Annotated in this window: 51 protein-coding genes and 1 pseudogene (2 of these 52 cut by a window edge); 19 read left to right on the plus strand and 33 right to left on the minus strand. The window is 70.9% G+C overall.

The window, feature by feature from the left end; translation table 11 throughout:
• The 3 genes from RV983_RS13895 to RV983_RS13905 all read right to left on the minus strand — a co-directional run.
• A protein-coding gene (locus RV983_RS13895) for an ABC transporter permease (RefSeq protein ID WP_475986099.1) crosses the window boundary here: on the minus strand, positions 1–690 show its 5' portion. Its footprint begins 303 nt before the window's first position; only the first 690 of its 993 coding nucleotides appear in the window; the start codon lies at positions 688–690; the stop codon falls past the left edge of the window.
• A gap of 61 nt (positions 691–751) precedes the next feature.
• Positions 752–1,675 (minus strand): ABC transporter permease, encoded by a 924-nt coding sequence (locus tag RV983_RS13900; protein WP_475986100.1) that lies wholly within the window; start codon positions 1,673–1,675, stop codon positions 752–754.
• 6 nt (positions 1,676–1,681) lie between these two features.
• Positions 1,682–3,331, minus strand: coding sequence for a peptide ABC transporter substrate-binding protein (locus RV983_RS13905; protein WP_475986101.1), 1,650 nt, complete (start codon positions 3,329–3,331; stop codon positions 1,682–1,684).
• A gap of 409 nt (positions 3,332–3,740) precedes the next feature.
• Between RV983_RS13905 and RV983_RS13910 the strand changes: the two genes are divergently transcribed.
• Genes RV983_RS13910 through RV983_RS13925 form a run of 4 tightly spaced genes read left to right on the plus strand, consistent with a single transcriptional unit; the run spans position 3,741 to position 9,543 of the window.
• Complete coding sequence (locus RV983_RS13910) at positions 3,741–4,721, plus strand: ABC transporter permease (RefSeq protein WP_475986102.1); 981 nt, start codon at positions 3,741–3,743, stop codon at positions 4,719–4,721.
• A 54-nt stretch (positions 4,722–4,775) separates the two neighbouring features.
• Positions 4,776–5,741 (plus strand): ABC transporter permease, encoded by a 966-nt coding sequence (locus RV983_RS13915; protein ID WP_475986103.1) that lies wholly within the window; start codon positions 4,776–4,778, stop codon positions 5,739–5,741.
• Positions 5,738–7,807: an ABC transporter ATP-binding protein gene (locus tag RV983_RS13920; protein WP_475986104.1), complete on the plus strand. Its 2,070-nt coding sequence runs from the start codon at positions 5,738–5,740 to the stop codon at positions 7,805–7,807. Before RV983_RS13915 ends, RV983_RS13920 begins: the two co-directional genes overlap by 4 nt.
• A gap of 38 nt (positions 7,808–7,845) precedes the next feature.
• Positions 7,846–9,543: an ABC transporter family substrate-binding protein gene (locus RV983_RS13925; RefSeq protein ID WP_475986105.1), complete on the plus strand. Its 1,698-nt coding sequence runs from the start codon at positions 7,846–7,848 to the stop codon at positions 9,541–9,543.
• Positions 9,544–9,744: 201 nt separating this feature from the next.
• On the opposite strand, the gene RV983_RS13930 is transcribed toward RV983_RS13925, so the two are convergent.
• The 8 genes from RV983_RS13930 to RV983_RS13965 form a co-directional block, all read right to left on the minus strand.
• Positions 9,745–9,957 (minus strand): hypothetical protein, encoded by a 213-nt coding sequence (locus RV983_RS13930; RefSeq protein ID WP_475986106.1) that lies wholly within the window; start codon positions 9,955–9,957, stop codon positions 9,745–9,747.
• Between the two features lie 325 nt (positions 9,958–10,282).
• The gene (locus RV983_RS13935) at positions 10,283–11,395 is read right to left on the minus strand and encodes an ABC transporter ATP-binding protein (protein ID WP_475986107.1); all 1,113 of its coding nucleotides are present in this window, start codon (positions 11,393–11,395) and stop codon (positions 10,283–10,285) included.
• Positions 11,388–12,443 carry an ABC transporter ATP-binding protein gene (locus RV983_RS13940; RefSeq protein ID WP_475986108.1) on the minus strand — a complete coding sequence of 352 codons (1,056 nt, stop codon included), beginning with the start codon at positions 12,441–12,443 and terminating at the stop codon, positions 11,388–11,390. The genes RV983_RS13935 and RV983_RS13940 overlap by 8 nt, the downstream gene beginning before the upstream one ends.
• Positions 12,444–12,454: 11 nt before the next feature.
• A complete protein-coding gene (locus RV983_RS13945; RefSeq protein ID WP_475986109.1) occupies positions 12,455–13,411 on the minus strand; it encodes an ABC transporter permease in 957 nt (318 codons plus the stop codon).
• A complete protein-coding gene (locus tag RV983_RS13950; RefSeq protein ID WP_475986110.1) occupies positions 13,404–14,336 on the minus strand; it encodes an ABC transporter permease in 933 nt (310 codons plus the stop codon). Before RV983_RS13950 ends, RV983_RS13945 begins: the two co-directional genes overlap by 8 nt.
• A gap of 156 nt (positions 14,337–14,492) precedes the next feature.
• Positions 14,493–16,121, minus strand: coding sequence for a peptide ABC transporter substrate-binding protein (locus RV983_RS13955; RefSeq protein WP_475986111.1), 1,629 nt, complete (start codon positions 16,119–16,121; stop codon positions 14,493–14,495).
• A 628-nt stretch (positions 16,122–16,749) separates the two neighbouring features.
• Entirely contained in the window at positions 16,750–18,645 is a 1,896-nt protein-coding gene (gene typA / locus RV983_RS13960; RefSeq protein WP_475986112.1) for a translational GTPase TypA, read from the minus strand.
• 283 nt (positions 18,646–18,928) lie between these two features.
• Entirely contained in the window at positions 18,929–20,665 is a 1,737-nt protein-coding gene (locus RV983_RS13965) for an ABC transporter family substrate-binding protein (protein ID WP_475986113.1), read from the minus strand.
• 276 nt (positions 20,666–20,941) lie between these two features.
• Between RV983_RS13965 and RV983_RS13970 the strand changes: the two genes are divergently transcribed.
• From RV983_RS13970 to RV983_RS13985, 4 genes are read left to right on the plus strand one after another with little or no spacing between them, the layout of a single operon-like run.
• Complete coding sequence (locus tag RV983_RS13970) at positions 20,942–21,235, plus strand: hypothetical protein (RefSeq protein WP_475986114.1); 294 nt, start codon at positions 20,942–20,944, stop codon at positions 21,233–21,235.
• 10 nt (positions 21,236–21,245) lie between these two features.
• The gene (locus RV983_RS13975; protein ID WP_475986115.1) at positions 21,246–22,097 is read left to right on the plus strand and encodes a hypothetical protein; all 852 of its coding nucleotides are present in this window, start codon (positions 21,246–21,248) and stop codon (positions 22,095–22,097) included.
• A complete protein-coding gene (locus tag RV983_RS13980) occupies positions 22,097–24,010 on the plus strand; it encodes a fumarate reductase/succinate dehydrogenase flavoprotein subunit (protein ID WP_475986116.1) in 1,914 nt (637 codons plus the stop codon). Before RV983_RS13975 ends, RV983_RS13980 begins: the two co-directional genes overlap by 1 nt.
• Complete coding sequence (locus RV983_RS13985; RefSeq protein WP_475986117.1) at positions 24,007–24,777, plus strand: succinate dehydrogenase/fumarate reductase iron-sulfur subunit; 771 nt, start codon at positions 24,007–24,009, stop codon at positions 24,775–24,777. Before RV983_RS13980 ends, RV983_RS13985 begins: the two co-directional genes overlap by 4 nt.
• Positions 24,778–24,837: 60 nt before the next feature.
• Here RV983_RS13985 and RV983_RS13990 read toward each other — a convergent pair whose 3' ends face one another.
• From RV983_RS13990 to RV983_RS14015, 6 genes are all read right to left on the minus strand, one after another.
• Positions 24,838–27,459 (minus strand): SpoIIE family protein phosphatase, encoded by a 2,622-nt coding sequence (locus RV983_RS13990; RefSeq protein WP_475986118.1) that lies wholly within the window; start codon positions 27,457–27,459, stop codon positions 24,838–24,840.
• A 146-nt stretch (positions 27,460–27,605) separates the two neighbouring features.
• Positions 27,606–30,179, minus strand: coding sequence for a SpoIIE family protein phosphatase (locus RV983_RS13995; protein WP_475986119.1), 2,574 nt, complete (start codon positions 30,177–30,179; stop codon positions 27,606–27,608).
• 169 nt (positions 30,180–30,348) lie between these two features.
• Positions 30,349–30,753 (minus strand): (deoxy)nucleoside triphosphate pyrophosphohydrolase, encoded by a 405-nt coding sequence (locus RV983_RS14000; protein ID WP_475986120.1) that lies wholly within the window; start codon positions 30,751–30,753, stop codon positions 30,349–30,351.
• A 10-nt stretch (positions 30,754–30,763) separates the two neighbouring features.
• A complete protein-coding gene (locus RV983_RS14005) occupies positions 30,764–30,934 on the minus strand; it encodes an SPOR domain-containing protein (RefSeq protein ID WP_389252209.1) in 171 nt (56 codons plus the stop codon).
• Positions 30,931–31,368: an RpiB/LacA/LacB family sugar-phosphate isomerase gene (locus RV983_RS14010; RefSeq protein WP_475986121.1), complete on the minus strand. Its 438-nt coding sequence runs from the start codon at positions 31,366–31,368 to the stop codon at positions 30,931–30,933. Before RV983_RS14010 ends, RV983_RS14005 begins: the two co-directional genes overlap by 4 nt.
• Before the next feature lie 189 nt (positions 31,369–31,557).
• Positions 31,558–32,265, minus strand: coding sequence for an SDR family oxidoreductase (locus RV983_RS14015; protein WP_475986122.1), 708 nt, complete (start codon positions 32,263–32,265; stop codon positions 31,558–31,560).
• 137 nt (positions 32,266–32,402) lie between these two features.
• On the opposite strand from RV983_RS14015, the gene RV983_RS14020 reads away from it, so the two are divergent.
• A complete protein-coding gene (locus RV983_RS14020; protein WP_475986123.1) occupies positions 32,403–33,242 on the plus strand; it encodes a helix-turn-helix transcriptional regulator in 840 nt (279 codons plus the stop codon).
• Between the two features lie 48 nt (positions 33,243–33,290).
• On the opposite strand, the gene RV983_RS14025 is transcribed toward RV983_RS14020, so the two are convergent.
• The 4 genes from RV983_RS14025 to RV983_RS14040 form a co-directional block, all read right to left on the minus strand.
• Entirely contained in the window at positions 33,291–34,046 is a 756-nt protein-coding gene (locus RV983_RS14025) for a GntR family transcriptional regulator (protein WP_475986124.1), read from the minus strand.
• A 90-nt stretch (positions 34,047–34,136) separates the two neighbouring features.
• Complete coding sequence (locus RV983_RS14030) at positions 34,137–35,423, minus strand: M14 family zinc carboxypeptidase (RefSeq protein WP_475986125.1); 1,287 nt, start codon at positions 35,421–35,423, stop codon at positions 34,137–34,139.
• A 145-nt stretch (positions 35,424–35,568) separates the two neighbouring features.
• Positions 35,569–36,546, minus strand: a complete 978-nt coding sequence (locus RV983_RS14035) for an LPXTG cell wall anchor domain-containing protein (RefSeq protein ID WP_475986126.1) — start codon at positions 36,544–36,546, stop codon at positions 35,569–35,571.
• 152 nt (positions 36,547–36,698) lie between these two features.
• On the minus strand, positions 36,699–37,754 hold the full coding sequence (locus tag RV983_RS14040; protein ID WP_475986127.1) for a carboxymuconolactone decarboxylase family protein: 1,056 nt from the start codon (positions 37,752–37,754) through the stop codon (positions 36,699–36,701).
• 202 nt (positions 37,755–37,956) lie between these two features.
• Between RV983_RS14040 and RV983_RS14045 the strand changes: the two genes are divergently transcribed.
• Positions 37,957–39,117 (plus strand): sensor histidine kinase, encoded by a 1,161-nt coding sequence (locus RV983_RS14045; RefSeq protein ID WP_475986128.1) that lies wholly within the window; start codon positions 37,957–37,959, stop codon positions 39,115–39,117.
• Positions 39,114–39,881: a response regulator gene (locus RV983_RS14050; RefSeq protein WP_475986129.1), complete on the plus strand. Its 768-nt coding sequence runs from the start codon at positions 39,114–39,116 to the stop codon at positions 39,879–39,881. The genes RV983_RS14045 and RV983_RS14050 overlap by 4 nt, the downstream gene beginning before the upstream one ends.
• Here the strand turns inward: RV983_RS14050 and RV983_RS14055 are convergent.
• On the minus strand, positions 39,791–40,393 hold the full coding sequence (locus RV983_RS14055; protein ID WP_475986130.1) for a hypothetical protein: 603 nt from the start codon (positions 40,391–40,393) through the stop codon (positions 39,791–39,793). The genes RV983_RS14050 and RV983_RS14055 overlap by 91 nt on opposite strands.
• A 200-nt stretch (positions 40,394–40,593) precedes the next feature.
• Between RV983_RS14055 and RV983_RS14060 the strand changes: the two genes are divergently transcribed.
• Together RV983_RS14060 and RV983_RS14065 are read left to right on the plus strand one after the other, a co-directional pair.
• Positions 40,594–43,176 (plus strand): alkaline phosphatase D family protein, encoded by a 2,583-nt coding sequence (locus tag RV983_RS14060; protein WP_475986131.1) that lies wholly within the window; start codon positions 40,594–40,596, stop codon positions 43,174–43,176.
• 396 nt (positions 43,177–43,572) lie between these two features.
• Positions 43,573–44,154, plus strand: a complete 582-nt coding sequence (locus tag RV983_RS14065; RefSeq protein WP_475986132.1) for a Uma2 family endonuclease — start codon at positions 43,573–43,575, stop codon at positions 44,152–44,154.
• Between the two features lie 38 nt (positions 44,155–44,192).
• Here the strand turns inward: RV983_RS14065 and RV983_RS14070 are convergent, their stop codons facing one another.
• Positions 44,193–45,245, minus strand: a complete 1,053-nt coding sequence (locus RV983_RS14070) for a zinc-dependent alcohol dehydrogenase family protein (protein WP_475986133.1) — start codon at positions 45,243–45,245, stop codon at positions 44,193–44,195.
• 382 nt (positions 45,246–45,627) lie between these two features.
• Here RV983_RS14070 and RV983_RS14075 point away from each other — a divergent pair, with 382 nt between their 5' ends.
• Complete coding sequence (locus tag RV983_RS14075; protein WP_475986134.1) at positions 45,628–46,308, plus strand: hypothetical protein; 681 nt, start codon at positions 45,628–45,630, stop codon at positions 46,306–46,308.
• 61 nt (positions 46,309–46,369) lie between these two features.
• On the opposite strand, the pseudogene RV983_RS14080 reads toward RV983_RS14075, so the two are convergent.
• From RV983_RS14080 to ychF, 4 genes and pseudogenes are all read right to left on the minus strand, one after another.
• Positions 46,370–46,953 (minus strand): annotated as a pseudogene (locus RV983_RS14080) (DUF234 domain-containing protein); the annotation flags it as partial.
• Between the two features lie 453 nt (positions 46,954–47,406).
• Positions 47,407–47,652, minus strand: a complete 246-nt coding sequence (locus RV983_RS14085; protein WP_475986135.1) for a hypothetical protein — start codon at positions 47,650–47,652, stop codon at positions 47,407–47,409.
• A 121-nt stretch (positions 47,653–47,773) separates the two neighbouring features.
• Complete coding sequence (locus tag RV983_RS14090; RefSeq protein WP_475986136.1) at positions 47,774–47,995, minus strand: hypothetical protein; 222 nt, start codon at positions 47,993–47,995, stop codon at positions 47,774–47,776.
• Between the two features lie 234 nt (positions 47,996–48,229).
• Positions 48,230–49,318: a redox-regulated ATPase YchF gene (gene ychF, locus RV983_RS14095; protein ID WP_475986137.1), complete on the minus strand. Its 1,089-nt coding sequence runs from the start codon at positions 49,316–49,318 to the stop codon at positions 48,230–48,232.
• A 186-nt stretch (positions 49,319–49,504) separates the two neighbouring features.
• Here ychF and RV983_RS14100 point away from each other — a divergent pair, with 186 nt between their 5' ends.
• Complete coding sequence (locus tag RV983_RS14100) at positions 49,505–50,041, plus strand: DUF6542 domain-containing protein (RefSeq protein WP_475986138.1); 537 nt, start codon at positions 49,505–49,507, stop codon at positions 50,039–50,041.
• A gap of 25 nt (positions 50,042–50,066) precedes the next feature.
• Here RV983_RS14100 and ppgK read toward each other — a convergent pair whose 3' ends face one another.
• From ppgK to RV983_RS14115, 3 genes are read right to left on the minus strand one after another with little or no spacing between them, the layout of a single operon-like run.
• The gene (gene ppgK / locus RV983_RS14105) at positions 50,067–50,825 is read right to left on the minus strand and encodes a polyphosphate--glucose phosphotransferase (RefSeq protein WP_475986139.1); all 759 of its coding nucleotides are present in this window, start codon (positions 50,823–50,825) and stop codon (positions 50,067–50,069) included.
• A gap of 29 nt (positions 50,826–50,854) precedes the next feature.
• On the minus strand, positions 50,855–51,880 hold the full coding sequence (locus tag RV983_RS14110; RefSeq protein WP_475986140.1) for a 4-hydroxy-3-methylbut-2-enyl diphosphate reductase: 1,026 nt from the start codon (positions 51,878–51,880) through the stop codon (positions 50,855–50,857).
• Positions 51,881–51,908: 28 nt separating this feature from the next.
• Complete coding sequence (locus RV983_RS14115) at positions 51,909–52,094, minus strand: hypothetical protein (protein WP_475986141.1); 186 nt, start codon at positions 52,092–52,094, stop codon at positions 51,909–51,911.
• A 248-nt stretch (positions 52,095–52,342) separates the two neighbouring features.
• On the opposite strand from RV983_RS14115, the gene xseA reads away from it, so the two are divergent.
• The 3 genes from xseA (at position 52,343) to RV983_RS14130 (ending at position 54,576) form a co-directional block, all read left to right on the plus strand.
• On the plus strand, positions 52,343–53,551 hold the full coding sequence (xseA, locus tag RV983_RS14120) for an exodeoxyribonuclease VII large subunit (protein WP_475986142.1): 1,209 nt from the start codon (positions 52,343–52,345) through the stop codon (positions 53,549–53,551).
• A 52-nt stretch (positions 53,552–53,603) separates the two neighbouring features.
• A complete protein-coding gene (locus tag RV983_RS14125; protein WP_475986143.1) occupies positions 53,604–53,855 on the plus strand; it encodes an exodeoxyribonuclease VII small subunit in 252 nt (83 codons plus the stop codon).
• 127 nt (positions 53,856–53,982) lie between these two features.
• Positions 53,983–54,576 (plus strand): malonic semialdehyde reductase, encoded by a 594-nt coding sequence (locus RV983_RS14130; protein ID WP_475986144.1) that lies wholly within the window; start codon positions 53,983–53,985, stop codon positions 54,574–54,576.
• A gap of 39 nt (positions 54,577–54,615) precedes the next feature.
• On the opposite strand, the gene RV983_RS14135 is transcribed toward RV983_RS14130, so the two are convergent.
• Positions 54,616–55,146 (minus strand): DUF4245 domain-containing protein, encoded by a 531-nt coding sequence (locus RV983_RS14135; RefSeq protein WP_475986145.1) that lies wholly within the window; start codon positions 55,144–55,146, stop codon positions 54,616–54,618.
• 160 nt (positions 55,147–55,306) lie between these two features.
• Between RV983_RS14135 and glpX the strand changes: the two genes are divergently transcribed.
• Positions 55,307–56,350 (plus strand): class II fructose-bisphosphatase, encoded by a 1,044-nt coding sequence (glpX, locus tag RV983_RS14140; RefSeq protein WP_475986146.1) that lies wholly within the window; start codon positions 55,307–55,309, stop codon positions 56,348–56,350.
• 178 nt (positions 56,351–56,528) lie between these two features.
• On the opposite strand, the gene RV983_RS14145 is transcribed toward glpX, so the two are convergent.
• Together RV983_RS14145 and RV983_RS14150 are read right to left on the minus strand one after the other, a co-directional pair.
• Positions 56,529–56,882: a WhiB family transcriptional regulator gene (locus RV983_RS14145; protein WP_475986147.1), complete on the minus strand. Its 354-nt coding sequence runs from the start codon at positions 56,880–56,882 to the stop codon at positions 56,529–56,531.
• A gap of 357 nt (positions 56,883–57,239) precedes the next feature.
• On the minus strand, positions 57,240–57,671 hold the 3' portion of the coding sequence (locus tag RV983_RS14150; RefSeq protein WP_475986148.1) for a DUF1707 SHOCT-like domain-containing protein. 240 nt of this gene lie beyond the right edge of the window; only the last 432 of its 672 coding nucleotides appear in the window; the start codon falls outside the window, past its right edge — the gene reads right to left on this strand; its stop codon occupies positions 57,240–57,242.

Raw genomic sequence — 57,671 nt, forward strand, 5'->3', positions numbered from 1 at the left:
GAGCGCCCGGGCCGCCTGCACGTAGTCGTTGTGCTTGGCGGTGATGACCGCGCCGCGCGCGATACGGCCGATCTGCGGCCAGCCCAGCAGCACGATGAAGCCGACCACCGGCCAGACCGTGGAGTTGGTGATCACCGACAGGAAGACCAGGCCGCCCAGCACGATGGGGATGCCGAAGAAGATGTCGCTGACCCGGGAGAGCACCGCGTCCGGCCCCCCGCCGAAGAAGCCCGCCAGGCCCCCGAGGAGGCTGCCGAGCAGCGCGGCGCCGACGGTGGCGCAGATGCCGACGGTGACCGAGGCGCGGGCGCCGTACACGACCCGGGTGTAGACGTCGCAGCCCTGGTTGTCGAAGCCGAAGGGGTGGCCGGGCGACGACCCCTTCTGGGAGTTGGCGAGGTCGCAGCTGAGGGGATTGCCGTCGGCGATCAGCTGCGGCCGGATCGCGATGACGACGAGGAAGACGATGACGAGCGCGGAGAGCAGGAAGACCGGATTGCGCCGCAGGTCCCGCCACGCGTCCGACCACAGGCTGCGCGGCCTGTCCCCGACGGACGGGCCCGGGCCGCCCGGGTGCTCCCCGAGCGGCTTGTCCAGGCTGCGTGCCTCGTCCTGCCCGAGCCCCATGGAGGCGCCGGTGCCGCCCGCCGCTTCCATGGCCTCGTCGGGATGGTCGTGGGGTTCGGGCATGGTGCTTCCTCGGCTCGGGCTGAAGGTGCTGCCGGCTCGCTCCGGGCCGCCGCCGTCCGGCTCAGGCATAGCGGATCCTCGGGTCGAGCACCGCGTAGAGGAGGTCGACGAGGAGGTTCGCCACGAGGAAGACGATGACCAGGATCGTCACGAAGCCGACGACGGTGGCCGAGTCCAGCCGCAGGATGCCCTGGTAGAGCTGGAAGCCGACGCCGCGGATGTTGAAGATGCGCTCGGTGACGATGGCGCCGCCCATCAGGGCCCCGATGTCCGTGCCGATGAAGGTGACGACCGGGATGAGGGAGTTGCGCAGCAGATGGCGGGTGACCACCCGGCGCCGCGGAAGGCCCTTGGCGGTGGCGGTGCGCACATAGTCGGCGCGGGCGTTCTCCACGATGGAGGTGCGGGTGAGCCGGGTGACGTACGCCAGCGAGGTCAGCGCCAGGACCAGCCCCGGGATCACCAGCTCCCCGAAGGGCGCCTCGGTGGAGACCGAGGGCGCGATCAGGCCCCACTTGACCCCGAGCAGGTATTGCAGCACGTACCCGGAGACGAACGTCGGGACCGAGATGACGATCAGCGTGGCGAGCAGCGCAGCGGTGTCGACGGGACGGCCGCGGCGGAGCCCGGTGAGCACCCCGAGGCTGATGCCGATGACGATCTCGAAGACGATCGCGATGATCGTCAGGCGCAGGGTGACGGGGAAGGCGCTCCCCATCAGCTCGGTGACCGCCTGGCCGTTCCAGGCCGTACCGAAGTCACCTCGGAAGATCTGCCCCATGTAGTGCAGGTACTGCTGCCACAAGGGGTGGTCCAGGTAGAGGTCGTGGCGGATCTGCGCGGCCGTGGCGGGGTCGCACGCGCGGTCCCCGCACTTGGCCTGCACCGGGTCGCCGAGCGCGTACACCATGAAGAAGATCAGCATGGTGGTGCCGATGAACACGGGGATCATCTGCAGCAGCCGGCGGACGACGTAACGTCCCACGGGGGCTCAGCTGACCTTGATCTGGTTGTAGACCGGGACGCTGAACGGGTTGAGGGCCACATCGGACAGCCGTTCCGACCAGCCCGCGCTGCCGTTCTGGTACCACAGCGCGATGGCCGGCACCTGCTGCGGCAGGATGCGCTCGGCGTCCTTGAAGGTGTCGACGGCCTTGGCGAGGTCGGTCTCCGCGTTGGCCCGGTCGATCAGCTTGTCGAACCGCGGGTCGCTGAAGTGCGAGTCGTTGGACGAGGCGCCGGTGTAGTACAGCGGCTGAAGGAAGTTCTGGATCAGCGGGTAGTCCATCTGCCAGCCCGCCCGGAAGGGGCCCTTCATCTGCTTGTTGGCGATCTGGTTGCGGAAGTCGGCGAACGTGCCGACGGGATTGCCGACGCAGGCCTTGTCGTTGCCGAGGGCGTTGTTGATGCTGTTGCAGACGGCGTCGACCCAGTCCTTGTGGGAGCCGCTGTCCGCGTTGTAGGTGATCTTCATGGTGCCGCCGGGAATGCCGCCGGCCTCCTTGACCAGCTTCTTCGCCTGGGCGGGGTCGTAGCTGCAGACGTCCCCGCAGAGGGTGTCGTCGAAGCCGCCCTGCGCGCCGAGCACCGGTGAGGTCCAGTCCTTGGCGGGCGTGCGGGTCTTCTGGAAGATCTGCTGGGTGATCTGGTCGCGGTTGATCGCCATCGAGATGCCCTGGCGGAGTTTCGCGGAGTCCGGGCCGGACCAGGCCTTGTCGTACAGCGGGAAGGCGAGGGTCTGGATGATGCCGGCCGGGGTGTTGAGGTAGCGGTCGCCGAGGTCGGACCGGACGTTCCTCAACTGCTGGGCGGGGACGTCGTCGACCAGGTCGAGGTTGCCGGCCTGGAGATCGGTGTAGGCGGTGTTGCTGTCGGTGTAGACCATCAGGTCCACACCGCCGTTGACCGCCGCGTCGGCGCCCTTGTAGCCGCTCCACTTGCGCAACTTCATGGACTGGCCCTTGGCGTACGAGTCGACCTGGTACGGTCCGTCTCCGATCGGCTTCTTCAGCCAGGCCGCGTGGTCGCTGAAGAAGGCCTTCGGTAGCGGCATGAAGGCGTTGTAGCCGAGGGTGTCGGGCCAGGTGGAGAACTTCTGGTTGAGCTTGACGGTGAAGTTCAGGGCGTCCTTCCTCACCAGGCCGGACATCACCTTGGCCGCCGGGGCGCCACTGGCCGGGTGGACCTTGTCGTAGCCGTCGATGTAACTGAAGAAGGGGGCGTTGACCTGTTTGTTCGTCACCAGCGCCGCGTAGTTCCAGGCGTTGATGAACGAGTCGGAGGTCACCTTCTCACCGTTGCTGAACGTCCAGCCGTCCTTGAGTCCGACCTCGAAGGTCCGGGAGTCCGTGGTCGAGATCGAGTCGGCGATGACGTTCTCGGCGGCCCCGGTCTTCGGGTTGTAGCGCTTCAGGCCGCGGAAGACCATGTCGAGCACCTTGCCGCCCTGCACCTCATTGGTGTTGGCGGGCTCCAGCGGGTTCTGCGGGTCGCTCCACGAGGCGCTGAGCACTCCCTTGCCGTCCGGCTCGCCCCCGGCGCCTCCGCCTCCGCCCCCGCAGGCCGTCGCCGTGGCCGTGGCCGTGGCCGCCAGAGCGAGGGCCGTCGCACCCCTGGCCCAACCCGCCGCGCTCCGTCGCATCGGATGCCTCCTCAGGGAGCTCTACGCCACACAGGACACCTGAGCCCCCATCAGACCCCAAAACGGGACATTGCGCACTGCGGCTCACCGGACCCGGACCGGGCCGCCGCAGGGATGAAGGGTTATCCCTCGGTCCGTATACGCAATAAGGGTTTACCCGATCGTCAGGTTAAGTTTCGATCAAGAAAATAAAGGATCGATCACGACGAACCGGCCTTCATTGACGTGGGTGTAATTCCATTGCGAAAGTCCCACTCAACCCGCAAGGGCCGCGCACCCTGCTCGCACGACCTGCGAAGACAGATGCGTCCCCAATGTTTCAACCGCGTTGCATCACTATGCCAGAGCCGGCTGAAACGTAACGCCGAATTTTTTTCATTATCTTCAACCGAGTGAGAGTGTGTGACTCGTGGGCCGATATCTGCTGCGCCGACTCGTCAACTATCTGGCGCTGGTCCTCATCGCGGCCTCGCTCACGTACGCCCTGGCGGCGCTGAGCCTCGACCCCAGGTCCAACTTCCTGGGCCGGAACCCCCCGGTGTCGGCCACCTCGGTGACGGCCACCCTGAACGAGTACAACCTGAACCCGGACACCCCGATCGTGGTGCGCTTCGCCCACTGGGCCGACGGTGTGGCCCACGGTGACCTCGGACGGACCGTCACCGGCGGGCAGGTCAACGACGAGTTCGGCCGTCGCGTCGGAGTGAGCACCCGGTTGCTGCTCATCTCCACGATCCTGGGCTCCCTCGGCGGCGTCCTCCTGGGCGCCTGGGGGGCCATCAGGCAGTACCGGGCGTCGGACCGGGTCGCCACGCTGGGCTCGTTCTTCGTCCTGGCCATGCCGGTCTTCGTGATCGCCGTGACCCTCAAGCTCTGGGCGATCGACCTCAACGACGCGGTCGGGCACAAGGTCATCGAGTACACCGGCGAATACGACCCGGGACTGTCCGGCACCGGCGAGATCCTCGTCAGCCGGCTGCAGCACCTGCTGCTGCCCAGTCTGACCCTGATCCTCATCCAGGTCGCGCTCTACAGCCGGTACCAGCGCAGCACCATGCTGGACGTGCTGGGCAGCGACTTCCTGCGCACCGCGCGGGCCAAGGGCCTGTCACGGCGGGCGGCGCTGATGAAGCACGGGCTGCGCACCGCCGTCCTGCCGGTCGTCCCGCTGCTGGTCTACAACGTCGTGCTGCTGTTCACCGGCGCCACCTTCACCGAGAAGATCTTCGGCTGGCACGGCATGGGTGAGTGGCTGGTCAACTCGATCAGCACCAACGACGTCAACGCGGTCGCCGCGGTCGGCATGTTCACCGCGGTGGTGGTCCTGGTCGCGGGCCTTCTCTCCGATGTGCTCTACGCGGCGCTCGATCCGCGCGTACGGGTGCGCTGAGCACCGACGCACCCCGCCGCAGACCCGATCCCGCGTACCCAGGAGCCCTCACCCATGGCTGTCCAGACCCCCTCCGTCCAGCCTGCCGCCCTCACCGCACCGCCGACCCGGCGCCGGCGCAGCGGACGGGCCCGCCTCACCGCCGTCCGCTTCGCCCGCAACCGTCTGGCGCTGTTCGGGCTGGTCGTGCTGGTCGTGCTCTTCGTCCTGGCCTACGGCTACCCGCTCTTCTACAAGTGGGGCTACACGGACCTCGACTTCACCGCCTTCCAGAAGCCACCCTCTGGGAGCCACTGGTTCGGTACCGACCAGACCGGTTCCGACCTGTTCGCCATGACCATGCGCGGTATGCAGAAGTCCCTGGTCATCGGCATCCTGACCGGCATCATCTGCACCTTCGTCGCCGCGGCGATCGGGGCGAGCGCCGGCTACTTCGGCGGCTGGGTCGACCGCTCCCTGATGTGGGTGGTCGACCTGCTGCTCGTCATGCCCAGCTTCCTGATCATCGCGGTGCTCTCGCCGCTGTTCCAGGGCACCACCTGGCTGCTGTTCGTGGTGCTGCTGGCGGCGTTCAGTTGGATGATCAGCGGCCGGGTGGTGCGCAGCATGACGCTCACCCTGAAGGACCGCGAATTCGTCAAGGCCGCCAAGTACATGGGCGTCCCGGCACCGGTCATCATCTTCCGGCACATCCTGCCGTCGATGGCCTCGATGCTGATCATCGACGGGACGATCCAGGTCGGTGCCGCGATCATCGGCGAGACCGGCCTGTCCTACTTCGGCTTCGGTGTGCAGGCGCCCGACGTCTCCCTCGGCACGGTGATCGCCACCGGCACCCCGGCGGCCCCCTCCTTCCCCTGGCTCTTCTACTTCCCGGCCGGCTGCCTGGTGCTGATCTGCCTGTCCATCGCCTTCATCGGCGACGGCCTGCGCGACGCCCTCGACCCCAACTCCAGTGGCGCCAAGGCCCGCGCCCCCCGCAAGCCCAAGAGCACCGCCAAGGAAGGACGCACGTCGTGACCGAGATCCCCGCCCTGGAGGTCACCGACCTCCACGTCTCCTTCCCGAGCGAGGCCGGGCCGGTCGGGGCCGTGCGCGGCGTCTCCTTCTCGGTGCGGCGCGGCGAAGTCCTCGGCATCGTCGGCGAGTCGGGTTCCGGCAAGTCCGTCTCCTCCCTCGCGGTCCTCGGCCTCCTGCCGGACACCGCGGACGTCAAGGGCTCGGTGAAGCTGCACGGCCGTGAGCTGCTGGGGCTGGACGACCGGGAGATGACGAAGATCCGCGGCAAGGACATCGCGATGGTCTTCCAGGACCCGCTGTCCGCGCTGACCCCGGTCTACTCCGTCGGCGACCAGATCATCGAGGCCCTGCGCATCCACCAGGACCTGGACAAGGACGCCGCCCGCAAGCGCGCGGTCGAACTGCTGGACCTGGTCGGCATCCCCGACCCGGACCGGCGCGCCGACGCCTTCCCGCACGAGTTCTCCGGCGGCATGCGCCAGCGGGCGATGATCGCGATGGCGATCGCCAACGACCCCGAGGTGATCATCGCCGACGAGCCGACCACCGCCCTGGACGTCACCATCCAGGCGCAGATCCTGGACGTCCTGAAGAAGGCCCAGGAGGTCACCGGCGCCGCCATCGTCATCATCACCCACGACCTCGGCGTGGTGGCCGGCTTCGCCGACCGGGTCCAGGTGATGTACGCGGGCCGCCCGGTGGAGACCGGCCCCGTCGACGACGTCTACTACGCGCCCCGCATGCCCTACACCATCGGTCTACTGGGCTCGATCCCGCGGCTGGACGACGGCGGCCGGCACGCCCTGACCCCCATCGACGGCAACCCGCCCTCGCTGGTCGCCCTGCCGCCCGGTTGCCCCTTCGCCGCACGCTGCCCCGTCGCGATCGACGTCTGCCACCGCATCGAGCCGGAACTGACGGTCCGCGAGGGCGGCAGCCATCCCACCGCCTGCCACCGCAGCCACGAACTCGAAGAAGGCGGCTCCCTCGACCCGGCCACCGTCTACCCGGTGCCGGAACTGCCACCGGCCCCCGCCGCGGACGTGCCCCGCGATCTGCGCGAGACCGTGCTGGAGGTGCGCGGGCTGGTCAAGCACTTCCCGCTGACCCACGGCGCCGTGATCAAGCGCCGGGTGGGAGAGGTGCGGGCGGTCGACGGCATCACCTTCGACATCCGCGAGGGCGAGACCCTCGGCCTGGTCGGCGAGTCCGGCTGCGGCAAGACCACCACCCTGCTGGAGATCCTCGACCTGCCGTCGGGCCAGTCCGGGGCCGTCACGGTCTTCGGGAAGGACATCCGGGGGCTGAAGGGCGCCGACCGCAAGGCCCTGCGCCGCGACCTCCAAGTGGTCTTCCAGGACCCGATGGCGGCCCTCGACCCGCGCATGCCGGTCGGCGACATCCTCGCCGAGCCGATGAAGACCCACGGCTGGTCCCGGGACCGCATCGCCGACCGGGTGCCGGAACTGCTGTCCCAGGTCGGCCTCGACCCGGACCACGTGGACCGCTTCCCCGCCGAGTTCTCCGGCGGCCAGCGGCAGCGCATCAGCATCGCCCGCGCCCTGGCCCTGGAACCCAAGCTGGTCGTCCTGGACGAACCGGTCTCCGCCCTGGACGTCTCCATCCAGGCCGGTGTGCTCAACCTGCTCGACGAACTCAAGTCCCGGCTGGGGCTCAGCTACCTGTTCGTGGCGCACGACCTCTCCGTCGTACGGCACATCGCCGACCGCATCGCCGTGATGTACCTGGGCCGGATCGTCGAGATCGGCTCCGCGGAGGCCGTCTTCGGCGCCCCTTCGCACCCGTACACCCAGGCCCTGCTGTCCGCCGTCCCGCTGCCCGACCCCCGCAGGGAGCGGATGCGCAAGCGCGTCCTGCTCACCGGAGACCTGCCCAGCCCCACAGATGTGCCCACCGGCTGCCGCTTCCGCAACCGCTGCCCGAAGTTCGCCGCCCTCGACGAAGTCCAGCGCGGCCGCTGCCGCGACGAGGACCCGTCACCCTCCGCCCTGGCGGGCGATCACAACGCGGCATGCCACTACGCCGCCGCGGTCACTGTCGTCTGACCCCCTTGTTGTCCCAACCCGTTAGAGGAGAGAGTTCGTTGAACAGAACACGTACGTCCGCAGTCATGGTCGCGCTGGCCACCGCCGGCGCGCTGGTCCTCACCGCGTGCGGCGGCGACGACGGCGGTGACAACGCCGCGGCCAAGAAGAACTCGGTGCCCAAGTCCAGTGCCAACAACATCAAGGCCACCGACCGCGACCAGCTGAAGGAGGGCGGCACCCTCAACTGGCCGGTCGCGGAGATCGCCGAGAACTTCAACTACAACGAGGTCGACGGCACGCTCGCGGACGGCTTCGACGTCGAGCGCTCCCTGATCCCGATCACGATGCTGTCGGACGCGACGGGCACGGTGACCCCCAACCCCGACTACCTGACCTCGGCGAAGGTGGACGACACCTCCGGCAAGCAGGTCGTCACCTACGAGATCAACCCCAAGGCCAAGTGGTCCGACGGCACGGCCATGTCCTGGAAGGACTACGAGGCCAGCTGGAAGGCGCTGAACGGCAAGGACCCCAAGTACAAGATCTCCTCCAGCACCGGCTACGAGCTGATCAGCAGCGTCGCGAAGGGCAAGACCGACCAGGAGGTCGTGGTCACCTTCGACAGCGCATTCGGTGACTGGAAGAGCCTGTTCAGCCCGCTCTACCCGGCCTCGGTCGTCGGCACCCCGGACGGCTTCAACGCCGGTTACCTCGGCAAGATCCCGGTCACCGCCGGCCCGTTCAAGTTCCAGGGCATCGACAAGACCACCAAGACCCTCACCGTTGTGCGCGACGACAAGTGGTGGGGCAACAAGGCCATACTCGACAAGATCATCTTCCGTGCCCTGGACGCCGACGCCCAGGCCGGCGCCTTCGCCAACGGCGAGATCGGCTTCTTCAACGTCGGTCCCGACTCGGCCGCCTACAAGCAGGCCAAGGAGGTCAAGGGCGCCGAGATCCGCAAGGCGGCCGGCCCCAACTACCGCCACATCACCTTCAACGGCACGCACGCGGCCCTGAAGGACGTCAAGGTGCGGCAGGCGATCATGTCCGCCCTCAACCGCGACGCCATCGCGCAGTCCGACCTCCAGGGACTGGACTGGGACCCCAAGCCCCTGAACAACCACTTCTTCGTCACCAACCAGAAGGGGTACAAGGACAACGCGGCCGGCGTCGGCGTCTTCGACCAGGCCAAGGCCAAGAGCCTGCTGGACGAGGCCGGCTGGAAGCAGGACGGCGAGTTCCGCACCAAGGGCGGCAAGACCCTCGAGCTGGACTTCGTCATCCCGGCGAACGTCAGCACCTCCGCCAACGAGGGCAAGCTGATGCAGCCCATGCTCAAGGCGGTCGGCATCAAGCTGAACATCAAGACCGTCCCGGTGCAGGAGTTCTTCGACAAGTACGTCAACACCGGCAGCTTCGACCTGACGGCCTTCTCCTGGCTGGGCACCGCCTTCCCGGTGTCCTCGACCAAGTCGATCTACGCCAAGCCCGTCGGTGACAACATCCAGCAGAACTACACCGGCGTCGGCAGCGACGAGCTCGACGCGGCCATGAACAAGGCGGCGGCCGACACCGACACCGCCCAGGCGATCACCGACGCCAACGCCGCGGACGTGATGATCTGGCAGCAGGCCAACCTGCTGCCGCTGTACCAGCGCCCCGACATCTTCGCGGTCCAGAAGAACCTGGCCAACATCGGCGCCTTCGGCTTCCAGGACCTGCGCTACGAGAACATCGGCTACACCAAGTAAGCCCCGCCGGCTCCCGGCACCCCTCCCGCCCCGCCACCGCTCCCGCGGTGGCGGGGCGGGGTCGTTCCCGGGCACGAGCGCAGGGTGCCATGCCCCATGCACCACCGCGTCGAACCGCGCCGAACCGCGCCGCCGGTGCTCCGAGGAGTGCGCCGGCCTCTCCGGCGGTCGCCTCGTCCACCGGCGCCACGGCGCAGCCCTTCAGGAATCGGGCGGGGCGGGCCTGCGCGAGCCGTTCCGCCGCAGCTGGGCCACGACCGGCGCCGGCGCCCTCGGCGCCCCGCCGGCGGTGACGCAGGCCCTGTGCCCGTGCCAGAGCTCGGCGTCGGACGCCTCTGCGGCGATCAGCAGCCCTGCGCCGCACACCACCGCGCGCGACGCGCCTGTCCACGTCTCCCGGACGGCCGTCGTCACGCGGCATGGTGACCGGCGTCGGCGCTCACGCCTCCCCGGGTCGCGAGGCCGCCTCCATGAAGCCGTCCACCCGCGTCCGCTCCGCACGCGTCGGAACCCCGATCTCCCAGAGCACGGCCTCCGCGGCCGACAGCCCTGTCTCGATCCTGCACGCGCGCTCCGCCGCCCTGGACGGCCACGCCAAAACGCTCAGTCCCTCGCGGTCCGCGCTACACCCGGAAGTGCCGCGGCGCCGCCCGGCGGCGTTCTCCGGGCCTCCGCGGGCACGCGGAAGGGCGCCCACGCGGTGATCGCGTGGGCGCCCTTGCGACGCCGCGGGCCGGACTCAGGCCGTCGCGTGGACGACGTCCTTCTCCTCGGCGAAGTGGCACGCCGAGTCGTGCGCGGCCGGGGTCTCGGAGCTCTTGAAGCGCTCCGGGATCGCCAGCAGCGGCTCCTCCGTGGCGCACTTGTCCTGCGCCTTCCAGCAGCGGGTGCGGAAGCGGCAGCCCGACGGCGGGTTGGCCGGGGAGGGCACATCGCCACTGAGGATGATGCGCTCGCGGTTCTCGCGGGCCTCCGGGTCCGGCACCGGGACCGCCGACAGCAGGGCCTGGGTGTACGGGTGGGTCGGGTGCTCGTAGATCTCGGTGTCGGTACCGATCTCGGCCATCCTGCCCAGGTACATCACGCCGACGCGGTCGGAGATGTGCCGGACGATGGACAGGTCGTGCGCGATGAAGATGTAGGACAGGTTGAACTCGTCCTGGAGCTTCTCCATCAGGTTGATGACCTGGGCCTGCACGGAGACGTCCAGCGCCGAGACGGGCTCGTCGCAGATGATGATCTCCGGGTTGAGCGCCAGACCGCGGGCGATGCCGATGCGCTGCCGCTGGCCGCCGGAGAACTGGTGCGGGTACCGGTTGATGTACTCCGGGTTGAGACCGACGACGTCCAGCAGCTCCTGCACCTTGCGGCGCCGGTCGCCCTTCGGAGCCACCTCGGGGTGGATGTCGAAGGTCTCGCCGATGATGTCGCCGACCGTCATCCGCGGGTTCAGCGAGGTGTACGGGTCCTGGAAGACCATCTGGATGTTCCGGCGCACGGCCTTGAGCGCGCGACCGGACAGCCGGGTGATGTCCTGGCCCTTGTAGAAGACCTCGCCGGCGGTGGCGCGCTCCAGGTTCATCAGCAGCTTGGCGACCGTGGACTTGCCACAGCCGGACTCGCCGACGATGCCCAGGGTCTCGCCCTGGTACAGGTCGAAGGAGACGCCGTCGACGGCCTTGACGGCGCCGACCTGCTTCTTGAACAGGATGCCCTGGGTCAGCGGGAAGTGCTTGACCAGGTTGCGCACCTGGAGGATCGGCTCGCCGCGCTGGACCGGCTTCGTGATCGCGGCCTCGACCGCGGTCACCTCGTCGGAGACGGCCTCGCCGTTGTTGGTGACGTCAGCCATGGATCGTCTCCTTCCAGAAGTGGCACGCGCTGCCGCGGCCCGGCAGCTCGCCGCCGTCGCGCTCGGTCACCGGGAGGAGCTTCGGGACCTCGGTGCGGCAGATGTCCTGCGCCATCTCGCAACGCGGGTTGAACGCGCAACCGGTGGGGATGCGCAGCAGGTTCGGAGGCAGACCCTTGATCGCGTAGAGCTCCTGGCCCTTCTGGTCCAGACGCGGGATCGAGGCCAGCAGGCCCTTGGTGTACGGGTGGGCCGGGCGCTTGTAGATCTCGTGGACCGGCGCCGTCTCGACGATGCGGCCCGCGTACATCACGGCGATCTTGTCGGCGACGTCGGCCACGACACCCAGGTCGTGGGTGATCAGGATCAGACCCATGTTGAACTCGCGCTGCAGCTCCGCGAGCAGGTCCATGACCTGGGCCTGCACCGTCACGTCGAGTGCGGTGGTCGGCTCGTCGGCGATGATCAGGTCCGGCTCCAGGGCCAGCGCCATAGCGATCATGATGCGCTGGCGCATACCGCCGGAGAACTGGTGCGCGTAGTCGTCGACGCGCTCCTTGGCGGCCGGGATGCGGACCCGGTCCATCAGCTCGACGGCCTTGGCCTTGGCGTCCTTCTTGGACATGCCCTGGTGCACCCGGAACATCTCGGACAGCTGGTAGCCGACCGTGAGCACCGGGTTGAGCGAGGACAGCGCGTCCTGGAAGATCATGGCGATCTTGCGGCCGCGGATCTTCCGGCGCTCCTCGGCGGACATCTTGAGCATGTCCTGGCCGCGGAAGAGGATCTCGCCCTGCGGGATCCTGCCGGGCGGCATGTCGAGGATGCCCATGATCGCCTGGGCGGTCACGGACTTGCCGGAGCCCGACTCGCCGAGCACGGCGAGCGTCTCACCGGCCGCCACGGTGTAGTTCACGCCGTTGACGGCCTTGGCGATGCCGTCGCGGGTGTGGAACTCCACGTGCAGATCACGGACTTCCAGCAGGGGGGTACCGGCGTCCCCTGTTCGGGGAGCGGGCACCTCCGCGTTCTTGTCGATGATGGTCACGTACGCCTCCCTCAGCGCAGCTTGGGGTCGAGGGCGTTGCGGACCGCATCGCCGAGCATGATGAACGCCAGCACCGTGATGCTGAGCATGATCGACGGGTACAGCATGATGTGCTGCGCCGTACGGATCTGCGCGGCACCGCCGGAGATGTCCTGGCCCCAGGAGACCACCGTCGAGGGCAGTCCGAGTCCCAGGTAGGACAGCGTGGCCTCGGCCGAGATGTAGCCGCCCAGCGCGATGGTGGAGACCACGATCACGGGGGCGACGGCGTTCGGCAGGATGTGCCTCAGCAGGATGCGGGTGGTGCTCGCTCCCAGCGCCTTGGCCGCGTGGACGTAGTCCGCCTGCTTGATGGTGATCACCGAACCGCGCATGACGCGCGTGATCTGCGTCCAGCCGAGGAAGCTCAGCGCCCCGACCACGACCCAGACGGTGCGGTCGGTGAAGGAGTTCAGAACCACCATGGTGCCGAGCAGGAAGGGGATGGCGAAGAAGACGTCGGTGATCCGGGACAGGAGCGAGTCGACGATGCCGCCGAAGTAACCGGCGATCATGCCGACCACACCACCCAGCAGGGTGACCAGGGCCGTCACGCAGATGCCCACCTCGATGGAGGCGCGAGTGCCGTAGATCATGCGGGCGTAGACGCTGCGCCCCTGGCCGTCGTAGCCCAGCCACTCGGGGGAGAAGACATGGCCGTACTCGGGCTTGCCCAGGAAGTGGTTCCGCAGGTCGCCGTAGGTGGGCGAGGCGCTGGTGAACAGGCCGGGGAAGGCCGCGATGGCCAGCAGCAGCAGGATCAGCACGGCGGAGACCACGAAGTACGGGTTGCGCCGCAGGTCGCGCCAGGCGTCGCCCCACAGGCTGCGGGGCTTCTCGGACTTGGGCTCCACGGCGACGACGACATCCGCTGCGGTCGTGGCCATCGGGTCCGCGTTCTCCACGGCGGTCTTGGTCACGTCAGGCATAACGGATCCTCGGGTCCAGGACCGCGTAGAGCAGGTCGACGAGCAGGCTGGTGACGAGGAAGACCAGCACGAGGACGGTGACCAGACCGACCAGCGTGGTCCCCTCACGGCGCACGATGGACTGGTAGATGGTGCCGCCGATGCCGTGGATGTTGAACAGGCCCTCGGTGACGACCGCACCGCCCATCAGGGCGCCGATGTCGGTGCCGAGGAAGGTGACCACGGGGATCATCGAGTTGCGCATCAGGTGCACACCGACCACGCGACGCCGGGGCAGGCCCTTGGCGATGGCGGTCCGCATGTAGTCGGCGCGCAGGTTCTCGGCTATGGACGTGCGCGTGAGCCGGGCCACATAGGCGAGCGAGAGGCTCGCCAGCACGATGGCCGGCATCAGCAACTGCCCGAAGTTCGAGTCGTCCTGGACGTTCGGTGTCACCCAGCCGAGCTGGAAGGCCAGGACCAGCTTGAAGATGTAGCCGAGGACGAAGACCGGAACCGAGATCAGCAGCAGGGTGAAGATCAGGACTGCGGAGTCGACGAGCTTGCCCGCCCGCATACCGGCCCAGACGCCCAGCGCGATGCCCACGACCAGTTCGATCACGAAGGCGAGCCCCGCGAGTCGGATCGTCACTGGGAAGGCTTCACCGAGCACGTCACGCACCGGCCGACCGCTGGCAATCTGGTTGCCGAAGTCGAAGTGCAGGAGAATGCCGGTCATGTAGTCCCAGTACTGCTTCAGGATCGGCTGGTCGAGCCCGAGGTCGTGGCGGAGCCTCGCCACGGTCGTCGGGTCCGCGCCCTTGTCGCCGAACAGCGCCCTCACGGGGTCGCCGGGCAGGGCGTAGACCATCAAAAAGATCAGCAGAGTCGTCCCGATGAACACCGGGATCATCTGGAGCAGTCGCCGTGCGACATAACGCCCCATCGTGCCTCCAAGTCAGTCGCTGCGGCAGCAGAGACGGGCCCTTCCCCCGTCCTCCGGTTGATGGAAGACGGGAGAAGGGCCCCCCAGCCACTGCCTGCACCCGGCGCGTGCGACGGCTTCGTCAGCCCCGCATCGGTGTGCGCACTACGCGAGTGGTTACTTCTTGACCTGCACGCCGGTGAGGATCGGGTCACCGTTCTGCGCGTACTTGACGCCCGTCACGTTCTCCGAGTAACCGGCGTTGACCTTGTAGTACCAGAGCGGGATGGCCGGCATGAGGTCGACCATCTTCTTCTCGACCGCCTGGTACTGCTTGACGGAGTCCTCGAGGGTGGGCGCGGTGTCCGCCGCGTTGATCATCTTGTCGAGCTCCTTGTTGGAGAAGCCCGACTGGTTGCCACCCGACGTGGTGCCGTACAGGTCACGGATGAAGTTCGCGTTCACCGGGTAGTCGAGCACCCAGCCGCTGCGGTACCAGGACTTGACCTCGTGGGCCGTACGGGCCTCGAGGTCGGAGTCGAAGTCGGCCTTGGAGTCGCCGACGCACTTCACGCCCGTGGCGTTGGTGATGCTGTTGCAGACAGCCTCGACCCACTCCTTGTGACCGCCATCCGCGTTGTACTGGATGGACATCTTGTTGCCCGGGACGCCGCCGCCGGCCTGGATGAGCTCCTTGGCCTTCGCCGGGTCGTACTTGAACACGTCGCCGCCGACGTTGTCCTGGTAGCCCAGCACGCCCTTGGCGACGAAGCCGGTGGCGGGCTCACGGGTGCCCTGGAGCACGGTCTTGGTGATGGTGTCGCGGTCGATCGCCATCGACAGGCCCTGGAGGACCTTGGGGTTGATCTTCTTCCAGTCCTTCGTGTAGAAGGCCGGGACGATGGACTGGATCGCCGAGTACGGCTGGTCCACGGCGCGGTCACCGAGGTCGTCGCGGTAGACCGGGAGGTCCTTGGGGGCGATCTGGCGCAGGACGTCGACGTTGTCCGACTTCAGGTCCTCGTAGGCGGCCTCGAGGGTGGTGTAGTTCTTGAAGGTCACACCACCGTTCTTCGCCTTGTTGTCACCCTTGTAGGCGTCGAAGCGCTTGACCACGATGCTCTTCTTGTGGTCCCAGCTGACGAACTGGTACGGGCCGTTGCCGACCGGCTTCTCGCCCGCGGCCTTCGGGTCCTTGAAGAAGGACTCGGGCAGCGGCGAGAACGCGGTGTAACCGAGCTTGTACACGAAGTACGGGATCGGCGTGTTGAGCTCGATCGTGAAGGTCTTGTCGTCGACGACCTTCAGACCGGACATCTCCTGGGACTTCGGGTCACCCTTCTCCGGGTGAACGTCCTCGTAGCCCTTGATGTCGGAGTACCACGACGAGTTGAGCTGGTTGTTCTTGGCGTTGGCGCCCCAGTTCCACGCCTTGACGTAGGACTCCGCGGTCACCGGGGTGCCGTCGTGGAAGGTCCAGCCGTCCTTCAGGGTGACCGTGAAGGTCTTGTTGTCCTTGGTGTCGACCGACTTGGCGTTCGACATCACGATCTTGCCCTGCGGGTCGTAGTCGACCAGCTGCGAGAACAGCGAGTCGACGACGATGCCGCCGTTGCTCTCCTGCGTGTTGGACGGCACCAGGCCGTTCTGCGGCTCACCGACCTCGACGGAGAACTTGCCGTTCGGGTTGAAACCGCCGGCAGAGTCGTCACTGCCCTTGTCGCCGCCGCTACCACCGCAAGCGGTAGCAGCCATAGCAACGATGATCGCGCCTGCGACCCAAGTGGCGCTCTTGGCACCGCGCATGGGTTTGCCTCCTCAGGAGTCACTGTCCGTACGTGAAAGGCGCCGGGCCCCACTGACACCCCTGACAGTGGACTACCGGCTACCTGTGCTCGTGAGTCGGCGCTCCCCATAAGCGCTTGGACCCATTGACCCGAGCTCAACGGGTCCAACTATCGGTCACGTTGAGCCTGCGAACCACACACTTACGATCTCGTTTTGGTCACAACCGGTCCAAAACAGTTTCGCAATTCGGACATTTGGATTGTAGACAGACACCGACGAAACGGACTTGTAACACAAGTACCGGTGAACTCTGTCCGGTATTCGGACGTCGGCGACGGAAAAACACTTGCCTCAAAGCGCGTGGATTCCACGCGAATCTACGGTGCTGACGGACCGCCAGGGAACGTACTGTCGTGGCCGCGCCACTGGCGTAACCGCGACACAGCGGCCCGGTCCACGACGTCCGGCGCGACGGGCCGTTGTGGCGGTGACATCAGTCACAACAGCCGCATGCGGGGCACCGAACGTGGCCCGGCTCACGGATGCGCCGCGTCGTTCATGACGCCGGCCGCACAGCCGGTCACGCAAAGGCACCGGCCCCGGCTGCCCGTGGGGACGGGAGCAGGACCGGTGCCAGGGTCATGCGTCAGCGCTTGGCGCGGGAGGCGGTGCGACCGCGCTCCTTCTGGTCCAGGACGAGCTTGCGGATGCGCACGGTCTCCGGGGTCACCTCGACGCACTCGTCGTCGCGGCAGAACTCCAGGGACTGCTCCAGGGAGAGCTTGCGCGGCGGGACGATCGCCTCGAACGAATCCGCCGAGGAGGAGCGCATGTTGGTGAGCTTCTTCTCCTTGGTGATGTTCACGTCCATGTCGTCGGCGCGGGAGTTCTCGCCGACGATCATGCCCTCGTACACCTCGGTGCCGGGGTCGGTGAACAGCACACCGCGCTCCTGGAGGTTCGTCATCGCGAAGGCGGTGACGGCGCCGGACCGGTCGGCGACCAGCGAGCCGTTGTTACGGGTCACCAGCTGACCGAACCACGGCTCATGGCCCTCGTGGATCGAGTGGGCGATGCCGGTACCGCGGGTGCCCGTCAGGAACTCGGTACGGAAGCCGATCAGACCGCGGGAGGGCACGACGAACTCCATGCGGACCCAGCCCGAGCCGTGGTTGGACATGTTGTCCATCCGGCCCTTGCGGGTGCCCATGAGCTGCGTCACGGCGCCCATGTGCTCCTCCGGCACGTCGATGGTGATGCGCTCGACGGGCTCGTGGACCTTGCCCTCGACCTCGCGCGTGACCACCTGCGGCTTGCCGACGGTCAGCTCGAAGCCCTCACGGCGCATCTGCTCGACCAGGATGGCGAGAGCGAGCTCACCGCGGCCCTGGACCTCCCAGGCGTCCGGACGCTCGGTGTCCAGCACCCGGAGGGAGACGTTGCCGATCAGCTCGCGGTCGAGACGGTCCTTGACCTGGCGAGCGGTGACCTTGCGGTCCTTGACCGCGGACTTGACGGCGCCCTTGCCGCCGGGGCCGCGACCGACCAGCGGGGAGGTGTTGGTGCCGATGGTCATGGAGATCGCGGGCTCGTCCACTGTGATCAGCGGAAGCGCGATCGGGTTCTCCGGGTCGGCCAGGGTCTCGCCGATGGTGATCTCCGGGATGCCCGCTACGGCGCAGATGTCACCGGGGCCGGCCTTCTCGGCGGGCTTGCGGGTGAGCGCCTCGGTCATCAGCAGCTCGGTGATGCGGACGTTGGCGACCGAACCGTCACGCTTGATCCACGCGACCGTCTGGCCCTTCGTGAGCTCGCCCTGCTCGACACGGAGCAGCGCGATACGGCCCAGGAAGTTGTCGGCGTCGAGGTTGGTGACGTGCGCCTGCAGCGGCGCGCTCTCGTCGTACGTCGGGGCCGGCACGTGCGCGAGCAGCGTGGAGAAGAACGGCTCCAGGCTGTCGCTGTCGGCCGGGACGGTGCCGTTCTCCGGCTTGGTCAGCGAGGCCACGCCGTCCCGCGCGCAGGCGTAGACGATCGGGAACTCGATCTGGTCCTCGTCCGCGTCCAGGTCCAGGAACAGGTCGTACGTCTCGTTGACGACCTCGTCGATCCGGGAGTCCGGGCGGTCGGTCTTGTTGATGCAGAGGATCACCGGCAGCTTCGCGGACAGCGCCTTGCGCAGCACGAAGCGGGTCTGCGGCAGCGGGCCCTCGGAGGCGTCCACCAGCAGCACGACCGCGTCGACCATCGACAGGCCGCGCTCGACCTCGCCACCGAAGTCGGCGTGGCCCGGGGTGTCGATGATGTTGATCGTGATGGGGTCGCCACCACCCTTGGGGTGGTACTTCACGGCGGTGTTCTTCGCGAGAATGGTGATGCCCTTCTCGCGCTCCAGGTCGTTGGAGTCCATCATCCGGTCGTCCAGATGCTGGTGCGCGGCGAAGGCTCCGGCCTGCTTGAGCATGGCGTCAACCAGCGTCGTCTTGCCATGGTCGACGTGGGCGACGATGGCGACATTACGAATGTCGTTGCGCGTGGGCATACTGGGGCGCTTCTCCCGGGTTGGTGTGTGTGGCGGCATACCCTCCTCGGCACACCTGCCGCCGGGCGAGTCGAGCCACGGCCTCACCCCATGGTACGGGGCCCGGGGGGTAACGACCGCCCGGGCATGATCGCCCTCCCCCGCACCCGCCCCGCACCCGCCCCGCGGCGGCCGTGCGGCCTCGGCGCCCGCGACGTGACAGTGCCCCGCGTCACAGTACGAGCGCTGTGACGCGGGGCACCGTCTGGACGGCCGGTCTCCGGCGGTCATCCGGGCGGGAGGGTCATTTCTTGAAGCCGATGTCCTGGAAGCGCGGGCTCGCGAAGCCGAAGGCGCCCGCGTTGAGGACGGAGGATCGCAGGGCGACCAGCTCGGGACGCTGGAAGAGGGGGAGGGAGCCGGCGACGGCCCAGATGCGGGCGTCGGCGCGGGCGGCGAGGTCCCGGGCGGTGGCCGGGTCGAGTTCACCGGCGGCCTGGTCGAGGAGCTGGTCGATCTGGTCGGTGCCGACCCGCGGGAAGTTCTGTGCGACGACCAGGCTGCCGTCCGGGCCGGCCTCCGGCTTGGCGTAGATGGGCCGGGTGTCGGTGGCCGGGAAGGCCGTGCCGGGCCAGGAGTACAGGGCCAGGTCGAAGTCGCCGGCGGCGAGGTGGTCGCGCAGGAAGCTCTCGTCGGAGACCCGCTGGATCTCGGTGCGGACACCGATCCCGGAGAGCATGGCGGCGATGCGGCCGCCGACCGCGTCCAGGGACTTGTTGGACTCCGGCAGCACGAAGCGCAGCGTGAGCGCCTTGCCGTCCTTGCGCAGCACGGTGGTGGAGGGCTCGACGACCGAGACCCGGACCTTGTGCGCGGGCGCCGCCTGGTTGCGCCCGGCCGGACGGGCGGGGGCCAGGGCGGTGCGGCGCCAGCCCGCGTCGGCGAGCAGCGCCTGGGCGGCCTTGGGGTCGGACTCGCCGAGGGCGGAGCTGTGGTCGGCGTACCCGGCCTGGGACGCGAGCAGCAGGTGGTTGCCGAGCGGCTCGTCGGGCAGGCCGACCGGCTTGAGCACCGAGCGCGCGATCTCCTGACGGTCGACCGCGCGGGCCACGGCGCGCCGGACCCGCTCGTCGGCCAGCGGGCCGTCGGCGCCGTTGAGCGCGAGCTGTGTATAAGAGGCCGAGCGGGTCCGGTACACGGAGACCTGTCGGATCTTCGGGGTGCGGTCGACCTCCGCCATGTCCAGGCTGCCGTCGGCCAGGCCCGCGGCCCGCAGGTGCACCGGCACGGCGGTCAGCACCAGCCGGTCCAGTCTCGCCCGGTCGCCCCACCAGCGGGGGTTGCGGACCAGGGTGACGTCCTTGCCGGTGACCTTCTGCACCGCGAACGGACCGCCGGCCACCGGCAGCGAGCGGCGGGCCGAGTCGTTGAAGGCCGCGGCGGTGCCGGTGACGGACTTGGGGTAGAGCGGGGTGAAGAGCGACTGCCAGTCGGCGAAGCGACGGGCGAAGGTGACCCGGACCTCGCCCGGCTCCTTGCCCTGTGCCACCGAGGCGATGCGGTCGTAGCCGGCGTTGCGGGCGGCCCAGAAGGCCTCGTCCTTGCCGCGCAGCGCCTTCCACTGGGCGGCGAAGTCGGCGGTGGACACGGCCCGGCCGTCGCTCCAGACCGCCTTGGGGTTGAGCTTGTACGACACGACCTGCCGCGGCTCGCGCTCCACGACCTCCGCGGACTCCAGCAGGTCGGCGTCCCGCTGCGGCCGTCCGCTGCCGTCCCGCCGGAAGGTCGCGGGGAGCACCGCCGCGGCCACCATGTCGGTGGCGTCGCCGGCCGGGACCTGGAAGGCGTTGAGCGTGGCCGGCGCGGCGTCGACGGCCCAGTGCAGAGTGCCTCCGTCGCGCACCGCGCCGCGCGGCGCCGAGGCGAGGTCGGTGCCGGCGAGCGGGTCCTCGCGGCCCGCGGAGCAACCGGCGAGCGTCGCCACCGCGAGGGTCAGCGCGGTGGCGAGCGCGGGAGGGGAGAAGGGGGCGCTGCGGGCCATCGTTGCGTACCTCCGCGAACCGGGGCCATGACCATCTGGCGATATTTGCCGCTTATCGCACCTCACTGAAAGCGATCATCGCGCCCCCTCGTGTTCGACACGGCGCACGCCTCCCGCCTCCCACCCGCCCGGCCCAACGGGGCGCGCGGCGCCAGGCGCACGCCCCCCATGAGTGGGAGAATCACGGCAGATCTCTTCCCAAGCGCGACTGTGACGCGCAACACTCGGCAGGCGCTAGCGCCTGTGCACCGCACCGTCGCGGAGGTGAGGACAGCCATGTCCCTGCATGACGATCTGACATCGGTACAGCGTCGGCTGGACGAGCTCGGCAGAGCCGTCTCCCGACTCGAGCAGCAGGTCGGCGACAGTCTTGACATGCGGCGGGTACGCGCCGACACCAAGCACCTGAGCGACGACCTCGCGTTGCTGCGCGACAGCGTCAGCACCGCGCACGCGGGGCAGAAGCCGCGCCCGGAGATGGTGACCATCCCCGACACGCCGTACGACCCCTCATTCTGGTCCGGCGCGGAGGACGAAGGGCTGGGGGCGCCGGACCGCCGAGCGCCCTAGGGAGCCACCTTTGGCCACAGATACCGGAACCGAACCCGGAACCGAACCGCCTCCACCCGCACCACCCGCGCGCCACGGTGTCCTTTCCGCCGGGCGCGCCGCCATTCCCGCCCGCCACCTGCGCACCGACCGGTGGTGGTTGCAACCGCTGCTCACCGCACTGGGCCTGACCGCCTTCGTCGTCTACTCGACATGGCGCGCCTTCGCGGGCGCGCACTACTACGCGGAGCCGTACGTCTCGCCGTTCTACTCCCCCTGCCTGGGGTCGAACTGCGTGGACATGCCGCTGGGCGCCCGCTGGCCGATCTTCGGCGACTGGTGGGGGCTGTCCCCGGCACTGCTGGTGCTGATCTTCCCGCTGGGTTTCCGGCTGACCTGCTACTACTACCGCAAGGCCTACTACCGGGGCTTCTGGGCCTCGCCGCCGGCCTGCGCGGTGGCCGAGCCGCACACCGGCTACACCGGCGAGACCCGCTTCCCGCTGATCCTGCAGAACATCCACCGGTACTTCTTCTACTTCGCGATCCCGGTGGCCGCGATCCTCAGCTACGACGTCGTCCTGGCCTTCCGGGACGGGCGCGGCGCGTGGGGGCACATGGGGCTGGGCACCCTGGTGCTGCTGGTGAACATCGCCCTGATCTGGGCGTACACCTTCTCCTGCCACTCCTGCCGGCACATCGTCGGCGGACGGCTGAAGCACTTCTCCCGGCATCCGGTGCGGTACCGCGCGTGGACCTGGGTGGGACGGCTCAACCGCCACCACATGGGGCTGGCCTGGGCCTCGCTGATCAGCGTGGCGGTGTCCGACTTCTATGTCTATCTGGTCGCCAGTGGGGCGTTCGACGATCCGAGGTTCTTCTGATGACGCAAGTCGAACGGCACGCCTACGACGTCGTCGTGGTCGGCGCGGGCGGGGCGGGGCTGCGGGCCGCCATCGAGGCGCGCGAGCAGGGCATGCGCACCGCCGTGATCTGCAAGTCGCTCTTCGGCAAGGCGCACACGGTGATGGCCGAGGGCGGCATCGCGGCGAGCATGGCCAACGTCAATCCGCACGACAACTGGCAGGTGCACTTCCGCGACACCATGCGCGGGGGCAAGTTCCTCAACCAGTGGCGGATGGCGGAGCTGCACGCCCGCGAGGCGCCGGACCGGGTGTGGGAGCTGGAGACCTGGGGCGCGCTCTTCGACCGCACCAAGGACGGGAAGATCTCCCAGCGCAACTTCGGCGGCCATGAGTACCCGCGGCTGGCGCACGTCGGCGACCGGACCGGCCTGGAGCTGATCCGCACCCTCCAGCAGAAGATCGTCTCGCTGCAGCAGGAGGACGAGGCCGAGTACGGCGACCACGAGGCCCGGCTGAAGATCTTCCAGGAGTGCACGGTCACCCGGGTACTCAAGGACGGCGACCGGGTGTCGGGGATCTTCGGCTATGTGCGGGAGTCCGGGCGCTTCTTCGTGGTCGAGTCGCCGGCCGTGGTGCTGGCCACCGGCGGTATCGGCAAGTCCTTCAAGGTGACGTCGAACTCCTGGGAGTACACCGGCGACGGGCACGCGCTGGCGCTGCTGGCCGGGGCTCCGCTGATCAACATGGAGTTCGTGCAGTTCCACCCCACCGGCATGGTCTGGCCGCCGTCGGTGAAGGGGATCCTCGTCACCGAGTCGGTGCGCGGTGACGGCGGGGTGCTGCGCAACTCCGACGGCAAGCGCTTCATGTTCGACTACGTCCCGGACGTCTTCAAGGAGAAGTACGCGCAGAGCGAGGAGGAGGGCGACCGCTGGTACGAGGACCCGGACAACAACCGCCGCCCGCCCGAGCTGCTGCCCCGCGACGAGGTGGCCCGCGCGATCAACTCCGAGGTCAAGGCCGGCCGCGGCACCCCGCACGGCGGGGTGTTCCTGGACGTCTCCACCCGGCTGCCCGCCGAGGTCATCCGACGCAAACTGCCCTCCATGCACCACCAGTTCAAGGAGCTGGCGGACGTCGACATCACCGCCGAGGCGATGGAGGTCGGCCCGACCTGCCACTACGTGATGGGCGGCGTGGACGTCGAGCCCGACACGGCGGCGGCCACCGGGGTGCCGGGGCTGTTCGCGGCCGGTGAGGTCGCGGGCGGCATGCACGGCTCCAACCGGCTCGGCGGCAACTCGCTGTCGGACCTGCTGGTCTTCGGCCGGCGGGCGGGCCTGCACGCGAGCGAGTACGCGTCCGGGATCGGCGCGGTCCGTCCGGCGGTGGCCGAGTGGCAGGTCGACGCCGCCGCCGCGGAGGCGCTGCGCCCGTTCAGCGCGGAGGCCGAGACGGTCGCGGACGAGGTCGCGGAGAACCCGTACGGCCTCCACCAGGAACTGCAGCAGACGATGAACGACCTGGTCGGCATCATCCGCAAGCAGAACGAGATGGAGGAGGCGCTGACCCGGCTGGCGGGCCTGCGGGTGCGGGCGCGGCGGGCCGGTGTCGAGGGGCACCGGCAGTTCAACCCCGGCTGGCACCTGGCGATCGACCTGCGCAACATGCTGCTGGTCAGCGAGTGCGTGGCGCGGGCGGCCCTGCAGCGCACGGAGTCGCGCGGCGGGCACACCCGGGACGACTACCCGGAGATGGACCGGCGCTGGCGCAAGCTCAATCTGGTCTGCCGGCTCGCCGATCCGGCCAACGCCTTCGGCGACGTCTCGGTCGACCGGCGCGAGTCGGTCCCGATCCGCGACGACCTGCTCGCGCTGTTCGAGAAGGACGAGCTGCTGAAGTACCTGACGGACGAGGAGCTGGACCGGTGAGCACGTACTCGGGGCACTTCAGGGTCTGGCGCGGCGACGCCGACGGCGGTGAGCTCAAGGACTACGAGGTCGAGGTGCACGACGGCGAGGTCGTCCTCGACATCATCCACCGCCTCCAGGCCACCCAGGCCGGCGACCTGGCGGTGCGGTGGAACTGCAAGGCGGGCAAGTGCGGTTCGTGCAGCGCGGAGGTCAACGGGCGGCCGCGGCTGATGTGCATGACCCGCATGTCGGTCTTCAGCCGCGAGGAGACCGTCACGGTGACCCCGATGCGCGCCTTCCCGGTCGTGCGGGACCTGGTGACGGACGTGTCCTTCAACTACGAGAAGGCGCGTGAGATCCCCTCCTTCGTCCCGCCCAAGGGCGTCGCGCCGGGCGAGTACCGGATGTTCCAGGAGGACGTGGAGCGCTCGCAGGAGTTCCGCAAGTGCATCGAGTGCTTCCTGTGCCAGAACACCTGCCACGTCGTCCGTGACCACGAGGAGAACAAGAAGGCCTTCTCGGGCCCGCGTTTCCTGATGCGGGTCGCCGAGCTGGACATGCACCCGCTGGACGCGGCCGAGGAGTCGGGCCTGGACCGCAAGCGAACGGCCCAGGAGGAGCACGGGCTCGGCTACTGCAACATCACCAAGTGCTGTACCGAGGTGTGTCCCGAGCACATCAAGATCACCGACAACGCGCTCATCCCGCTCAAGGAGCGCGCGGTGGACCGCAAGTACGATCCGCTGGTCTGGCTGGGCGACAAGATCCGCCGCCGCAGCTCCTGACCGGTCCGGGCCGGCCCCCCGGGGCCGGCCCCGGCCACCCGCGGTCACTCGGGGCGCTGCTCAGAACAGGCTGAGCAGCGCCTCGATCGTGTCCTCCCCCGAGGTGCCACCGCCGTCGGCGGGCAGCGCCAGTTCGAACCAGACGGTCTTGCCGCGGTGCGTACGACGCGAACCCCAGCGCGTGCTGAGCAGGGAGACCAGTTGCAGGCCCCGGCCGCCCTCGTCGGTGACGCGGGCGCGCCGGCGGCGGGGCTGCACGAGGGCGTCGTCCCAGACCTCGCAGACCAGGGTGCGGTCGCGCAGCAGGCGCAGCCGGATGTCGCCGTGGCCGTGCCGCAGCGCATTGGTGACCAGTTCGCTGACGAGCAGCTCGGTGGTGTCCACCAGGGCCCCCAGCTCCCAGGACAGCAGGCAGTCGCGGGCGAGTTCACGGGCCCGGGCGACCGAGCGGGGGGTCGGCTCCAGCGTCCAGTCGCCGACCGAGTCCGCGGGCAGGCCGTGCACGCGGGCCATCAGCAGGGCGATGTCGTCCTCGCCGTGGGCGGTGTCGAGCCGGGCCAGTATGTGGTCGCAGACGTCCTCCAGCGGGCGCTGCGGGTCGTCGAGCGCCATGCGGAACGCGCGCAGGCCCTCGTCCAGGGGGTGGCTGCGGGACTCGACCAGGCCGTCGGTGTAGAGGGCCAGCAGGGCGCCGTCCGGGAGGTCGACCTCGACCTCCTCGAAGGGCTCGCCGCCGACGCCGAGCGGCATGCCGGTGGGCACCTCCAGCATCATCGCGGGCTCGCCGGGCTCGACCATCACCGGCGGCAGATGGCCGGCGTTGGCGATGGTGACCCGGCGGGTGATGGCGTCGTAGACGGCGTAGACGCAGGTGGCGAGGTAGACCTCGGACAGGTCGGAGGAGTCCGCCTCCTTGCCGTGCCGGCTGGTGCGGCCCTCGCCGCTGCCGCCGAGGCCGCGGGCGACCTCGTCCAGGGCGGTCAGGACGTCGGCGGGCTCGATGTCGAGCAGCGCCAGGGTCCGTACGGCGGTGCGGAGTTCGCCCATGGCGACGGCGGCGCGCAGGCCGCGGCCCATGACGTCGCCGACGACCAGCGCGGTGCGGTGGCCGGGCAGCTCGATGACGTCGAACCAGTCACCGCCGACCTCGGTCTCCATGTTGCCCGGGAGGTAGCGGCAGGCGATGTCCAGTCCCGCGGCCTCGGGGTTGCCGGGGGGCAGCAGGCTGCGCTGGAGGATGAGGGCGCGTTCGTGCTCGCGGCGGTAGAGCCGCGCGTTGTCGATGAAGATCGCGGCACGGGCGGCCAGTTCCTCGGCGATCATGCGGTCGCGCTCGGAGAACGGCTCGCTGCCCTTGGCGCGGGCGAACTGCACCAAGCCGAGCACGGTGTCGCGGGCGACCACCGGCACCGCCAGGGTGGACTGGACGAGCCCGCCGCCCAGCTCGCCGAGTTCGACCTCGGTGTCGCCGCCGTCGCCGGCTATGACCTGGGTCTGGGCGGTGCGCAGGGCGCTCGCCCAGGGCGAGTTGAACGGATACCGGTGAACGGCGCCGACCGAGACCGGGCTGCTGCCGTGGCCGCCGCCGCCCAGCCGGGTCACCGGGGCGTCGGAGACGGCGCTGGCGAAGGCCACCCGGCGGACCTCGCCGCTGCCGTCGGCGGTGCCCACCGGGCCCTCCTCGCCCACCAGGAGCGCCTGGTAGAGGTCGACCGAGGCCAGGTCGCAGAAGTGCGGTACGGCGACGTCGAGCAGTTCGCGCGCGGTGGTCTCCAGGTCCAGGGAGCTGCCGATGCGCCGGCCGGCCTCGTTGAGGAGTGCGAGGTTGCGGCGGGTGTGGGCGGCCTCCCGCTCGGCGCGCTGGCGCCCGGTCACGTCCTGGGCGAGGCCGGCGACGCCGATGGGCCGCCCGCTGCCGCTGTGCAGCCGGTACAGCGAGATCGCCCAGCGCCGGCGGCTGCTGGTCCCGCCGGCCGCCGGGACCGTGCCGACGATCGTCATGTCCAGCACCGGGTCGCCGCTGTCCAGCACCTGCCTGAGCGCGGCGGTCAGCCGGTCGGCCTCGACGCGGGAGAGGAAGTCGTGCGGGCTGCGGCCGTGGTGGCCGCCAGGGGTGCGGCCGAAGACGGTGGCGAAGCGCTCGTTGACGCGCAGCAGCCGCAGATTGGTGTCGAAGAGGATGAAGCCCATCGGCGACTGGCCGAACACCGCCTGGGAGGAGGCGAGATCGGTCTCGATCTGGCGCAGCACCCGCATGTCGAGGGCGATGCACAGCGCCCCGCGGGCGTTCGTCTCGCCGCGCGAGGGCATGACGTAGACCTCGGCCAGGCCCTCCTGGCCGGCCTTGTCGCGGTAGGGGACGACGCCGGTCCACTCGCGGCCGTCGAGGATCTCCGCGACGCGCTCGTGCGCGCGCTCCCGGCGGTCCTCGGGCACGAAGGCGCGGATCGGGTCCTTGCCGAGTGCCTCGGCCGCGGGCACCCCGAAGAACTCCTCGGCGCGCTCGCTCCACTGCTCGATCCGACCGTCGGGGCCGAGGGAGAACGACGCGACCCGGACGTAGTCGTAGATCGACCCGGGAGGGCTCGACTGCCAGGCGCTCTGCGGCAGGGCCTCAGGGTTCCGGGGCCCAACGGCCCCCGATGGCTCATCGCTCACGCCCGACCCCTCCAGCTCACACATACGGACCGGCTGGTGCCGAGTATTCAGCATTACCCCCGTTCCGCACATGGTCTTGTCGATCACAGCATCATCTCAAGGCGTACCCATCCCACTGACGCCCCACTTCAACTACCCTGCTCCAGCGCGCCGAACCGTGTGCGGCACGGTCATCCCGGTACGGGCAGGGCGAGTTCGAACCAGACGGTCTTCCCCAGCGGCCCGTGCCGCGTCCCCCAGCGCCGGGAGGCGCGGGACACCAGCTGCAGTCCCCGGCCGCCCTCGTCCTCCGCGCCGGCGGAGCGTTCACGGGGCGGATCGGGCAGCGGGTCGGAGACCTCGACCAGCAACGAGGTGCCGCGCACGATGCGGACGCCGATCGGCCCGTGGGCGTAGCGCAGGGAGTTGGTGACCAGTTCGCTGACCAGCAGCACGGTCACGTCGGTCAGCTCCCGCAGCTCCCACCGCGCCAGGGCGTCCCGTACGAGCCGCCGGGCCTGGCGTACCGCGCTCGGCTCGGCGGCGAAGGTCCAGGCGGCCGTGCTGCCCTCGGGCAGACCGCCGAGGCGGGCCACCAGCAAAGCCACGTCGTCGGGTTCGCGGCCGTGCGCGAGGGTGGCCAGCAGGTCGTCGCAGGTGGTCTCCAGGGAGTGCGGGGGCCGGCCGGCGAGCACCGCGCGGAGCCGTTCCAGGCCGACGTCGATGTCCTCGTCGCGTGCCTCGATCAGGCCGTCGGTGTAGAGCACCAGCACGGTCTGGTCGGGGACGTCGAGTTCCACCGACTCGAACTCCACCCCGCCGACACCGAGCGGCACCCCGGCCGGGATGTCCATCAGCCGCACCTCGTCCGCCCGGTCCGTTCCCGGGAGGACCAGGACGGGCGGCGGGTGCCCGGCGCGGGCGACCGTCAGCCGCCGCGTGGAGGGGTCGTAGACGGCGTAGACGCATGTCGCCGTCCAGCCCTCGGCGGTGTCCCCGGCCAGGTCGTCCCCGAGGTCGTCGACGCGTCGCAGCAGTTCTTCCGGGGCCATCTCCATCGCCGCCAGGGTGCGCACCGCGGTGCGCAGCCGCCCCATGGTCGCCGCGGCCCGCAGCCCGTGTCCGATGACGTCCCCGACGACCAGCGCCACCCTGCCGCCGGCCAGCGGGATGACGTCGAACCAGTCGCCGCCGGCGGCGGCGCCCGAACTGCCCGGCACGTAGCGGAAGGCGAGTTCCACGCCGGGCGGCTCGGGGACGCTCTGCGGCAGCAGGCTGCGCTGGAGCATCAGCGCGCCCTCGCGCTCGCGGATGTAGAGGCGGGCGTTGTCCAGGGCGGCGGCGGAGCGGTCGGCGAGCTCCATCGCCAGCGCGAGGTCCTCGGCGTCGAAGGGCTCGCGCCCGCCGGCCCGGCTGACCACCAGCAGGCCCAGCACGATGCCGCGGGCCCGCAGCGGGGCCACGACCAGCGAGTGGATGCCGAGGTCGACGGCGGCCTCCACCTTGGGGTCGCCGGGGTAGGTGGTGATCGTCTCGCGCAGTTCCCGCGGGCTCTGCACCAGCGCGGGCCTGCCGGTGTGCAGCACGGCGCCGAAGATCGACGCGCGGTCGACCTGGATCGCCTTGCCGAGGCCGAGCATCCGCTCGACGAGCGGCCCCTCCTTGATCGCCCCGATGCCGAGCTGGCGCATCTGCGTGGTCTCCCCGTACGGCGCGCCGGGCAGCTCGCCCCCGTCGGGCACGTTGGCGTGCAGGATGACCCCGCTGTAATCGCTGAAGCGGGGCACCACGGTCTGCGCCAGCTGCTCCGCGATCCGCCGCACGTCCAGGAGGTCCGCCAGCCGCGAGCCGACGTCGTTGAGCAGGGCCAGCCGGCGCCGGGCGCGCTCGATCTTCGCCGCGGAGTGCTGCCGTTCGGTGACGTCCATGACGGTGCAGCTGATGCCCAGCACCCGGCCCGCCCCGTCCTCCAGCCGGTGGTAGGAGACCGACCGCCATCCCGAGTCCGGTCCGGGGATGACGACGTCGATGACCGCCCGCCCGGTGGCCAGCACGTGCCTCTGCAGCGTGGCCAGTTCCTCCGCGGCGTCCTTGTGGACGACCTCCTCGACCCGGCGGCCCAGCGTCTGCTCGCGGGGTACGCCGTTCATCCGGGTCAGGGCGTCGTTGATGCGGATGTAGCGCAGGTCGGTGTCGAAGATGGCGACGCCGAGCGGGGAGGAGTCGAAGAGCGGGTCCAGGGCCGCGAGGTCGTGCTCCAGGGTGCGGATCCGGCTGGTCTCGGCGACCGAGGCCAGTACGAACTGGCGGCCGTCGCCGTCGACGAGCATCGAGGCCCTGGCCTCCACCTGGACGCCGTGGCCGTCGCGGTGCCGCAGCCACAGGACGCCGTCCCAGCTCCCGGAGCGCAGCAGCTCCTCCAGGATTCCTTCCGCCGGGCCGGGGGCCGGTACGACGGCGAGCCGGCGGGCGCCCCGGGCGGGTCCGCCGGTCGCCAGGAGGGTGCCGACCCGGCGGCCCACGATGTGCTCGCCCGCCCAGCCGAGCATCTCCTCCGCGAGCGGGCTCCACAGCAGGACCCGGCCGGAGGTGTCGAGCATGATCACGGCCAGCCGCAGGCTGTCCAGGAGGCCACCCGCCGTGGTGGGGGCGGGGGGCGGCGGCTGCGACCCCGCGGGTCCGTACGCATCCGAGGGTCCGCCCCCGGGCGGCACAGGCGGGTACGTGCCCTCCGTGCCGTCCGTGAAGTCGTCGCTCCCTGTCATGGATGGGGGCCCCAGACGGTTGCGTGATGTCCAGCGGGTGCCCGCCGGTGCGTCATGGGCGGATCAATCAGCCCATACCCGGTATTCCGGTCCGCGTATCGCGAGGCGGTCGCGGGCTCGGGCTCGGACAGGGCTGCGGCCATCGGCCCGGCGGCGGGCGAGCGGCGCATCAGTGCCCGGACGCCCGCGCCGCCGCCCAGGCCACGGCCGGCCGGTCCTGGTCCAGCCAGTCGACCTCGTCGACGCGGTCGGGGGCGAGCCAGCGCAGCTCGTCGTGGTCCTGCAGCGGCCGGGGCTCCCCCGCGAGGATGCGCGCCGTCCAGACATGCAGGACGTACCCCGGTTTCAGCGGCCACTCGCCCGGGACGCGCTCCAGGGGTTCCGCCTCGATGCCGAGCTCCTCGCGCAGCTCCCGCACCAGTGCGTCCCGCGTCGTCTCGCCGCGTTCGGTCTTGCCGCCGGGCAGCTCCCAGCGGCCTGCCAGCTCCGGCGGGGCGGTGCGCCGGGCGGCGAGCAGCCTGCCGTCGTCGAGCAGGGCGGCACCGACCACCACGGTCACGTCACGCGTCGTCATGCGCGGAACCTTACGACGCGCGGCGGTCGATGCGCTCGATCACGTAGAGCTGTTTGTGCCCGCGGGCGTCGAGGGTGTCCGCGACGCGCTCGGCCTCCTGCCGGGTGGCGTAGCGGCCGACTCGGTAGCGGTTGCCGTTGTCGTCCTGGCGTATGACGACCCACACCAGCTCGCCGCTCATCGGATCTCCTCCAGGTGCGCGACGTTGGCACGGTCGTCGTCCTCGGCGCTGGGGCCGCCCGCGAGCCAGGCGTCGAGGATCTCCCGGAGCAGCGGTCCGCTGGTCAGCCGCAGGCTGAGCGCGAGGGCGTTGGCGTCGTTCCATGTGCGGGCGCCGTCGGCGGAGTACGCGTCGACGCACAGGGCGGCGCGTACGCCGGGCACCTTGTTGGCGGCGATGGAGGCTCCCGTACCGGTCCAGCAGCAGACCACGGCGTGGTCGGCGCGGCCCTCTGCGACGTCCCGGGCGGCGCTCTCGGCGCTCCAGGCCCAGTCCTCGCGGTCACCGGCGCGGAGTGCGCCGTGCGGGAGGACGGTGTGGCCGCGGCCGCGCAGTTCGTCGACGAGCAGCCGCGCCACTGGCTCGTCCATGTCCGAGGAAACGGCGATGCGCATATGCCGGAGCCTACGCCTCAACGTGACGCGTCGGACGCGTTCGGACGGTATTCGACTCGATCGGGCCATGTTCGATGGGGAGTTGACCCACAAGGGGCTCTCGTTCGCGCCTTCCGGACTCGCCCGCGCGCCCCGGCGGCGCTGCCGTGCTTCCCCAAGCGCCGTCGGGACGTGCGGTCTGACGGGGCGTCACCAGGGCAGCACGCCGTCGCGGTCGAAGTAACCGCCGGTCGGGCCGTCGGAGGCGACCGTCGCCATGCGCACGATGATCTCCGCGCCCTCCTCCACCGTCTGGAATCCGGTGTTGCCGTTCAGGTCGGTCCTGGTGAAACCGGGCTCCACGGAGTTGATCCGGAAGCCGGGGAGCGCCTTCGCGTACTGCACGGTGATCATGTTGACCGCCAGCTTGGACGCCGGGTAGTCCAGCCCCGGGAACATGTACGCCGGCTGCTCCGGGTCGGAGACATGCTCCAACGAGGCCAGCCCGCTGCTGACGTTGACGACGACCGGGGCGGGCGACCTGCGCAGCAGCGGCAGGAAGGCGTGGGTGACCCGCACGACGCCGAAGACGTTGGTCTCGAAGGTCTGCCGCATCTGGTCGGCGGTGGTCTCGGCGATGGGCAGCACGCTGTTGTCCGGCCGGCGCACCTCGATGCCGGCGTTGTTGATCAGGACGTCCAGCCCGCCGTCGGCCTCGATCGTCCGCGCGGCGGCCGCCACCGAGGCGTCGTCGGTGACGTCGACGACGACGAAGCGCGCGCCCAGCCGCTCGGCGGCCTCCCGGCCGCGCCCGGCGTCCCGGGCGCCGATCCAGACGGTGTGGCCCTCGGCGATCAGACGGCGGGCAGTCTCGTACCCCAGGCCCTTGTTGGCGCCGGTGATGAGCGTGGTCGGCATGGTCTCGCTCCTGAGTGAAACGGTCGGTGACGGATGCCTCCAGCGTGCGGCGGTCGCCGCCGTGCAGACAGTCGTCCCGTGTTCCTGGGACTCGCGGTACCAGGGCGATCCCGCGCCCGGAGCGCACACTGGGGAGCATGGCGACAGCGGAGTTCGGCAGGGCGGTGCGCCGGTGGCGCGACAAGGTGTCCCCGGAGGCGGCGGGCCTGCCCCTGGGCGGCCACCGGCGTGCCGCGGGGCTGCGCCGCGAGGAGCTGGCCCAGCTGGCCGGGATCTCCGTCGACTACGTCACCCGGCTGGAGCAGGGCCGTGCCTCGAACCCCTCGGGGCAGGTCGTGGAGGCCATGGCCCGGGCCCTGCGGCTGTCGCCGACCGAGCGCGCCCACCTGTTCGAGCTGGCCGGGCTGGCGCCGCCCGGGCCCGACGCGGTGCCCGCGTACATCACCCCGAGCGTCCACCGGCTGCTGGACCGCATGACCGGCACCCCCGTCGCGGTCTACGACGCCTCCTGGACGCTGCTCCAGTACAACCCGCCGTACGCGGCGCTGATGGGCGATCCGTCCGGCTGGCGCGGCAACGAGCGCAACGGCGTCTGGCGGCACTTCCTCGGCCTGAGCGGCCGCGCCCGGCACCCCCCGGAGGACCTGGACGCGTTCGAGTCGGCGGTGGTCTCCGACCTGCGGGCGGCCGCCGCCCGCTACCCGTCCGACCAGCGGCTGCGGCGGCTGATCACGGACCTGCGGACGCACAGCCACCGTTTCGCCGCCCAGTGGGACTCCGGCGTGATCGGCCGCCACGAAGCCGCGCACAAGACCATCGACCATCCGGGGGTGGGAGCGTTGCGGCTGGACTGCGACGTGCTGACCGTGGCGGGCAGCGACCTGCGCATCATGATCTACACCGCCGAGCCCGGCACCGAGGACGCCGAACGCCTCGCCCTGCTCACCGTGCTCGGCACCCAGTCCCTGGTGGGCTGACCGCCCCGGCCGCGGGGCCCGGTACTCAGGGCCGCCGCGGGCCGGGCGTCACTTGACCGGCATGCGGTAGGACGCCCGGTAGCGCTCGGCCGGGACGATGATGTCGGCGGTCTCGACGGGCAGGCCGGAGGCGTAGAACGTGCGGCGGATCTCGATGACGACATGCCCCGGCACACCGCCCAGCACCGCGGTCTCCTCCGCGAGTCCGGGGCGGGCGCCGACCTCCTCGGCGACGTTGTCGACGACGATGTCCAGCGCGGCCATGCGCTCGACCACGCCCTGCCCGGCCAGCGGGCCCTCCTCCGGCAGGAGCACGGGGGTGCGTCCGGTGATGGAGAGCGGTTCCCACGAGGTGGCGAGCATCATCGGCTCGCCCTCGGTGCGGTAGAGGTAGCGGGTGCGCATCACCCGGTCGCCGGGCTGGATGCCCAGCCGCTCCGCGACCCGAGGACCGGCCGCGTCCTGGAAGCTGTTCGCCTCCCAGCTGCCCTTGAAGCCCTCGTCCGCCTGCTCCTGCCGGAACGGCGACGCCTGGCCGCCGGCCGGCCGGTAGCCGGTGCGGACGATCAGCCGCGGGTCGGGGCGCTCGCGGACGTACGTGCCGGAGCCGGAACGGCCCTCCACGAAACCCTCGGCCATCAGGACCTTGCGGGCCTCCAGCGCGACGGTGTCCGACACCCCGTACTCGGCGCGGATACGGGCCTGCGACGGCAGGCGGGTGTGCGGAGGGAGCGTGCCGTCGAGGATCTTCTGACGGAGATCCCCGGCGACGCGAAGGTACGCGGGCTGCTCACCGAAAGGCACGTGCCCCTCCCTCGGGTTGACTGTATGCAACAGCTTGGCAACACACCGTTGCCAGTCGCAAGTCTTGCCCATCGGATTACTTCTGTCGCGTCATCCCGGCAACAGCTCGAACGCCGCGAGGACCACCCTGGCGTGCTGCTCCGCCTGGTGCCTGACGGGGACCCAGCGCGCCCGGTGCGCGGTCTCGTACGCCCGGCACCACTCGGCGACCAGCCGCTCCAGGCACTCGCACACCACGGCGGCCGGGGCCTGGGACGGCTCGACCGCCCGGGCGAGTCGCAGCAGCATGGCCGCGGCACGCAGCGGCAGCCGCTGGGCGTAGATCTCGACGCTGCTGACCCGGGCCCTGGTCATCGCCGGCAGCGGCGGCGCGGAGGCGGTGCGCAGTGCGGGGTCCCAGTCGGCGGCGAGCTGCGGGCCGACGGCGACGATCTCGCGCGCGGCCCGCAGCAGCGGCCCGCCGTCGCCGCGCAGGTAGGGCCGCAGTTCGCCGATGAGCCCGCCGACGTGGTCGCTCGCCCGGCGCAGCGCGACACCCGCCGCGCGCAGCGCCTCGTCGGCGGCAGGGTGCGGGGAGGTGTCGCCGGCCCGGTCGCAGGCCCACATCGGCACCTCGGCGATCGCGGTGACGCCGCCGTAGCGGTGGGCGTAGGTCCAGGTGGAGTTGCTGGCGTCCTCGTGCGGGCCGCCCGGCGGCGGCATGACGTAGACGCCGGGACCCGGGCTCGGCCAGTGGAAGGCGTCGGAGGAACCGGCCTCCAGCGGGATGTCGAACTCGGCGGCCGACTTGGCGATCCGTTCGGCCAGCCGGGGGATGGCCCGGGTCACCTGGATGAAGCTGCCGCCGACGTCGATGCCGTGCAGCGAGCACTGCAGCACCGGACGCAGTTCGTCGATGACCGCGATCAGCGCCCGGGTCTCCGGCAGCGCGCCGGCCAGCGAGCCGTCGTCGGGCAGCCACTCGGGCTGCTCGGCGGCGCGCGGCCGGAAGAAGTGTCGGTAGTGGCCGAGCATCGTGAACCGGCCGTCCGGGACGGCCTCGTTGAGCCGCGCGCCGTCCGGGTCGGCGCACAGCAGGAAGTGCCAGGACGCGTCGGCGCCCTCGCGCAGCGCGGGATCGGCGGCCACCCACCGGGCCAGCCGGAGCGCGGTGGCGCCGCCGATCATCTCGTTGGCGTGCGGACCGGCCACGACCAGGACGTTGCGCCGTCCGTGGCCCACCGACAGCAGGAGCAGCGGCTCGCCCGCCCGGGAGGTCCCCACCGTCCGTACCCGGCACAGATCGGGCCTGCGAAGGGTCAGGGCCCTGGCCGCCGCGTTCACCTCGTCCACGGTCGGGTACCGGTCGCCGGCGGTGGTCTCCCCCGGATGTCTCATACAGCCCCCCGCTGTGGTCGAACGGTCGCACTGGATTGTTCCAATGCCCGTGAACCCGGGGCTAGTACGCGTAGGCGTGGTCGCCACGCCCGGACGAAGGGGGTACGGCGACTGGCGCAGCCGTACCCCCTTCCCTGCCGGAGCGTCAGTGGCGACGGGCGGCCTGGCGGCGGCGCGAGGCGAAGACGACGGCACCGCCGGCGAGCAGCAGCAGCGCGGCGGCCGCGGAGACCATGCCGACGTTGCCGGAACCGGTCTCGGCGAGGTCGCCGGACTCACCGTTCGGGGACTGGGCGGCGTCGACCGCGGCCGGGCTGGAGGCCGAGGCGGAGGTGGAGTCGGACACCGACGGCGTCGTGGACGCCGACTCGGGCGCCGACGGCGTCGCGGACTCGGAGACCGGGGCGGAGGCGGACGGCGTGACCGTGGCGGGCGGCGTGGTGGTCTCGCCGCCGCCGGCCGGGGTGGTCGGAGGGGCGGTGGTCGGCGGCGTGGACGGGACGGTCTGCGTGGTGCAGTCCTTGGTGCCGCCGTTCCACCAGGCGATCTTCTTGTCGCCGATGACAGCGTGGTCCGGGCCCTCGGGCAGCGGGCCGTGCTCGTAGCCGTCGCCCGCGTCCATGACGCCGTCGAACTTCTTGTTGCCGTAGTACAGGTCCACCTGGGCGAAGCAGGTGACGTCCGGGACGGCGACGTCGAGCGTGTCGGTGCCGTTGGTGATCGTCACGGTGTCCCAGTCGTGGAACACCTGCTTGCCGGACGTCTCGAAGGTGGCGCCGTGCGTGCGGTACGAGGCCAGGGACACGGTGCAGGACGAGGAGCCGTCCGCGACGCGCACCTTGACGTGCACCTTTCCGTCATCGGCGGGCTTGAGGGTGACGTCGTCGACCTTCACCGACGCGTACCAGTTGGTGCCGTCGAGCGAGAACTCGCAGCGGTCGGTGCTGGTCTTGGTGCCGCCTCCGTGGCCGGGCTTGTAGGTGTGGTGGCCGCCCTTGTCCCAGCCCTTGCCGCCGGGGCAGTCGCCCGCCCAGGCGGAGGTGGCACCAGCCGCGGAGAGGGCGACGGCGGCGGCACTCACACCGAGCAGCCGTCCGATGGTGACGCGTCGCGATATGGACATGCGGAACCCAATCTTGCGTTGCGTGGCCCGGCGGAAGCGCGAATGACGGCAGCCGTCCCCGTGTGCGAGCAGGCCGAGGCGTCGCCGGGCGGAGGTCGAGGTGCACACGGGGCACTACGGCCCCAGTGGCACCACGCATCGTCGTGTCTGTGTCAATGGCCTGTCAACCTGGCCCGCAGAAAGGGCCGTTGGATCGAGGTTTCGATCCGGGAAACAGCGGAAAGTGCGCCGAACGCCACCAGCCGCACCAGATCCGCGTCGTACGGGTCCGGATCGGCCGCGCGCCAGGCCTCGGCGTCCGCCTCGGTGATCCGGTACGGGGCCAGCGCGGCGAGCAGCACCAACCGCGCCGCCGGGCGCTGGGCCGCGGGCAGCGGGGACGTCCACCGCGCGAGCCAACTGCCGCCCAGCGGCGGGTGCGAGCCGTCCCACGCGTCCACGGCGGCGGCCACCGCCTCCCGGGCCTGCTCCCCGAGCCGCTCCCCGCCGCGCCCCGCCGCCGCCCGCAACGCGGCGAACGCGGCGCCCACGGGCGCCCCTTCGGCCCACTTTGGCGGCGGTCCGGCCGGGACCCCGCGCAGCAGCGGCAGGCTCGCGCCGGGCTCCAGTTCCCTGCGCACGGTACGGGCCAGGGCCCGGCCGCCGGCGCTGCGCACCAGCCGCAGCCGCTGCAGTCCGGCGGGCATCATGTCCTCGCCGAGCAGCGCGGACACCATCCGGTTGATGAAGTGGAAGGCCAGCGCCGTACCGATGAACTCCGGTGCCGCTGCGGCATCGAAGGGCCGGTCGGCCGCCGCCTGCGACCCGTCAGGTCCCAGGGCGGCCCGGGTCGCCTTCCCCCAGGCGAGCAGCGCGGCGTGCGCCGGGTCGGCGGGGGTGCCGCCGCGGGCGACGGTCTCGGCGAGCCGGTGGTCGCCGGTGGCGTGCAGCAGGACGGTGTGCGCGTCCACGCAGAAGGGGCAGCGGTTGGCCTGCGACACCCCCAGCGCGACGAGTTCCTTGGCGGTGCGGGAGGCGCGGCCCGCGAGCAGCGACTCGCGCAGCACGGCCCAGGTGGCGGCCAGCAGGTCCGGAGCGGGCGACAGCACCACGAAGGTGGGCGCCCGCCGGATGCCGAAGTCGGTGGCCAGCTGGGCGTACACCGCGGCGGACCGCCCGGTGAGCGTGTCCGGCGGCGCGGGGGTGGTGAGTCGGAAGGGTGCGGGCACGGGATGCCTCCTCCTGGGCCGTCGGCCCGTTCGCGGGTCTCGATCGTGGCCCCTGACCGGCCCCCGGGTCGTCGTCCCCGGGAAGTGACATGGCACTGCTGCGCGGGCCGCGTCACGGGGCGGCGCTACTCCCCGGGGAGTAGCGCGGGAGCCGTCTTCCAGGAGGACGTGCGGGGCGCGGTTCCCCGGCTAAGGTGCCGCCATGGGAGGAGCCAGGCTGATCGCGCGTCAGGTCAGGGAATCGCCGCTGGACCTACGGGGGTGGCAGGGCGGCCTCTTCGACGGGCTGCTCGGCCTCGTGCTCGTCGCCGACGTCCTCCTGCTGCCCGGGGTGCCGGCCCCCGCGGATGCCCTGGACCTCGCCCTCGCCCTCGTCGGAGCGCTGGCCGTCACCGGCAGCCGCCGCGCTCCCGTGCCCGCGCTGCTGCTGTGCACGGGCTGCATGCTGGCGTACGCGCTGCGGGTGCACCCGGGGCCGTCGGCGGCCTTCCCGGTGCTGGTCGCCGTGCACATCGCGGTGCGGACCGGCGGGCGGCGGCTGCCGGTGAAGCTGGCGGTACTGGCCTTCCTCGGCGGCTACCTGGCCTCCGGGCAGCCCGCCCCGACCGCTGCGCAGTCGACCGCGCTGCTGCTCGGCTGGTTCCTGGCCTCGGTCGCCATGGCGGTGGTGGGGCGGCACCGCCGCGCGTACCTGGAGCAGCTGGAGCGGCGGGCGCTGGAGGCCGAACGGACCCGCGAGGAGGCGGCCCTGCGCCGCGCGGGCGAGGAACGGCTGCGCATCGCCCGGGAACTGCACGACTCGCTCACGCACAGCATCTCGATCATCAAGCTCCAGGCGGGCGTCGCCGTCCATCTGGCCCGCAAGCGCGGCGAGGAGGCCCCCGAGGCGCTGCTCGCCATCCAGGAGGCGAGCGGCGAGGCGATGCGGGAGCTGCGGGCGACGCTGGAGGTGCTGCGCGGCAGCGGGGGCGGCCACGGCGTGGACCGCATCGGGGACCTGGCCGAGCGGTCCCGCACCGCCGGGCTGCCCACCAGCGTCACCGTCAGCGGCAGGGAGCGGCCGCTCGCGGACGGCGTCGACCGGGCCGCGTACCGCATCGTGCAGGAGGCGCTGACCAACGTCACCCGGCACGCCGGTCCGCGGCCGCGCGCCACGGTCCGCATCGAGTACGCCGACCAGGAACTCGTCGTCCAGGTCGACGACGACGGCACCGCGGCGCCGGACGCGGAACCGGTGCCCGGCGTCGGCCTCACCGGGATGCGGGAGCGCGTCACCGCGCTCGGCGGGCGGCTGCGGGCCGGCCCGCGGCCGGAGGGCGGGTTCACCGTACGGGCCGAACTGCCACTGGAGGCGGCGACATGATCCGGGTGCTGATCGTCGACGACCAGGCGCTGATGCGGGCCGGGTTCCGGGCCCTGCTGGACGCGGAGGAGGGGATCGAGGTCGTCGCCGAGGCGGCCGACGGGCGGGAGGCCGTCGCGCTCGCCGAACGGCACGTGCCCGACGTGGTCCTGCTCGACATCCAGATGCCGGTGCTCGACGGCATCGGGGCGACCCGGCTCATCGCCGCGGACCCGGGCCTGGCGGAGGTGCACGTCGTCATCCTGACCAACTACGGCCTGGACGAGTACGTCTTCGACGCGCTGCGCGCCGGCGCCAGCGGTTTCCTGCTGAAGGACACCGAGCCCGCCGACCTCGTCCAGGCCATCCACGTGGCGCAGCGCGGCGACGCGCTGCTCTCCCCGGCCATCACCCGCCGCCTGATCGCCGAGTTCGTCTCCCGGCCGCCGGACGCGGCGCACGCGGCGGGCCTGGAGGCGCTGACCAACCGCGAGCGCGAGGTGGTGGCGCTCGCCGCGCGCGGACTGGCCAACGACGAGATCGCCGCGCGCATGGTCATCAGCCCGCTGACCGCCAAGACCCACGTCAGCCGGGCCATGACCAAGCTGGGCGCCCGCGACCGGGCCCAACTGGTCGTGTTCGCCTACGAGTCGGGGCTGATCACGCCCAAGTCCCCGATCGCCGGGCCGCCGCCCTACGCGCCGGCCGGCTCCGCGGTCTCCACGGATCCCTCGAGGTCCTCGGACTTCTCGCGGGCCTCAGGGTCCTCGGGCTTCTCGAAGTAGACGTCGAGCACGGCGTCGAGCTCCTCGGACCAGGTCTTCAGCCGGCTCCTGGCCGGCGCCTCGACCCAGGTCTCGTACCAGCGCCGCGGCGACAGGTACACCGTCACACCGAACCGGCGCCCCCACCACGGGGCGTCGACCTCGACCGCGCCGATCTCGTCCCAGCCGAACTCGGCCTCGGTGTCGTCGAGCCGGAACGTGATGCCGCTCCGGTCCGCCCGGATCGAGCCGCGGCGGTCGGCGACCTCGAACACCGGTCCACCGTCCGGCTCCGGGTCGCGCAGCGGGGGCTCCTCCGCGCTCTCCTCGACGGCGGCGTCCCCGGCGGGGACGTCCTCGGCGGTGGACGGCGCGTCGTCCGCCGCGGGCTCCGCCTTCACCAAGTCCGCGGACGGGTCCGCGGACGTGACCTGGGGCTCGTCCGGCTCCGGCAGGACAATGCCGGGGACGTACGCCGGATCGATGCCGGCCGCCTGTACGAGCGGGATGTTCGAACCTCTGCTCTGCTCCACGGCGGGCAGTATGGCCCATCGGCCTGTGCCCGCGACACTCGCCCCGGCCCGGGGCGCGCACGTGTCGCGCGCCCCCGGCCGGCGGACGCGACCCCGGCGGCGCCGCGCGGCGGCGGGCGACGCCGCCCGGTGGCCTTGCGTGCCCGGCCCATTCATGATCACGCAACCGCAGCGGCACCTGTCGGGACAACCCTCGGTCCATGACCCACACACCTTCGATCGTTCCCTTCGACCGCCGCAAGTTCCTGGCGGCGGCGGGCGGCACCACCCTCGGTGCGCTCACCGCGGGCCAGTTGGCCATGGGGCCCGCCTCGGCCGCCGAGAGCGGGGCCGGGACCGCCGCTGACGTCACCGGCCCGGCGGCCGTCGTCGACCCGGCTCCCTTCCTGCTCGGTGTCGCCTCCGGCGATCCCGACGAGGACAGCGTCGTGCTGTGGACACGCCTTGTCACCGACCCGCTCGACGCGGAGACCGGCGGCATGGCACCCGTGCCGGTCAAGGTGAGTTGGGAGCTGGCGCGGGACGAGGAGTTCCAGGACATCGTCGACGACGGGCACACCAACGCCGTCCCCGAGTCCGCGCACAGCGTGCACGTCGAGGCGAGGGGCCTGAGCGACGACACCTGGTACTGGTACCGCTTCCAGGCCAACGGGGTCCACAGCCGCGTCGGCCGTACCCGCACCCTGCCGAAGCCCGGGTCCGGGGTCGACCAGCTGCGCTTCGCCTTCGTGTCCTGCCAGAGCTGGGCCGGCGGCCACTACGCGGCCTATCGCGACCTGGCCGGGCAGGAACTCGACTTCGTCATGCACCTGGGCGACTACATCTACGAGACCGCCGACGGCAGCCTGACGGAGTTCCGCCGGCTGCACGCCCTGTACAAGAGCGCCCCCGAACTCCGCGACGCGCACGCCCGGTTCCCGTTCTTCGTGACCTGGGACGACCACGAGGTCCAGAACAACTACGCGGGTGACGTCCCGGGCGGCACCGGCGACGGGCGGCCGTTCCTGGAGCGCCGGGCCAACGGCTACCAGGCGTACTACGAGCACCTGCCGCTGCGCCGGGAGCAGAAGCCGGATGGCCCCGACGCGCTGATGTACCGCAGGTTCGACTTCGGGCGACTCGCCGGGTTCAGCGTCCTCGACACCCGCCAGTACCGCACCGACCAGCCGTGCGGCGACGGCCGGAAGACGCCGTGCGAGGCGGTCGGCGACCCGGCGGGCACCCTCACCGGTCCGGAGCAGGAGAAGTGGCTGCTCCGGGGTCTGCACAAGTCCAAGGCGCAGTGGAACGTCATCGCGCAGCAGACCATCATGGCGGCGTTCGACTACGACCTGGGGCCGTCGAAGATCGTCAACCTGGACCAGTGGGACGGCTATCCGGCCGCCCGCTCCCGGATCCTGGACTTCCTGGACAGCGAGCGCCCCGAGAACCCGGTGGTGCTCAGCGGCGACTGGCACACGCACTGGGTGAACGACCTCAAGAAGGACTTCGACGACCCGGCGTCCCGCACCGTCGCGACCGAGTTCGTCGGCACGTCCATCTCCTCGGGTGCCGGCTGGGACGCGGACGTCCGGGCGGGTCTCGCGGCCAATCCGCACGTCAAGTTCTACAACGGCACCTACCGCGGCTACGTGATCTGCGACATCACACCGGAGCGCTGGCGCGCCGACCTGCGGATCGTGCTGAACGCGGGCGACGCCGCCTCCCCCGCCTACACGATCGCCGCGTTCGAGGTGCTCGACGGCGTCCCCGGCGCCCGTCGTGTCGACGGCGCCGGCGACGGCCTGTCCGGCCGGATCACCGACAGCGGCACCGGCACACCGCTCACCAACATGCGCGTCAAGGTGCTGGACTCGGCCGGCAAGGCCGTCGTGTCCAGCACGACCGGCGCGGACGGCGAGTTCCTCGCCTTCGCCGTCCCCGGCGTCTACACCGTGGCGGCCGACGGCGTCGGCTACGACCCCGTCCAGGTGACCGCCACCGTGCGGGACGGCGCGCAGACCCGTGTCGCCCTGCGGGCGGACCGGGCGCGGGCGCGCGCCGGCACGGGAACCACCATTCCCGGCCCCGTGTCCGAGGGCCTCGCCTCCGACCTGGTGATCTCCAACGACCAGCTGGCGCTGGCGATCTCCGCCGGTTCCGAGGACTCGCAGCTGACCCCCGTCACCCTCGGCAAGCCGCGGGACATGGCGGCCGTCGGCCACCTGGACCAGATCGACTGGTTCAACCTGCCCTACGCGTCGGCCACTCAGCCGCGCGGCTCGAACGCCTGGCAGCAGCGCACCGTGAAGTCGACGTCGGTCCAGGTGGTCTCCTCGACCGGCGCGGAGGCCCGGATCAGGGCCACCGGCGCGAGCACCGCCTTCACCGACGTGGCGGTCGTCACCGAGTACTCCGTCCGCGAGGGCGAGCGCTGGATCACCGCCGAGAGCGTCTTCACCAACCGCGGCACGGTGGCCCGCACCCTGTGGATCGGCGACGTGATCGACCACGACGGAACCGGCCAGCGCAGCGGCGTCCCCGGCCACGGCACCATCACCACCGGCACGCCCGCCGACTACGCGCCCACCGCACCGTGGATCGGTATGACCGGGGCCGACAGCCAGACCTACGGCCTGCTCTACGAGGACACCGCGTTCACCGCGTACGTGTGCGACATCTGGGCGATGAGCCAGCGCCAGGTCACGATCGAACCGGGAGCGGCCTACACGCTGCGCCGCCGGATCACCGCGGTCGACAACCGGGCCTCGCTCGACCCGTTCGCCGTGCTGAACACGCTCTGACCGTCCTGGCCGGCGAGGCGGCGTCACCGCCTCGCCTCGCCGGCCGGGGACCCGGCCGCCACCGGGTCGGCGGAGCTTCCTGAAGGTTGCCCGGGGGAAGGCCTCCTCGAAGCCGCCGTTCTTGTCGCTCCACTTCCTCCACGCTGGAGCAGCCAGGCCGGCGTGCCGATGGGCGAGTCGTTCAGACCGTGGGTGCGGGTCCACGCGTCCAGCATGTGCGCTCAGACGTCCGTGGTATCCATGGGTCGACCACCCCTTCTGGACTAGCTGGTCCACCGATCGTGCGGAAAAGCGAGGGGGACCAGCGAATCCAGAAAATGAGACGTCACGACGTACGGCACCGGACGACGTGATCGACCTCGTGGTCCGGTCCCCGCCCAGTCGCTACGTTGAGTTATGACCGCTTTGCCCGACTGGATGCGTTCGCCGCGCGCGGAGGCCTGGTTCGCGGAGGACCTGGACCGCCTCCCCGAGGCACCCCGCCACACCGAGCTGATCGACGGAGCCCTCGTCTTCATGGTGACGCCGCAGCGGGCCTGGCACGGCCGCCTCGTCACCGCCCTGACGGCCACGCTCATGGCACAGGCGCCGGCCGGCTTCGAGGTCGAGCGGGAGATGACGATCCGCCTCGATGCCAGGAACCGTGCCGAGCCGGACCTCTTGCTGACGGACCTGCCCTACGACCCGGACCGCACCTGGTTCGCCCCGGAGGACGTCAAGCTCGTCGTCGAGGTGGTCTCCCCCGAATCCGCCCACCGCGACCGCACCGTGAAGCTTCGCAAGTACGCGGAAGCCGGCATCCCGCACCACTGGCGCGTCGAGGACGAGGACGGGGCTCCCGTGGTCCATGTCTACGAGCTCGACGGTCCCACCGGCGCCTACGCGCCCGCCGGCATCTTCCGCGGCACCCTCCGGCGCCCGGTGCCCTTCGCGATCAGCCTGGACCTCGGCAAGCTCACACCGCCGCGCGCCTGCTGAGGGGGCGCCGGCCCTCCGCGCACCGGCCGTTCACCGGATCAGTCGCCCTCGAAGACGAAGAGCGGCTTGGTGCCGCGTGCGGGCGCCTCGGCGAGGGCGACCGCTTCGGCGAAGCGTTCGAGCGGGAACGACCGGCCTTCGGGGATGCTCAGCACGCCCTCGGCGACGAGATCGCGCACCTGGGACAGCGCGCTCAGCGCATCCTCGGGTGAGGCGGTGCCGAACCAGCGGTTCAGCCAGAAGCCCCGGACCGCCTTGGTCTCGTAGATGACCGAGCGTGCCGCCAACGGGATGGTCAGCGCGGCCGGGTCGGTCTGCCGGTGGGTGGAGAGGGCGCCGTAGACCACCAGCTCTCCTCCCGGAGCCAGCGCCCGGGACACCTGGGCGCCCACCGGGCCGGCGACGCAGTCGACGGCCTTGCGCACGCCGTCCGGTCCGGCGATCTCGGCCACACGCCGCACCAGGTCCTCGTCCTCGGTGCAGATGACCTCGTCACCGCCCAGCGCCTTGATCTCCTCGACGGCGTCGCGCCGCCGCACGACATTGATCGTGCGAATGCCCAGATGCCGGGACAGCTGAATGACGAGCCGGCCGACGGTGGAGCCCGCGGCCGTCTGCACGAGCCATTCCCCCGGCTGTACGTCGAGTTCGCGCGTCACGAGCAGCAGCGCGGTCAACGGGTTGACGGCCAGCTGGCAGGCACTGGAGTCGCTCAGCTCGTCGGGGACCGGCAGGAGCCTTCGCGTGTCGGCGACGAGGTACTCCTGCCACGTGCCGGCCACCGGGGGCCCGGGTACCGCCGGAACCGCGGCGACCACCACACGTTCGCCGATCGCCGGCCCCTCGGTGTCGGGGCCAAGGGCCTCGACACGGCCGACGCATTCCATGTGGCCCCCCACGACGGGGAATTCGGGCGAGAAACCGTAGCGGCCGCGCAGTACGTGCAGATCACTGGCGTGGATCGGCGTCGCCTGCACACGGATGAGCGCCTGGCCGGCCTCCGGCGTGGGGACCGGACGGGATTCCAGCCGCAGGACGTCACCGGGCTCGCCGACCTTGCCGGCGACGAGCGCACGCATGGACTGAGGCATGAGGGACCTTTCGTCTCGCAACGCCCGGCGAACTCGGCGGGCATTCCGGATAAGAACAATGCTGCGCCGACGTCGTCGGCGGCGCTCGGGCTCCGGACCTTCGTTCCTCCGGAGAACCGCGATCGGCATCCGCCGTCGTGACGGCGAAACACTGCGCGTAGCGCGTACCGGCGAACTGCTCGCCCATCGACCCGGGGGAGGCAGGACTCCCCTGCGATACGGTCCGGCGCATCCAATGAAATAACCGTAACACGTTCACCTCTGTCACATTCGGACCGCACGAGGCCGACATACGGCCGACCGGATGCCACTGAACTCAGCGACACACCCCTGTGAGGGCCGGCCGCGACGGGCTGTCAGCGGCGACTGCTTCCCTAGTGCCATGAGCACCGTGCACGAGACCGCCGCCCTCCTCCCCGACCCGGCCCGACTCCGCGACCACCTGCGCGCACTGGCCGTCCTGGACGCCGGGATCGGCGGCGATCCGCGTTTCTGCCGGTACACCTTCGACACCGCCTGGGGCCCTGGCACGGAGGTCGCCCTGATGGAGAACGGCTCGGGGGACGACTTCTCCGTCCACTTCACCCCGGCCGGCGTACTCATACGCGGCTTCGACCACGAGTCGCACATGAGTCCGTACGGGACGGACGACGAGGAGGTATGGCCCGGCGTCATCGACGACGTGCCCGCCGTCCTGCGCCCGCTCCTGGACGATCCCGTCTGCCGCGATGAGGGCATCGACGTCCCTCGGGTCACCGCCTGCCTGTGGCGGGAGACCCACGACACCGCCTGGCGGACCGGTTCGACCATCGTCTTCCCCACCCACAGCAAGGATCCGGACGGCTCCGGCTTCCTGTTCAGCCTTCTCACCGACCGGTCCCCCGAGGCCGTCCAAGCCCACTTCGAGGACGACTACGGGCGAGCCGTCCCCATCGGCGCCATCCGCCACGTCCTGGCCGGAGACCCCCTCACCCCGGCGATCGCCGGGGCCCTCGACCCGGCCGTCCTCCAGGACGGCGCGATGCCTCAAAGGATCGGCGCACGTCCCGAGGTCGCCTCCTGACCGTCCCGGGCAGGGCCAGGCGCGACCGCCGCCGACATCACGCCGGAATGCCCGGCGCCAATCCGGCGAAGAGCAGTTCCTTGGCAATGGGAGCGCGGTCCGCCCCGACGATATCGATCTCGATGTCGTTGGTACGGGTCCAGTAGCCCCCCACCGCGGGGGCTGCGGGCAGCCTGTCGTCGGGCGCGCCAGGGCCTCGCGGACAAGGGGCTCAACGGCCCGGCCGCGCCAACTGGTCCAGTTCTCCCGGATCCGCGCCAGCGTCAGATCGCCCCGCCCTCGCTCGATCTCCTCCATGGACGGACCGAGAAGGTGCAGCCAGAACCGCAGGTACGGATCCGTCACCCGGTAGCGGCGGTCCTTCGACGCACGCAGCGATACGGGCAGCTCCGCGGCGACGATCCGCTTGTCCGTGAGCAGCTCCAGCGCTCGCTGCAGCGGCGTGGCCCCGATCCCACCGGCCGCCCGGGCGATGCTGGTGAAGGTCCGCTCGCCACTGCCGATCGCCGCCAGCACCCTGCGCGCCTGGGCCTGCGGGGGGAATTCGGCAGCCAGTGAGCGCTCGGCCGACACCAGCAGGGCCGCGACCGGGTCGCTCAGCGCCTCGCCGAGGAAGTCCCACACCCCGGCCCCGTGCGGCAGCTCGTAAGCTGTCGCCCAACGTCACGGGCGCCGTACTCGCGCCCCCTCGGATCGTGTGCGGCGCCGGCCCTGTCGGCTGATGGTTGACAGCACCGTCGGACTGGCCATCAGCACCTCACGGACGGTCTTCAACAGGCTCAACGCCGCGTTCCGGGCGGCTTTCCGTGACCGGATGATCCCTCACAATCCGTCGCCGAGGCGAAGCTGCTCTCATTACCACGGAAGAAGATCGTGCCGCGGCAAACCAGGCGTACCCGGCCGCTTCGATGCAAGAGCGCAACTGGGCACGCAGCGGGAACGTGCCCCGTGAAAATCAATTCTTTCCGCACCGCATTTCGGCCCGATGGTTGCGCGTCCGCGTCGGCACCCCAGTTCCAAGGCGGCGAGGTCCGTCTCAGAGCGAGAGAGAAGCAAAGGAGCCCGCCCCCCTTCGAGGGGGCGGGCTCCTTTTTTGTTTCACGCCTTGCGAGAGGACTTCTTCACCTCGCCGGCGACGGTCTTGACGCGAGGGATTCTCAGGCTGAATCCATCGCGACCGCCCCACTCGACCACGAGCCGAGTTGCATTGAAGGTGGCGGAGGCGTGCATGCTCCCGTCCTCCTTCTTCTCGAACTTGAGGTCCTTGGCGACCTTGACCACCTCGGCCAGGAGCGAGGCCATCTGTCCTTGCGGCGTGTCCTTGAGTTCCTTCTTCAGGTCCATCAGCTTTTCCCCCGAAGATCGGCACGGCTACCACCGTGACGTTCGTACGACCCTCAGCCTCCAGGGCCTCTTTACGGCTCTCGGCCGCGCTTGCACTGTAGAACATGACGGACCGGACCCGCTAACCCCTTGGGCCGTCCCACTCCATCGCTTCGAGAGCCTTCCTCGCCCTTGCCAGGTCCACCATCGCCTGACCAATGACTTTGAAGCTTTCGTCCGATTTTGGCATGTTTTCATTCAAGGCGTGCAGTCGGGCAGTCGGATCCTTCTCGAAGAGTTCCAGACCCGCGAGGATCATATTCTTGTTCCCTCGCAGCCATTCATCCGAGGTGAAAACACGCATCCATCAATTCACGCGATCGGCCGAATAGCTCCCGAGTGGATTCCGCACGTGCAGCGTAACCCCTGGTCAGAGCGATCCGGGCTCAGCCGAGGAGTCACCACCCAGTCACCACGGGAACGCGTATCAACCGGTTTCAACGGGGGATGAACGAGGAGAGGCCAGATCCGAAGATCTGGCCTCTGACCTGGGATTATGCGCCTTGACCAGCTCTCTTGGCAATCAAGGAAAATCGCCCTACACGTTGAAGCGGAACTCCACCACGTCGCCGTCCTGCATGACGTAGTCCTTGCCCTCCATGCGGGCCTTGCCCTTGGCGCGGGCCTCGGGGATGGAGCCGCACTCGACCAGGTCGCCGAAGGAGACGATCTCCGCCTTGATGAAGCCCTTCTGGAAGTCGGTGTGGATGACACCGGCGGCCTCGGGGGCGGTGGCGCCCTTCTTGATCGTCCAGGCGCGGGCTTCCTTCGGGCCGGCCGTAAGGTACGTCTGCAGGCCGAGGGTGTCGAAGCCGACGCGGGCGAGGGTGGCGAGACCGGGCTCGTCCTGGCCCATCGACTGCAGGAGTTCCAGCGCCTCCTCGTCGTCGAGCTCGATGAGCTCCGACTCGATCTTGGCGTTGAGGAAGATCGCCTCGGCGGGGGCGACCAGGGCGCGCTGCTCGGCCTTGAAGGCGTCGTCGGTCAGCTCGTCCTCGTCCACGTTGAAGACGTAGAGGAAGGGCTTGGTCGTCAGCAGGTGCAGCTCGTGAAGGAGGCCGCCCTTCTCGGTGGCGGCGGTGATGCCGGCGGAGAAGAGGGTGCGCCCGTCCTCGAGGATCTGCTGCGCCTCCTGGACGGCGGCGAGCATGGCCGCCTTCTCCTTCTGGAGACGGGCGTCCTTGGTCAGCCGCGGCAGGACCTTCTCGATGGTCTGCATGTCGGCGAGGATCAGCTCGGTGTTGATGGTCTCGATGTCGTCCTTCGGGGACACCTTGCCGTCGACGTGGACCACGTCCGGGTCGACGAAGGCCCGGATGACCTGGCAGATCGCGTCGGACTCGCGAATGTTGGCGAGGAACTTGTTGCCCAGGCCCGCGCCCTCGCTGGCGCCGCGCACGATGCCCGCGATGTCCACGAAGTCGACCGTGGCCGGGAGCTTGCGCTGCGACTCGAAGATCTTCGCGAGCGTGTCCAGACGCGGGTCGGGGACACCGACGACGCCGACGTTGGGCTCGATCGTGGCGAACGGGTAGTTGGCCGCCAGCACGTCGTTCTTGGTCAAGGCGTTGAACAGGGTCGACTTGCCGACGTTCGGCAGGCCGACGATTCCGATCGTGAGCGACACGTGACGACTTCCCGTAGCGAGGTGGGTGGAGGGCCCGCGCGCCCGGGCGGGCGCGGACGGACCGATCCACCAGTCTACGGAAGCGGGGGACCCCCGGAGGCTCCGGTGGCCCGCCTCGCCCCCTGTGGGGCTGAAAAGTCGTGTCCTGCCCCCGTTTCCCCCCTGCCGGGCGCCTACGTTGGGTCCGTGGAGCAACACAGTGCGCGCACGCCGCACAAGAACGGTGCCGCCACGCGGCCGGCCAGACCGGACGCGCGTCCGGCGCGCAGGCCCGCGGGCGCGACCGCCGTGGGCGGAGGGCCGCGCCGCGGCCCGTTGTGGGGGATGCGGCGGGGACAGAGCGAGTCCCGCCTGACGGGACTCGGCACCGGGGTCTTCATCACGCTGACCGCCCTGTGCGGCGGCGCCGTGGACTCCCTGATGAACGGCGAGCCCGGCACGCTGTTCGGCGTGGTCTTCCTGCTGGCCTGCATCGCCGCCGGCGTGTGGGTGCGGCCGTACGACCTGTCGGCGGCGCCGGTGAGCGCGCCCATCGCCTTCACCATCGCGCTGGCCGTGACCGCCGACGGCGGCGGAGGGCTGACCGGGCATGTGATGGCGCTGCTCACCGGGCTGGCCACGCTGACCGGCTGGCTGTACGGCGGCACGGTGTGCGCCGCCGTGATCGCGGCCGTGCGGAAGGTGGCGTACGTGACGCGGGCGCGGCGCGCCGAACGCCGCTGACCCCCGGCGCCCGCGTCCCGGACCGTTATCCGGCGGCGGCGGCGGTGACCGTCGCGGCCGTCGCCATGCCCGCGCCGACGATGCCCGCGTTGTTCTGCAGCGCGGCCGGCACGATCTCCGCCTCGATGCCCTCGATGAGCGGGAGGAACTTCTCCGCCTTGCGGCTCACACCGCCGCCGATGACGAACAGCTCCGGCGAGAAGAGCATCTCCACGTGCGCGAGGTACTTGGTGACCCGGCGCGCCCAGTGCTCCCAGCTGAGGTCCTCGTCCTCCTTGGCCTTGGTGGAGGCGCGCTTCTCGGCTTCGTGGCCGTGCAGTTCCAGGTGGCCGAGCTCGGAGTTGGGCAGCAGCCTGCCGTCCACGAAGACGGCGCTGCCGATGCCCGTGCCGAGGGTCAGCATGATCACCGTGCCCGAGCGGCCGCGCCCCGCGCCGTACGCCATCTCCGCCATGCCCGCCGCGTCGGCGTCGTTGAGCAGCGTGACGGGCTGGCCGACCCGCTCGGAGAGCAGGCCGGCCGCGTCCATTCCTATCCACCCCTGGTCGACGTTGGCCGCCGTGCGCGTGACGCCGTGCGTCACCACACCGGGGAACGTCGCACCGATCGGGCCCTGCCAGCCGAAATGGGTGACGACCTGCTTGACGCAGTCCGCCACCGCGTCGGGCGTCGCGGGATGCGGAGTGAGCACTTTGAAGCGCTCCTCCGTCAGATCGCCGCGATCAAGGTCGACCGGGGCGCCCTTGATCCCCGAGCCGCCGATGTCCACACCGAAAACGCTCATGGCCCAACGCTACGGCGTGGGACGGACGGTCACCCCTCGGACGGCGGACCCGCCTGCTCAGGGGCGGTTCCGGCGGCCGGGGCGGCCACCTTGGCGGCGGCCTCCGCGCGCAGGTCGCGGCGCAGCTCCTTGGGCAGCGAGAAGACGATCGACTCCTCGGCGGCCTTGACGATCTCGACGTCCTCGAAGCCGCGCTGGGACAGCCACTCCAGCACCTGCTCGACCAGCACGTCGGGTACGGAGGCACCGGAGGTGACACCGACCGTGGCGACACCCTCCAGCCAGGCCTCGTCGATCTCGGCGGCGAAGTCCACGAGGTACGCCTCGCGGGCGCCGGCGAGCTTGGCGACCTCGACCAGGCGCACCGAGTTGGAGGAGTTGCGCGAGCCGACGACGATCACCAGATCGGCCTCGGCGCCCATCTGCTTCACGGCCAGCTGACGGTTCTGCGTGGCGTAGCAGATGTCGTCGCTGGGCGGCGAGATGAGCTGCGGGAACTTCTCCTTGAGCGCGTCGACCGTCTCCATGGTCTCGTCCACGGACAGGGTGGTCTGCGAGAGCCAGACCACCTTGGAGGGGTCCCGGACCTCGACCTTGGCGACATCGGCCGGGCCGTCGACCAGCGTGATGTGGTCCGGGGCCTCGCCGGAGGTGCCGATGACCTCCTCGTGGCCCTCGTGGCCGATCAGCAGGATGTCGAAGTCCTCGTTGGCGAAGCGGACCGCTTCCTTGTGGACCTTGGTCACCAGGGGGCAGGTCGCGTCGATGGTCGCGAGCTTCCCGCGCTCGGCCTCGTCGTGGACGACCGGCGCCACACCGTGCGCGGAGAACATGACGATCGACCCCTCGGGGACCTCCGCCGTCTGCTCGACGAAGATCGCGCCCTTCTTCTCCAGGGTCTGCACGACGTACTTGTTGTGGACGATCTCGTGGCGGACATAGATCGGGGCCCCGTACTGTTCCAGGGCCTTCTCGACGGCGATCACGGCACGGTCCACGCCCGCGCAGTAGCCACGGGGGGCGGCGAGCAGGACCCGGCGGGCAGCAGCAGTCATGCGCCCATCGTACGGGGCGTGACGGACGTCATCCGCCCTGCCGGCGGTGCCCGCGACGGACCGCGCGCAGCAGTCCCGGCAGCCGTCCCGCGACCACCGCCGCGACCACCGCGGTCAGGCAGCTGAAGCAGCCGCAGCCGGGGCCGCGGCGGCCGATGCGGAAGCCGCCGCCGACGCGCGGCGGCCGCGGGGGCGGCGGGCCGTATGAGCGCATGGGGACCTCCCGGGCACATGGTTCCGCCTCCCAGCGTGCGGGGTGCGCCGGGGGACGGACACCGGTGGGCGCCATTCGGGTCGGCGCCGGGAGGGGCGCGGGCCTCGGCGGACCTCGGCGGACCTGGTGGGACCTGGGCGGACACGGACGGGCCTCGACGGACACGGACCGGGACGGACGCGGTACGGGCCCGACCGGATGCCCGCCGGGGTGGGGTCACTGTCCGTGGCGGGGGCTAGTCTCGGCGTATGGCTCTGAACACGTCCGCGGAGGCGCCGATCCCGGTCGGCGAGGTGTCGCGGCTGATCGGCGGCTGGATCGACCGGCTCGGCGCGGTGTGGGTGGAGGGGCAGATCACGCAGCTGTCCCGGCGCCCCGGTGCGGGCGTGGTCTTCCTGACGCTGCGCGATCCGTCGCACGACATCTCGCTGAGCGTGACCTGCCGCCGCGCCGTCTTCGACGCCTTCGACGGTGCGGTCGGCGAGGGTGCGCGGGTCGTCGTGCACGCCCGTCCTGAGTGGTACGCGCCGCGCGGGCAGTTGTCGCTGCGGGCGGCGGAGATCCGCCCCATAGGGATCGGCGACCTGCTGCTGCGGCTGGAGCAGCTGAAGAAGCGGCTGGCCGGCGAGGGCCTGTTCGCGCTGGAGCGCAAGCGGCCGCTGCCCTTCCTGCCGCAGCTGATCGGCCTGGTGTGCGGCCGTGCCTCGGCCGCGGAGCGCGACGTGCTGGAGAACGCGCGGCTGCGCTGGCCCGCGGTGCGTTTCGAGGTGCGCAATGTGCCGGTCCAGGGGGCGTACGCGGTCCCGCAGGTGATCGAGGCGGTGCAGGGGCTCGACGCGCACCCCGAGATCGACGTGATCATCGTGGCGCGCGGCGGCGGCAGCGTGGAGGACCTGCTGCCGTTCTCCGACGAGCGGCTGGTGCGGGCGGTCGCCGAGTGCCGTACGCCGGTGGTGTCCGCGATCGGGCACGAGCCGGACACCCCGCTGCTGGACCTGGTCGCGGATCTGCGCGCCTCGACGCCGACCGACGCCGCCAAGCGCGTCGTGCCGGACGTGGGCGAGGAGCTGACCCGCGTCGAGCAGTTGCGGCACCGCTCCCTGCGGGTGATGCGCGGGCTGCTGGACCGGGAGGAGCGCGGACTGGTGGCGGCGATGAGCCGTCCGTCGATGGCGCGTCCGCGGCTGATGGTCGAGGAGCGCGAGGAGCAGGTGGCCGCGCTGCTGGAGCGTTCGCGGCGGCATCTGCGGCATCGCCTGGACCGCGCGGACGACGAGCTGGGGCACACCCGGGCCCGGGTCGTCGCGCTCTCCCCCGCGGCGACGTTGCAGCGCGGCTATGCCGTACTGCAGCGCGAGGACGGCGGGGTCGTGCGCGCCGCGGGCGAGGTGACCGACGAGGAGAAGCTGAGGGCCCGCGTGGCCGACGGCGAGTTCACGGTCCGCGTCACGCGCTGACGGTCCGCGCCCGCGGCGCCGCCCTGTCCGAGGGCGGCCCTAGTCTGGTGCCATGGCAGATCAGGACACGCTGGGGTACGAGCAGGCCCGCGACGAGCTCGTCGACGTCGTCCGCCGCTTGGAGGCGGGCGGCTCGACGCTGGAGGAGTCCCTCGCCCTGTGGGAACGCGGTGAGGAGCTCGCCAAGGTGTGCCGCAATTGGCTGGAGGGCGCCCGTGCGCGCCTGGACGCGGCCCTTGCGGAGGAGCCGGGCGACGCGGCGGAGGGCGCGCCCGGGGCACCCGGCGATCCGGACGAGGAGTAGGCGGTCACGGGTGGCGTGACGGTCCTCACAGGACGGGCGGCGGAATAGTTGAAATTTCACCTATGTTGGAGAGGATGTTCGACGCCGTCCCGCCGGGGCGGTTCCCCACATCTCCTTGAGGTACCCGATGACGCTCCAGCTCGACGCCGCCGCGCAGAACCTTCTCTTCCGCGACGCGCGCACCGCCAACTCCTTCACCACCGAGCCGGTGACCGACGAGCAGGTCCAGGCCGTGTACGACCTCGTGAAGTACGCGCCCACCGCCTACAACCAGCAGCCGCTGCGCATCGTGCTGGTCCGCTCCGCGGAGAGCCGTGAGCGCCTGGTCGGGCACATGAACGAGGGCAACCGGGCGAAGACCTCCACGGCGCCGCTGGTGGCCGTCCTGGCCGCGGACAACGAGTTCCACGAGGAGCTGCCGGTGCAGTTCCCCGCTTTCCCGCAGGCCAAAGACGTGCTCTTCGGCGAGCGCCCGGTCCGCGAGCAGTCGGCCGGCTTCAACGCCGCGCTCCAGGTCGGCTACTTCATCCTCGGCATCCGTGCCGCCGGTCTGGCCGCGGGCCCGATGACCGGCTACGACGCCGAGGCCATCAACAAGGAGTTCTTCCCCGACGGGGACCACTCCGTGCTCGCCGTGGTGAACATCGGCAAGCCGGGCGACAACGCCTGGCGCGCACGCTCGCCGCGACTGCCCTACGACGAGGTCGTCACCACCGTCTGACACACCCCGGAACCGTCGGCCCCCGCCGGGGTCCGGTGCTCACTGGCCGCTGCGCTCCTGGAGCGCGGCGGCCAGTTCCGCGAGCCGGCCGGCCGGGGCGGTGCCGGTGACCATCGTGGTCACCCCGCCCTTCTCGCGCACCAGCGCGTCGTACTTGGGGCCCTCGTAGCGGTCCCAGGTCTCGCCGCCGACGGTGCGCGTACCGCTCTTGCGCGCGTCGTGGCTCGTGGCCGCGACGAACGCCGCCGCGTCCGCGTTGCTCTGCTCGACGGCCGCGTACTCGTTCTGCGGGTCGACGAAGCCGAGGTGCCAGTGCACGGCCTTCGGGTTCGTGGCCTCGTACGTCACCGAGGTCGCCCGCCAGCCCTTGCCGAGCCCCTCGGGGGCCGCGACCGGGTACGGGGCGCTGCGGCGGGCCTGGTCGAGCTCGACCCGGTAGCCGACCACCTGGACGGGGTCGTGGTTCTCGTCGTGCGGGACGAAGAACCAGATGACCCCGACCACGACGCCGATCGCCGCCATCGAGATCACCATGTCCCGCACTGTTTCGGTGCCGCGCTTCTTTGCCACGCCCCCTATGGTCCCTCATGCCCCGGAGCGTCCCGCCGCCCGGGTCCCGCACCGGCCCGTCCGCGCTCATGTGACGGACGCCCTGCTCATCCTGGCACCTGACGGATAAGGTCGTACCACCCTCTTTTCCGGCCGTCCTCGTACAGAAAGGTGCGCTGTGATGACCGAGCAGCACGAAAACCACAACATGCCGCCGCAGCTCGAAGTGAGTCCCGAGGCCCCCGACCGCAACCTCGCCCTCGAACTGGTCCGGGTCACCGAGGCCGCCGCGATGGCCGCCGGCCGCTGGGTGGGCCGGGGCGACAAGAACGGTGCGGACGGAGCGGCCGTCAAGGCCATGCGCACCCTGGTCTCAACGGTGTCGATGAACGGCGTCGTCGTCATCGGCGAGGGCGAGAAGGACGAGGCGCCGATGCTCTTCAACGGGGAGCGGATCGGCGACGGGACCGGCGCGGAGTGCGACATCGCCGTGGACCCGATCGACGGGACGACGCTCACCGCCAAGGGCATGCCCAACGCCGTCGCGGTCCTCGCCGCCGCCGACCGCGGCGCGATGTACGACCCCTCGGCCGTCTTCTACATGGACAAGCTGGTCACCGGCCCCGAGGCCGCCGACTTCGTCGACATCACCGCCCCGCCGTCGGTGAACATCCGGCGGGTCGCCAAGGCCAAGGGCGGCGCCCCCGAGGACGTGACCGTCGTGGTGCTCGACCGGCCCCGTCACGAGGGCCTGGCCAAGGAGATCCGCGAGACCGGCGCGCGGATCACCTTCATCTCCGACGGCGATGTCGCGGGCGCCATCATGGCCGTGCGCGAGGGCACCGGCGTCGACATGCTGATGGGCATCGGCGGCACCCCGGAGGGCATCATCGCGGCCTGTGCGATCAAGTGCCTCGGAGGAACCATCCAGGGCAGGCTCTGGCCCAAGGACGACGCGGAGCGCCGGCGCGCCCTCGACGCCGGCCACGACCTCGGCCGGGTCCTGCACACGGACGACCTGGTCAAGGGCGACAACGTGTTCTTCGTCGCCACCGGCATCACCGACGGCGAGCTGCTGCGGGGCGTGCGCTACCGCGCCGAGACCGCGACCACCCAGTCGCTGGTCATGCGCTCCAAGTCCGGCACGATCCGTCAGATCGACTCCACACACCGGCTGTCGAAGCTGCGCGCCTACAGCACGATCGACTTCGACCGCGCGCGCTGACCGCCTCCCGGCCGGAGGGGCCGGAAGACGGGAAAGCCCGGCACCGCGCACAACCGAGGCCGGGAGCCCGCCCCGCGGCGGGCTCCCGGCCTCCTGCGTTCCCCGGCGTGCGACGCGACGGCATGGCCCGAGGCCCTCCCGGCGGTAGGCCGGGAAGGGAAACGTCGCGCAGCCCGCCCTAGCCCGCGGCGGCGATCCGCGGTACGGGCCGCTGGAGTTCCGCCTCGCGGCGACGCCGGCGCGCGAGCACCACCCGGCGCTCGGCCGCGGTCATACCGCCCCACACCCCGTAGGGCTCCGGCTGCATCAACGCGTGCTCCCGGCACTCCAGCATGACCGGGCAGCGGGCGCAGACCCGCTTCGCGGCCTCCTCGCGCGACAGCCGGGCCGCCGTCGGCTCCTTGGAGGGCGCGAAGAACAGGCCTGCCTCATCGCTGTGGCACGCCGCGTCCGAATGCCATGGGCCGCCCAGGTCCCGGGGGTGACTCAGGGAGGAACTGGATGCTGCCGTGGGCTCGATCGGTTGAAGCACGGGATACTCCTGACGACGGCTCGGCTTGGTGTCACCCTTGCCCGTCGCTGCCCTTCCCGCTGCGTCGGCACGGGGTTGTCGACGTGGGGGTCCGGCGGCGAGCGACGTGTCCCCATGCCCTACCCGCTGTGCGCGGGTTCATGCGCACCGTGTCCGGAGGCTCGCACGCTCGCGCGTGCGCGGTCCGTGCCGGACGGTGCGCCCCCGGACCGGTCCGGGCACCGGCGGCCCGGCAACCGCCCTCGCTCCCGCACGGCTTGGGGTACGGACGTGCGCGGTGCGGGCCGCACCGCGCACTGCCTGCCTGCCTGCCTGCCTGCCTGCCTGCCTGCCGGGACGAGTCGGGGTGACGAGCCGTCAGTAGTCCAGCTCGGGGCGGGCGTCCTTCTTCTTGACCCGCTTGCCGCGTCGCGGCTTGGCCTCCACGCCGCCCCAGAAGGCCAGGCCCTGCACCTTGATGACCGGGGCGCCGGGGTCGGGGGCCTCGTACGCCCTGATATCGGAACCGCCCATGATGCCCACGACGCCGCCGCCGCGCAGGGTCACGTTCTCCGGCACCGTGATCTCGATCCCGCCCATGATGGCGGTGCAGTTGATGACGACCTCCGGCGCGGTGAAGGTCGCCTCCGTGAGGTCGATCACCACACCACCCATGATCGCGACCGCGTTGATCTTCGAACCCACGCGCCAGCGGCCCTTGCGCTCGGCGCCGCCGAGGATGCCGACGAGGTTGGGGTTCTCCCCGGAGTGGTCCGGGACCCAGTGCTGCCGGGCCGGGGCCGGGGCGGC

The sequence above is a fragment of the Streptomyces sp. RLA123 genome (assembly GCF_056270165.1).

Coding starts and splice junctions, on each gene's coding strand:
- RV983_RS13905 (WP_475986101.1), bottom strand. CDS start 3,331: ATGCGACGGAGCGCGGCGGGTTGGGCCAGGGGTGCGACGGCCCTCGCT.
- RV983_RS13915 (WP_475986103.1), top strand. CDS start 4,776: ATGGCTGTCCAGACCCCCTCCGTCCAGCCTGCCGCCCTCACCGCACCG.
- RV983_RS13935 (WP_475986107.1), bottom strand. CDS start 11,395: ATGGCTGACGTCACCAACAACGGCGAGGCCGTCTCCGACGAGGTGACC.
- RV983_RS13945 (WP_475986109.1), bottom strand. CDS start 13,411: ATGCCTGACGTGACCAAGACCGCCGTGGAGAACGCGGACCCGATGGCC.
- RV983_RS13950 (WP_475986110.1), bottom strand. CDS start 14,336: ATGGGGCGTTATGTCGCACGGCGACTGCTCCAGATGATCCCGGTGTTC.
- RV983_RS13955 (WP_475986111.1), bottom strand. CDS start 16,121: ATGCGCGGTGCCAAGAGCGCCACTTGGGTCGCAGGCGCGATCATCGTT.
- typA (WP_475986112.1), bottom strand. CDS start 18,645: ATGCCCACGCGCAACGACATTCGTAATGTCGCCATCGTCGCCCACGTC.
- RV983_RS13965 (WP_475986113.1), bottom strand. CDS start 20,665: ATGGCCCGCAGCGCCCCCTTCTCCCCTCCCGCGCTCGCCACCGCGCTG.
- RV983_RS13970 (WP_475986114.1), top strand. CDS start 20,942: ATGTCCCTGCATGACGATCTGACATCGGTACAGCGTCGGCTGGACGAG.
- RV983_RS13980 (WP_475986116.1), top strand. CDS start 22,097: ATGACGCAAGTCGAACGGCACGCCTACGACGTCGTCGTGGTCGGCGCG.
- RV983_RS13990 (WP_475986118.1), bottom strand. CDS start 27,459: ATGTGTGAGCTGGAGGGGTCGGGCGTGAGCGATGAGCCATCGGGGGCC.
- RV983_RS13995 (WP_475986119.1), bottom strand. CDS start 30,179: ATGACAGGGAGCGACGACTTCACGGACGGCACGGAGGGCACGTACCCG.
- RV983_RS14000 (WP_475986120.1), bottom strand. CDS start 30,753: ATGACGACGCGTGACGTGACCGTGGTGGTCGGTGCCGCCCTGCTCGAC.
- RV983_RS14005 (WP_389252209.1), bottom strand. CDS start 30,934: ATGAGCGGCGAGCTGGTGTGGGTCGTCATACGCCAGGACGACAACGGC.
- RV983_RS14010 (WP_475986121.1), bottom strand. CDS start 31,368: ATGCGCATCGCCGTTTCCTCGGACATGGACGAGCCAGTGGCGCGGCTG.
- RV983_RS14015 (WP_475986122.1), bottom strand. CDS start 32,265: ATGCCGACCACGCTCATCACCGGCGCCAACAAGGGCCTGGGGTACGAG.
- RV983_RS14020 (WP_475986123.1), top strand. CDS start 32,403: ATGGCGACAGCGGAGTTCGGCAGGGCGGTGCGCCGGTGGCGCGACAAG.
- RV983_RS14030 (WP_475986125.1), bottom strand. CDS start 35,423: ATGAGACATCCGGGGGAGACCACCGCCGGCGACCGGTACCCGACCGTG.
- RV983_RS14035 (WP_475986126.1), bottom strand. CDS start 36,546: ATGTCCATATCGCGACGCGTCACCATCGGACGGCTGCTCGGTGTGAGT.
- RV983_RS14045 (WP_475986128.1), top strand. CDS start 37,957: ATGGGAGGAGCCAGGCTGATCGCGCGTCAGGTCAGGGAATCGCCGCTG.
- RV983_RS14050 (WP_475986129.1), top strand. CDS start 39,114: ATGATCCGGGTGCTGATCGTCGACGACCAGGCGCTGATGCGGGCCGGG.
- RV983_RS14060 (WP_475986131.1), top strand. CDS start 40,594: ATGACCCACACACCTTCGATCGTTCCCTTCGACCGCCGCAAGTTCCTG.
- RV983_RS14065 (WP_475986132.1), top strand. CDS start 43,573: ATGACCGCTTTGCCCGACTGGATGCGTTCGCCGCGCGCGGAGGCCTGG.
- RV983_RS14070 (WP_475986133.1), bottom strand. CDS start 45,245: ATGCCTCAGTCCATGCGTGCGCTCGTCGCCGGCAAGGTCGGCGAGCCC.
- RV983_RS14075 (WP_475986134.1), top strand. CDS start 45,628: ATGAGCACCGTGCACGAGACCGCCGCCCTCCTCCCCGACCCGGCCCGA.
- RV983_RS14085 (WP_475986135.1), bottom strand. CDS start 47,652: ATGGACCTGAAGAAGGAACTCAAGGACACGCCGCAAGGACAGATGGCC.
- RV983_RS14090 (WP_475986136.1), bottom strand. CDS start 47,995: ATGCGTGTTTTCACCTCGGATGAATGGCTGCGAGGGAACAAGAATATG.
- ppgK (WP_475986139.1), bottom strand. CDS start 50,825: ATGAGCGTTTTCGGTGTGGACATCGGCGGCTCGGGGATCAAGGGCGCC.
- RV983_RS14110 (WP_475986140.1), bottom strand. CDS start 51,880: ATGACTGCTGCTGCCCGCCGGGTCCTGCTCGCCGCCCCCCGTGGCTAC.
- RV983_RS14115 (WP_475986141.1), bottom strand. CDS start 52,094: ATGCGCTCATACGGCCCGCCGCCCCCGCGGCCGCCGCGCGTCGGCGGC.
- xseA (WP_475986142.1), top strand. CDS start 52,343: ATGGCTCTGAACACGTCCGCGGAGGCGCCGATCCCGGTCGGCGAGGTG.
- RV983_RS14125 (WP_475986143.1), top strand. CDS start 53,604: ATGGCAGATCAGGACACGCTGGGGTACGAGCAGGCCCGCGACGAGCTC.
- RV983_RS14130 (WP_475986144.1), top strand. CDS start 53,983: ATGACGCTCCAGCTCGACGCCGCCGCGCAGAACCTTCTCTTCCGCGAC.
- glpX (WP_475986146.1), top strand. CDS start 55,307: ATGACCGAGCAGCACGAAAACCACAACATGCCGCCGCAGCTCGAAGTG.